Annotated in this window: 55 protein-coding genes (2 of these 55 only partly in view); 30 read left to right on the forward strand and 25 right to left on the reverse strand. The window is 69.1% G+C overall.

Going from position 1 to position 55,360, the window contains the following annotated elements; all coding sequences use genetic code 11:
• From L540_RS00490 to trxA, 3 genes are all read left to right on the forward strand, one after another.
• Positions 1 to 978 carry the 3' portion of an NCS2 family permease gene (locus L540_RS00490; RefSeq protein ID WP_043209163.1) on the forward strand. Its footprint begins 315 nt before the window's first position, so only the last 978 of its 1,293 coding nucleotides appear in the window; its start codon lies off the left edge, out of view; its stop codon occupies positions 976 to 978.
• 180 nt (positions 979 to 1,158) lie between these two features.
• On the forward strand, positions 1,159 to 2,175 hold the full coding sequence (locus L540_RS00495; protein WP_043209441.1) for an LLM class flavin-dependent oxidoreductase: 1,017 nt from the start codon (positions 1,159 to 1,161) through the stop codon (positions 2,173 to 2,175).
• 108 nt (positions 2,176 to 2,283) lie between these two features.
• Positions 2,284 to 2,670, forward strand: coding sequence for a thioredoxin (gene trxA / locus L540_RS00500; protein WP_043209164.1), 387 nt, complete (start codon positions 2,284 to 2,286; stop codon positions 2,668 to 2,670).
• A 3-nt stretch (positions 2,671 to 2,673) separates the two neighbouring features.
• Here trxA and L540_RS00505 read toward each other — a convergent pair whose 3' ends face one another.
• The 16 genes from L540_RS00505 to L540_RS00580 form a co-directional block, all read right to left on the reverse strand.
• Positions 2,674 to 3,285 (reverse strand): IMPACT family protein, encoded by a 612-nt coding sequence (locus tag L540_RS00505; RefSeq protein ID WP_043209166.1) that lies wholly within the window; start codon positions 3,283 to 3,285, stop codon positions 2,674 to 2,676.
• Positions 3,286 to 3,308: 23 nt separating this feature from the next.
• On the reverse strand, positions 3,309 to 4,106 hold the full coding sequence (locus tag L540_RS00510) for a type 2 periplasmic-binding domain-containing protein (RefSeq protein ID WP_043209168.1): 798 nt from the start codon (positions 4,104 to 4,106) through the stop codon (positions 3,309 to 3,311).
• A gap of 4 nt (positions 4,107 to 4,110) precedes the next feature.
• Positions 4,111 to 4,866, reverse strand: coding sequence for an ABC transporter permease (locus L540_RS00515; protein WP_043209171.1), 756 nt, complete (start codon positions 4,864 to 4,866; stop codon positions 4,111 to 4,113).
• A gap of 8 nt (positions 4,867 to 4,874) precedes the next feature.
• Positions 4,875 to 5,873, reverse strand: a complete 999-nt coding sequence (locus L540_RS00520) for an ABC transporter substrate-binding protein (RefSeq protein WP_043209172.1) — start codon at positions 5,871 to 5,873, stop codon at positions 4,875 to 4,877.
• Between the two features lie 49 nt (positions 5,874 to 5,922).
• Complete coding sequence (locus L540_RS00525) at positions 5,923 to 6,687, reverse strand: ABC transporter ATP-binding protein (protein ID WP_043209443.1); 765 nt, start codon at positions 6,685 to 6,687, stop codon at positions 5,923 to 5,925.
• Positions 6,688 to 6,908: 221 nt separating this feature from the next.
• Positions 6,909 to 8,513 (reverse strand): ABC-F family ATPase, encoded by a 1,605-nt coding sequence (locus L540_RS00530; RefSeq protein WP_043209174.1) that lies wholly within the window; start codon positions 8,511 to 8,513, stop codon positions 6,909 to 6,911.
• Between the two features lie 218 nt (positions 8,514 to 8,731).
• The gene (locus L540_RS00535; protein ID WP_043209176.1) at positions 8,732 to 9,703 is read right to left on the reverse strand and encodes an LD-carboxypeptidase; all 972 of its coding nucleotides are present in this window, start codon (positions 9,701 to 9,703) and stop codon (positions 8,732 to 8,734) included.
• Entirely contained in the window at positions 9,700 to 10,149 is a 450-nt protein-coding gene (gene tadA, locus L540_RS00540; RefSeq protein WP_109842437.1) for a tRNA adenosine(34) deaminase TadA, read from the reverse strand. Before tadA ends, L540_RS00535 begins: the two co-directional genes overlap by 4 nt.
• Before the next feature lie 31 nt (positions 10,150 to 10,180).
• Positions 10,181 to 11,026: a haloacid dehalogenase-like hydrolase gene (locus L540_RS00545; protein ID WP_043209181.1), complete on the reverse strand. Its 846-nt coding sequence runs from the start codon at positions 11,024 to 11,026 to the stop codon at positions 10,181 to 10,183.
• 86 nt (positions 11,027 to 11,112) lie between these two features.
• Positions 11,113 to 11,628: a hypothetical protein gene (locus tag L540_RS00550; protein WP_043209183.1), complete on the reverse strand. Its 516-nt coding sequence runs from the start codon at positions 11,626 to 11,628 to the stop codon at positions 11,113 to 11,115.
• Positions 11,629 to 11,764: 136 nt separating this feature from the next.
• Positions 11,765 to 12,124 (reverse strand): monovalent cation/H(+) antiporter subunit G, encoded by a 360-nt coding sequence (gene mnhG, locus L540_RS00555; RefSeq protein ID WP_043209185.1) that lies wholly within the window; start codon positions 12,122 to 12,124, stop codon positions 11,765 to 11,767.
• Positions 12,121 to 12,402, reverse strand: a complete 282-nt coding sequence (locus L540_RS00560; RefSeq protein WP_032955200.1) for a K+/H+ antiporter subunit F — start codon at positions 12,400 to 12,402, stop codon at positions 12,121 to 12,123. Before L540_RS00560 ends, mnhG begins: the two co-directional genes overlap by 4 nt.
• Entirely contained in the window at positions 12,402 to 12,884 is a 483-nt protein-coding gene (locus L540_RS00565) for a Na+/H+ antiporter subunit E (protein ID WP_043209188.1), read from the reverse strand. Before L540_RS00565 ends, L540_RS00560 begins: the two co-directional genes overlap by 1 nt.
• Position 12,885: 1 nt before the next feature.
• Positions 12,886 to 14,514, reverse strand: a complete 1,629-nt coding sequence (locus tag L540_RS00570) for a monovalent cation/H+ antiporter subunit D (protein ID WP_043209189.1) — start codon at positions 14,512 to 14,514, stop codon at positions 12,886 to 12,888.
• Positions 14,511 to 14,855: a Na+/H+ antiporter subunit C gene (locus L540_RS00575; protein WP_005014186.1), complete on the reverse strand. Its 345-nt coding sequence runs from the start codon at positions 14,853 to 14,855 to the stop codon at positions 14,511 to 14,513. The genes L540_RS00570 and L540_RS00575 overlap by 4 nt, the downstream gene beginning before the upstream one ends.
• Before the next feature lies 1 nt (position 14,856).
• On the reverse strand, positions 14,857 to 17,784 hold the full coding sequence (locus L540_RS00580; protein ID WP_043209191.1) for a monovalent cation/H+ antiporter subunit A: 2,928 nt from the start codon (positions 17,782 to 17,784) through the stop codon (positions 14,857 to 14,859).
• 457 nt (positions 17,785 to 18,241) lie between these two features.
• On the opposite strand from L540_RS00580, the gene L540_RS00585 reads away from it, so the two are divergent.
• On the forward strand, positions 18,242 to 19,213 hold the full coding sequence (locus tag L540_RS00585; protein ID WP_043209193.1) for a Bug family tripartite tricarboxylate transporter substrate binding protein: 972 nt from the start codon (positions 18,242 to 18,244) through the stop codon (positions 19,211 to 19,213).
• Here the strand turns inward: L540_RS00585 and L540_RS00590 are convergent.
• Genes L540_RS00590 through L540_RS00600 form a run of 3 tightly spaced genes read right to left on the reverse strand, consistent with a single transcriptional unit; the run spans position 19,203 to position 24,294 of the window.
• Positions 19,203 to 21,830: an AAA family ATPase gene (locus L540_RS00590; RefSeq protein ID WP_043209196.1), complete on the reverse strand. Its 2,628-nt coding sequence runs from the start codon at positions 21,828 to 21,830 to the stop codon at positions 19,203 to 19,205. The genes L540_RS00585 and L540_RS00590 overlap by 11 nt on opposite strands.
• Positions 21,827 to 22,942, reverse strand: coding sequence for a metallophosphoesterase family protein (locus L540_RS00595; RefSeq protein WP_043209198.1), 1,116 nt, complete (start codon positions 22,940 to 22,942; stop codon positions 21,827 to 21,829). The genes L540_RS00590 and L540_RS00595 overlap by 4 nt, the downstream gene beginning before the upstream one ends.
• A 50-nt stretch (positions 22,943 to 22,992) precedes the next feature.
• Positions 22,993 to 24,294: a D-amino acid dehydrogenase gene (locus L540_RS00600; RefSeq protein WP_043209200.1), complete on the reverse strand. Its 1,302-nt coding sequence runs from the start codon at positions 24,292 to 24,294 to the stop codon at positions 22,993 to 22,995.
• Between the two features lie 138 nt (positions 24,295 to 24,432).
• On the opposite strand from L540_RS00600, the gene L540_RS00605 reads away from it, so the two are divergent.
• From L540_RS00605 to L540_RS00635, 7 genes are all read left to right on the forward strand, one after another.
• The gene (locus L540_RS00605) at positions 24,433 to 24,900 is read left to right on the forward strand and encodes a winged helix-turn-helix transcriptional regulator (protein ID WP_043209202.1); all 468 of its coding nucleotides are present in this window, start codon (positions 24,433 to 24,435) and stop codon (positions 24,898 to 24,900) included.
• 70 nt (positions 24,901 to 24,970) lie between these two features.
• A complete protein-coding gene (locus L540_RS00610; RefSeq protein WP_043209204.1) occupies positions 24,971 to 25,615 on the forward strand; it encodes a DUF502 domain-containing protein in 645 nt (214 codons plus the stop codon).
• Between the two features lie 84 nt (positions 25,616 to 25,699).
• Positions 25,700 to 26,839, forward strand: coding sequence for a lipoprotein (locus L540_RS00615; RefSeq protein ID WP_043209206.1), 1,140 nt, complete (start codon positions 25,700 to 25,702; stop codon positions 26,837 to 26,839).
• Between the two features lie 17 nt (positions 26,840 to 26,856).
• Entirely contained in the window at positions 26,857 to 28,158 is a 1,302-nt protein-coding gene (locus L540_RS00620; protein WP_043209207.1) for a UDP-N-acetylglucosamine 1-carboxyvinyltransferase, read from the forward strand.
• A gap of 7 nt (positions 28,159 to 28,165) precedes the next feature.
• Positions 28,166 to 28,711 carry a nucleotidyltransferase family protein gene (locus tag L540_RS00625; protein ID WP_043209209.1) on the forward strand — a complete coding sequence of 182 codons (546 nt, stop codon included), beginning with the start codon at positions 28,166 to 28,168 and terminating at the stop codon, positions 28,709 to 28,711.
• Between the two features lie 123 nt (positions 28,712 to 28,834).
• Entirely contained in the window at positions 28,835 to 29,608 is a 774-nt protein-coding gene (locus L540_RS00630; protein WP_043209211.1) for a DeoR/GlpR family DNA-binding transcription regulator, read from the forward strand.
• 15 nt (positions 29,609 to 29,623) lie between these two features.
• Complete coding sequence (locus tag L540_RS00635) at positions 29,624 to 31,231, forward strand: glycerol-3-phosphate dehydrogenase/oxidase (protein ID WP_043209212.1); 1,608 nt, start codon at positions 29,624 to 29,626, stop codon at positions 31,229 to 31,231.
• A 7-nt stretch (positions 31,232 to 31,238) separates the two neighbouring features.
• Here L540_RS00635 and L540_RS00640 read toward each other — a convergent pair whose 3' ends face one another.
• Together L540_RS00640 and L540_RS00645 are read right to left on the reverse strand one after the other, a co-directional pair.
• A complete protein-coding gene (locus tag L540_RS00640) occupies positions 31,239 to 31,925 on the reverse strand; it encodes a type 1 glutamine amidotransferase domain-containing protein (protein ID WP_043209215.1) in 687 nt (228 codons plus the stop codon).
• On the reverse strand, positions 31,922 to 32,962 hold the full coding sequence (locus L540_RS00645) for an NADP-dependent oxidoreductase (protein WP_043209217.1): 1,041 nt from the start codon (positions 32,960 to 32,962) through the stop codon (positions 31,922 to 31,924). The genes L540_RS00640 and L540_RS00645 overlap by 4 nt, the downstream gene beginning before the upstream one ends.
• Before the next feature lie 106 nt (positions 32,963 to 33,068).
• Between L540_RS00645 and L540_RS00650 the strand changes: the two genes are divergently transcribed.
• From L540_RS00650 to L540_RS00685, 8 genes are all read left to right on the forward strand, one after another.
• On the forward strand, positions 33,069 to 33,731 hold the full coding sequence (locus tag L540_RS00650; protein WP_043209219.1) for a TetR/AcrR family transcriptional regulator: 663 nt from the start codon (positions 33,069 to 33,071) through the stop codon (positions 33,729 to 33,731).
• Complete coding sequence (locus L540_RS00655; RefSeq protein WP_043209221.1) at positions 33,728 to 34,720, forward strand: HlyD family secretion protein; 993 nt, start codon at positions 33,728 to 33,730, stop codon at positions 34,718 to 34,720. The genes L540_RS00650 and L540_RS00655 overlap by 4 nt, the downstream gene beginning before the upstream one ends.
• On the forward strand, positions 34,717 to 35,655 hold the full coding sequence (locus tag L540_RS00660; protein ID WP_043209225.1) for an ABC transporter ATP-binding protein: 939 nt from the start codon (positions 34,717 to 34,719) through the stop codon (positions 35,653 to 35,655). The genes L540_RS00655 and L540_RS00660 overlap by 4 nt, the downstream gene beginning before the upstream one ends.
• Before the next feature lie 50 nt (positions 35,656 to 35,705).
• On the forward strand, positions 35,706 to 36,806 hold the full coding sequence (locus L540_RS00665; RefSeq protein WP_048025749.1) for an ABC transporter permease: 1,101 nt from the start codon (positions 35,706 to 35,708) through the stop codon (positions 36,804 to 36,806).
• Positions 36,807 to 36,814: 8 nt separating this feature from the next.
• Entirely contained in the window at positions 36,815 to 38,269 is a 1,455-nt protein-coding gene (locus L540_RS00670) for an efflux transporter outer membrane subunit (RefSeq protein ID WP_043209227.1), read from the forward strand.
• A gap of 30 nt (positions 38,270 to 38,299) precedes the next feature.
• Positions 38,300 to 38,782 (forward strand): YbaK/prolyl-tRNA synthetase associated domain-containing protein, encoded by a 483-nt coding sequence (locus L540_RS00675; RefSeq protein WP_043209229.1) that lies wholly within the window; start codon positions 38,300 to 38,302, stop codon positions 38,780 to 38,782.
• A 1-nt stretch (position 38,783) separates the two neighbouring features.
• The gene (locus tag L540_RS00680; protein WP_043209231.1) at positions 38,784 to 39,551 is read left to right on the forward strand and encodes an NRDE family protein; all 768 of its coding nucleotides are present in this window, start codon (positions 38,784 to 38,786) and stop codon (positions 39,549 to 39,551) included.
• A 134-nt stretch (positions 39,552 to 39,685) separates the two neighbouring features.
• The gene (locus L540_RS00685; RefSeq protein WP_043209232.1) at positions 39,686 to 40,144 is read left to right on the forward strand and encodes a carboxypeptidase-like regulatory domain-containing protein; all 459 of its coding nucleotides are present in this window, start codon (positions 39,686 to 39,688) and stop codon (positions 40,142 to 40,144) included.
• Positions 40,145 to 40,166: 22 nt separating this feature from the next.
• On the opposite strand, the gene L540_RS00690 is transcribed toward L540_RS00685, so the two are convergent.
• Positions 40,167 to 40,541, reverse strand: coding sequence for an MAPEG family protein (locus L540_RS00690; protein ID WP_043209234.1), 375 nt, complete (start codon positions 40,539 to 40,541; stop codon positions 40,167 to 40,169).
• Between the two features lie 131 nt (positions 40,542 to 40,672).
• On the opposite strand from L540_RS00690, the gene L540_RS00695 reads away from it, so the two are divergent.
• On the forward strand, positions 40,673 to 41,497 hold the full coding sequence (locus L540_RS00695; protein ID WP_043209236.1) for a CPBP family intramembrane glutamic endopeptidase: 825 nt from the start codon (positions 40,673 to 40,675) through the stop codon (positions 41,495 to 41,497).
• Here the strand turns inward: L540_RS00695 and arfB are convergent.
• Positions 41,494 to 41,910, reverse strand: a complete 417-nt coding sequence (arfB, locus tag L540_RS00700; protein WP_043209239.1) for an alternative ribosome rescue aminoacyl-tRNA hydrolase ArfB — start codon at positions 41,908 to 41,910, stop codon at positions 41,494 to 41,496. The genes L540_RS00695 and arfB overlap by 4 nt on opposite strands.
• 121 nt (positions 41,911 to 42,031) lie before the next feature.
• Between arfB and queE the strand changes: the two genes are divergently transcribed.
• From queE to L540_RS00735, 7 genes are all read left to right on the forward strand, one after another.
• Positions 42,032 to 42,664, forward strand: a complete 633-nt coding sequence (queE, locus tag L540_RS00705; RefSeq protein ID WP_043209240.1) for a 7-carboxy-7-deazaguanine synthase — start codon at positions 42,032 to 42,034, stop codon at positions 42,662 to 42,664.
• A gap of 28 nt (positions 42,665 to 42,692) precedes the next feature.
• Positions 42,693 to 43,139, forward strand: coding sequence for a 6-carboxytetrahydropterin synthase QueD (queD, locus tag L540_RS00710; protein ID WP_043209243.1), 447 nt, complete (start codon positions 42,693 to 42,695; stop codon positions 43,137 to 43,139).
• A gap of 129 nt (positions 43,140 to 43,268) precedes the next feature.
• Positions 43,269 to 43,736 (forward strand): MarR family winged helix-turn-helix transcriptional regulator, encoded by a 468-nt coding sequence (locus L540_RS00715; protein ID WP_043209245.1) that lies wholly within the window; start codon positions 43,269 to 43,271, stop codon positions 43,734 to 43,736.
• Positions 43,733 to 45,784: an FUSC family protein gene (locus L540_RS00720; RefSeq protein WP_043209247.1), complete on the forward strand. Its 2,052-nt coding sequence runs from the start codon at positions 43,733 to 43,735 to the stop codon at positions 45,782 to 45,784. Before L540_RS00715 ends, L540_RS00720 begins: the two co-directional genes overlap by 4 nt.
• Before the next feature lie 5 nt (positions 45,785 to 45,789).
• Positions 45,790 to 46,002, forward strand: a complete 213-nt coding sequence (locus tag L540_RS00725) for a DUF1656 domain-containing protein (protein ID WP_043209249.1) — start codon at positions 45,790 to 45,792, stop codon at positions 46,000 to 46,002.
• Between the two features lie 4 nt (positions 46,003 to 46,006).
• Positions 46,007 to 46,903, forward strand: coding sequence for an efflux RND transporter periplasmic adaptor subunit (locus tag L540_RS00730; protein WP_043209251.1), 897 nt, complete (start codon positions 46,007 to 46,009; stop codon positions 46,901 to 46,903).
• A 40-nt stretch (positions 46,904 to 46,943) separates the two neighbouring features.
• The gene (locus L540_RS00735) at positions 46,944 to 48,377 is read left to right on the forward strand and encodes an efflux transporter outer membrane subunit (RefSeq protein ID WP_043209253.1); all 1,434 of its coding nucleotides are present in this window, start codon (positions 46,944 to 46,946) and stop codon (positions 48,375 to 48,377) included.
• Positions 48,378 to 48,411: 34 nt separating this feature from the next.
• Here the strand turns inward: L540_RS00735 and ypfH are convergent, their stop codons facing one another.
• Together ypfH and L540_RS22050 are read right to left on the reverse strand one after the other, a co-directional pair.
• Positions 48,412 to 49,122, reverse strand: a complete 711-nt coding sequence (gene ypfH, locus L540_RS00740; protein WP_043209255.1) for an esterase — start codon at positions 49,120 to 49,122, stop codon at positions 48,412 to 48,414.
• A 57-nt stretch (positions 49,123 to 49,179) separates the two neighbouring features.
• The gene (locus tag L540_RS22050; protein ID WP_043209257.1) at positions 49,180 to 50,226 is read right to left on the reverse strand and encodes a methyl-accepting chemotaxis protein; all 1,047 of its coding nucleotides are present in this window, start codon (positions 50,224 to 50,226) and stop codon (positions 49,180 to 49,182) included.
• 239 nt (positions 50,227 to 50,465) lie between these two features.
• Here L540_RS22050 and imuA point away from each other — a divergent pair, with 239 nt between their 5' ends.
• The 3 genes in view from imuA to L540_RS00760 are tightly spaced (at most 8 nt apart) and all read left to right on the forward strand, a layout consistent with a single transcriptional unit that may run on beyond the window.
• Positions 50,466 to 51,173, forward strand: coding sequence for a translesion DNA synthesis-associated protein ImuA (gene imuA / locus L540_RS00750; protein WP_043209259.1), 708 nt, complete (start codon positions 50,466 to 50,468; stop codon positions 51,171 to 51,173).
• Entirely contained in the window at positions 51,106 to 52,557 is a 1,452-nt protein-coding gene (locus tag L540_RS00755) for a Y-family DNA polymerase (protein WP_043209261.1), read from the forward strand. The genes imuA and L540_RS00755 overlap by 68 nt, the downstream gene beginning before the upstream one ends.
• An 8-nt stretch (positions 52,558 to 52,565) precedes the next feature.
• Positions 52,566 to 55,360, forward strand: partial view of an error-prone DNA polymerase gene (locus L540_RS00760; RefSeq protein ID WP_043209262.1) — the 5' portion only. 367 nt of this gene lie beyond the right edge of the window; 2,795 of the gene's 3,162 nt are visible here — the first part of the coding sequence; it begins with the start codon at positions 52,566 to 52,568; its stop codon lies off the right edge, out of view.

Consider the following 55,360-nt stretch of genomic DNA (forward strand, 5'->3'; position numbering starts at 1 on the left):
ATCTCCGGCGTCATTTTCCTCATCCTGACCGTCTCCGGCATCCGGGCCTGGCTGATCCGCGGCATCCCGCACTCGCTGCGCAGCGCCATCGCCGCCGGCATCGGCCTGTTCCTGGCCATCATCGCGCTGTCGAACGCCGGCATCGTCGTCCCCCACCCCGCCACCAAGGTGACGCTGGGCGATCTGCGCGGCCATGCGCCGCTGTTCGCCATCCTGGGTTTCTTCATCATCGCGGTGCTCGACGCGCTGCGCGTGCGCGGCGCCATCCTGATCGGCATCCTGGTGGTGACGGTGCTGTCCATGGCGCTGGGCTACAACGACTTCAAGGGCGTGTTCGCCGCGCCGCCCAGCCTGGCGCCCACCTTCCTGAAGCTGGACATCATGGGCGCGCTGCATGCCGGTTTCGTGCATGTCATCCTGGTCTTCGTGCTGGTCGAAGTGTTCGACGCCACCGGCACGCTGATGGGCGTGGCCAAACGCGCCGGCCTGGTCCCCGAAGACCGGCCCAACCGCCTGGGCCGCGCCTTGTTCGCCGACAGCACCGCCATCGTGGCGGGCTCGGTGCTGGGCACCAGCAGCACCACGGCCTATGTCGAAAGCGCCTCCGGCGTGCAGGCCGGCGGACGCACCGGCATGACCGCCCTGGTCGTGGCGCTGCTGTTTCTCGCCGCGCTGTTCATCTCGCCGCTGGCCGGGTCCGTGCCCGCCTACGCCACCGCGCCCGCCCTGCTCTATGTCGCCGGCCTGATGGTGCGCGAGCTGATCGATATCGATTGGGACGACGTCTCGGAAGCCACGCCGGCCGCGCTGACCGCCCTGGTCATGCCCTTTACCTATTCCATCGCCAACGGCCTGGCCTTCGGCTTCATCAGCTACGTGGTGCTCAAGACCTTCACGGGCCGCATCCGCGACGTGCATCCCGCGACCTGGCTGGTCTCCGCGCTCTTCGTGATCCGCTACGCCTTCTTCCCCGAATGAGGCCGGGCCGCCGGGGGCCTGCCCCTGGCGCCTATGGGGTCGATATCGCCAGGCTATCGACCCGCCCGGCGGCAAGGTTGCTCGGACGCTTGCTTGAAAAGGCCGATACACTCCCCATATTGAACACCAGCGGTTCATAGCCGGCGCATCGGCGCCGGCATGAAGACGGAGCCCGTATCCATGAGCGCATTGGCCAGCATCCCTTTTTCGGTCCTCGACCTCGCCCCCATTGTCCAGGGCGGCACGCCCGCGGACGCCTTCCGCAATACGGTGGACCTGGCCCGGCACGTCGAGCGCCTGGGCTACCGGCGCTTCTGGCTGGCCGAGCATCACAACATCACTGGCGTGGCCAGCAGCGCCACCGCCGTGCTCATCGGGCTGGTGGCGAGCCAGACGCGCACGCTGCGCGTGGGTTCGGGCGGCATCATGCTGCCCAACCATGCGCCGCTGATCATCGCCGAGCAATTCGGCACCCTGGAAAGCCTCTACCCGGGCCGCATCGACCTGGGCCTGGGCCGCGCGCCCGGCAGCGACGGCGCCACGCAGCAGGCGCTGCGCCGCGGCCCGCGCAGCGGGCTGGAATTCCCCTCGCTGGTCGAGGAACTGCGCGCCTACCTGGCCCCCGAGCGGCCCGGCCAGGCCGTGCGCGCGATTCCGGGCGCCGGCCTGGACATCCCGATCTGGCTGCTGGGCTCAAGCGACTTCTCGGCCCGCATGGCCGCCGAGCTGGGCCTGCCCTTCTCCTTCGCCGGCCATTTCTCGCCCGAGGGCATGGCGGCCATGCGGCTGTACCGTCACTTGTTCAAGCCCTCGGCCGCGCTGGCGCGCCCCTACGCCATGATAGGCGTGCCGGTGGTGGCCGCCCCGACGGACGAAGAGGCCCGCTTGCTCGCCACGACGCAGCAGCTCAAATTCCTGTCCCTGATTCGCGGCAACCGCCTGCCGCTGCAGCCGCCGGTCGAAAGCATGGACGGCCACTGGAACGAATGGGAGCGCGCCGCGGTCGAACAGAAACTGGGCGCGGCCATCGTCGGCGGCCCGGAGACGGTCAAGCGCAAGCTGGAGGACATCGTGGCCCGCACCGAAGCCGATGAAGTCATGATCGTGTCGGACTTCTATCGCCATGAAGACAGGCTGCGCTCCTACGAAATCGTCGCCTCGCTCAAGCAGAACGCCGGCGTCGCGCGCAGCGCCTGAAACCATCCGCCGGGTTCGCAGACCGAACCCGCGCTTGAATCGCGGTCCCGGACCGCGCAAACTGGGTGAAACCCGCCCCTATCGCCGTCACCCGGCAAGGACTACGCCATGAGCATTGTCGAACTCACCAAAGACTCTTTCCAGGAAGCCATCACGCCCGACGGCACGCTGATCATTGATTTCTGGGCCCCCTGGTGCGGCCCCTGCCGCGGCTTCGCGCCCGTGTTTGAGCAGGCCGCCGAAAAGCACGGCGACGTGACCTTCGCCAAGGTCAACACCGATGTCGAACAGGAACTGGCCGGCGCCCTGGGCATCCGCTCCATCCCGACGCTGATGGTCTTCCGTGAAAAAGTGCTGCTGTTCTCGCAACCCGGCGCCTTGAGCGCCGGCCAGCTCGACGAGCTGCTGACCAAGGTCAAGGACGTCGACATGGCCAAGGTGCATCGCGACATCGCCGAGGCCCGCGACAAGGCCGACGGCGAACAAGAGGCCTGAGCCTCAGCCGTCCTCGGCCGCCTCGGGCGGCCGCAGCACTTCCCAGCCGGATTGGCCGCGCGTGATATTGCCCGCCACGCGCGCCAGTTCGGGCTCGGCCGCCACAGGCATTTCCAGCAGCAGGATCACCCCTGAGGCATCGAATTGCTCGTCGAGTATCTGCGCGCCCGCCGACGCCAGCCGCGCGCGCAGCAGGGGCTGCTCGGCAAAGCCGCAGCGGCAGCTCACCCGCAGCGTGGGGATGATGTCCAGGTACTGGCCGGCGCGCAGGCAGTTGGCCGCGCAGCCGCCATAGGCGCGCACCAGGCCGCCCGCCCCCAGCTTGACGCCCCCGAACCAGCGCACCACCAGCACCGCGACGCGATCCAGCCCCTGGCCGTCTATGGCCTGCAGGATGGGACGCCCGGCCGTGCCGCCCGGCTCGCCGTCATCGTGGTAGCGGTATTCATTGCCGATGCGATAGGCCCAGCAATTGTGGGTGGCCTCCGGCACGCTGTGCGCCGCGAAAAAGGCCATGGCCTCGGCCACGCTCGCGACCGGCGCGGCATGGGCGGCAAAGCGGCTTTTCTTGATGTCTTCCTGGAAGGCGCAGGGGGCGGCGAGGGTTTGCGGCATACGCCCGGATTGTAGCGCCCGGCTCAAGCGTGGCAGTCGGGCACTTCCTGGTCCAGATAGACATCGAAGGCGACATCGCGCGCCCATTTGGCGGTCATGGCGTTCCAGCCGCCCGTGGCCTGCCAGGTGCGCATTTCGTTCTGCAGCCAGGCCGCCTCGGGCGCGCGCGCCAGCCAGCCCAATTCAGCGCGGCGGCCTTCGGGCGGCAATGTGGCGGAAAACTTGCGCCACTCGGGAAAGCGCATGAGGGCGTTCCAGGCGACGTCATCGATCAGGGCGATATCGCACTGCCCTTCGCGCACGGCCACCAGCGCATCCGAGGGCACACGATAGGCTTGCACCTCGGCGCCATGGGCCCGGGCCAGGGCCTGGGCGCGCGTGTTGGCCTGAGCCATGCAGACACGCTTGCCGGCCGCCTGCGACCAGTTGCGCATGGGCGTATCGCTGCGGATGACGGCCTTGGGCTGGACGGTGTAGCGGCTGCCCACCCAGCCCGGTTCCGGCGCCGCGCCGTCGGCGCGCTCGGCGAGCACGACATCGGCCCGCCCCTCGGCCAGCGCGGCCTGGGCCTGGGCGGCGGGCACTTCGACCAGCGCCAGCGGCAGACCCAGGCGCTCGGCCAGGCGCGCCGCCGCGGGCTGCTGCAGCCCTTCGGGCGTGCGCACTTTGGCCCCGGCCACGGGCGCCGGCGCCAGCGCCGGCACGCCGACGCGCAGCTCGCCGCGCGCCCGCGCCTGGGCAAAAGCCTCCTGCGCCTGCGCCGCCGCGCCGCACAGGGCGGCCGCGGCGAACAGCAAGGCGCGGAGCAAGGCCGTCTTCATGGCGTCACACGTATTGATAGCGCAACAGGCGGTGCTTGAGGTTTTCCAGCACGAACTGGTCGATCAGCGCGGCCAGGACGGCGATGACCAGGATGTTGGCCATCACGCCCGTCATGTCGGCGATCTCGCCCGAATAAGCCAGCGAACGGCCCAGCCCCTTGCCGAAACCGATCAGCATCTCGGCCGAGATCAGCGCCCGCCAGGCATTGCCGAAGGCCAGCTGCGCGCCGGTGATCAGCTCAGGCATCACCGCCGGCAGATAGACCCGCTTGACCAGGCCCCAGGGTGAAGCCCCCATGACCCGGGCCGCCGACACATGCACGCGCTGCACCGACTCGGTGGCGTTCATCACGCTCAGCGCGGCCGGGAAGAAAGCCGACAGCGCCACCACCACGATGATGGGCGTATTGCCGAAGCCCATCACGATGAGAAACAGCGGCACCCAGGCGATCGAGGGAATCGACTGCAGGATGACGATGGCGCTGCGCAGCACCTCGCGGAAGAAAAACAGCAGGGCCGCGACCAGCCCGAAGCCTATGCCGGCCAGCAAGGCCAGGCCATAGCCCGCTCCCAGCCGCGCCAGCGTCCCGGCCAGGGCCTGGTGGAAACTGCTTTTGCCGATTTCCTCGACCAGACGGCCCAGGACCGCGGGCACGCCGGGCATCAGGAAGTCGGGGAGGATCCAGGCCGCCGTCTGCCACAGCAGCAAAATAAAGAGCACGCCAAGCACCCCGGCCAGGTGCTTGCGCGTGCCAGTCACACGGGAGCTCAAAGTTTGCGCGCCTTCTGCCAGGAGAGATCGACAATCGACGACACATCGTAGGGCTTGCCATCACGGGTCTTCAGCGAACCCTGGGCCTGGAGGATGTCGGCGATTTCCTGCATGCGCTTGGTGTCCTTGTCGGTCAGGGCCGGCGTGAACACCTGGGTGCGGATGGCTTCGCTGATCACCGTCTCGCGCGGCAGTTCGCCGCGGGCCAGGGTCTTGAGCGTGGGCTCGGCGATGAAGTAGGAAGCGATCAGCTTGGACGCTTCATCGGGCTTGTTCTGCAGCAGGTCGATGGCGGCCTTCTGGGCGTCCAGGGCCTTCCAGACGTCGTCCTTGCGCTTGGCCAGGACCTCGCCCGACGTGATCACCACCATGCAGGGGAAAGGCCAGGACTGGCCCACTTCGTAGATCTGCTTGACCGGCGCGACCAGCTGCGCGATGCGGTCATAGGGCTCGAACAGAAAGGCCGCGTCCACGCGCTTGCCCACCAGCGACTGCACGGCCACGGCGGGACTGACGCCCATCACGTTGACATCGCCCTCGCCCAGCTTGCCTTCCTTGAGCACCACGCCCTTGAGCACCACGTCGGCGGTGCTGCCCTCGGCCTGCGAGGCCAGCGTCTTGCCCTTCAGGCCGGCGATGTCCTTGATGCCCGAATCATCGCGCACCAGGAGGGAGTGATAGCCCTGCTGGGCCCCGCCGACCACCTTCAGGTCGGCGCCCTTGGAGGCCCAGGCCACCGCATTGGTGAAGCCCAGCACGCCGATGTCGAGCTGGCCGCCGACGATGGCCTTGATGAGGTCGGTGCCCGACTTGAACTCTATCAGTTCGGAGTCCAGGCCCGCTTTCTGGTAATAGCCGCCCTCCTGGGCGACGATGGCTTGCGCGTCGTCCATGACGCGCAGATAGCCCACGCGGAATTTCTCGGCCGCCATGGCCGGCGCGGCAGCCAGGAGCGCCGCCGCCAGGGGCAGCGACAACCATTGCTTGAACTTCATGTGTGTCTCCAGTATTGCGGGTGGGGGCAAGCCAGGCTTGCCCGGCGATCTAGGCGGCCAGGGCCTGGGCGGCGTGGTCTTCGTCCACGGCGATGCCCAGCAGGCGCAGGATTTCGCGCTTTTCGCCGGCCAGGTCGGCCAGGTCATGCGTCTTGGCGCGATGGGCGAGATTGAACTCGCGCAGCACGCGGGCCGGACGCGGCGAGAAGACGACGATGCGGTCGGCCAGGAACAGGGCCTCGTCGACATCGTGGGTGACCAGCAGCACCGTGGGCTTTTCTTCGCGGATCAGCTGGCGCAGCACGTCCTGCAGGCTGAGCCGGGTGAGCGCGTCCAGCGCGCCGAAAGGCTCGTCCATGAGCAGGGTCTGCGGCTGGGCGATGAAGGCGCGGGCCAGCGCGGCGCGCTGGCGCATGCCGCCGGACACTTGATGGGGGTAGTAGTGCTCGAAGCCGGCCAGGCCGACCCGGGCCAGCCAGGCATCGGCGCCGGCGCGGGCCTGCCGCTTGGGCGTTTTCTGGAACTCCAGCGCCAGGGCCACGTTGTCGCGCAGCGTCAGCCAGGGATAGAGCGCGTGCTCCTGGAAGACCAGGGTACGGCTGGGATGCGGGCCGCTGACGGGCTGTCCATCGGCCAGCACCCGGCCTTGCGTGGCGTTCTCCAGGCCGGCGGCCAGGTGCAGCAAGGTGGATTTGCCGCAGCCCGAGGGGCCGACCAGGGCGACCAGTTCGCCGGTCTTGAACTCGCTGCTGAAGCCATCGACGACGCGCAGGTCGCCGAATTGCTTGTGGACGTGATCGAAAGTCAGATTCATGGGCATCTCGGCCGCCGCGAGGCGGCTTGGGGGTTGCCTCGTAATCTAACAATCAGTTATATGAACTCAAACGATATTTATCGCATGTTTTAACAACCCAAAGCTATATAAGCGCGCGCGCCGGCGCAAGGCATGGGCGGCGCGGAAGCTGGGCAGGGCGTTCTTTGCGCGGCGGGACCGCCACATGGACGGCCCGCGCGCCACACGGGTGCGGGACGAGATCAGCCTTCGATGCCGCGCGAGGACAGATAGTCTTCGTAGCCGCCGCGATAGTCGACGATCTCGCCCGAAGGCAGGATTTCGATCACGCGCGTGGCCAGGCCGCTGACGAATTCGCGGTCATGCGAGACGAAGATCAGCGTGCCCTGGAATTTTTCGAGCGCGAACTGCAGCGACTCGATGGATTCCATGTCCAGGTGGTTGGTGGGCTCGTCCAGCAGCAGCACGTTGTGGCGGCCCAGCATCAGGCGGCCGAAGGTCATGCGGTTTTTCTCGCCGCCGGACAGCACCTTGGGCGCCTTGGGCAAGTCGTCGCTGGAGAACAGCAGGCGGCCCAGGGCCGAACGGATGGCCTGGTCATCGTCGCCGGGCTGGCGATAGGCCGCCATCCAGTCGAACAGATTGATATCGGTCTGCTGGAATTGATCGGAGACGTCCTGGGCCATATAGCCCATGTCGGCGTTCTCCGACCACTTCACCGTGCCGGAATCGGGCGCCAGGTCCAGAGCCAGCAGGCGCAGCAAGGTGGTCTTGCCCACGCCGTTGGCGCCGATGATGGCGATCTTTTCGCCCGCCTCGACCATGGCCGAGAAATCGCGGATGACCGGCGCATCGTAGTGCTTGTTCAGATGTTCGATGGTCACGGCCTGACGGTGCATGACCTTGTTCTGCTCGAAGCGGATATAGGGGTTCTGGCGCGAGGACGGCTTGACCTCGACCTGCTCGGCCTTGATGCGGTCGATCTGCTTCAGGCGCGAGGTGGCCTGGCGCGACTTGGACTTGTTGGCCGCGAAACGGCGCACGAAGTCCTGCAGCTCGCTGATGCGCTCCTTGGCCTTGGCGTTGTTGGCCGTCAGGCGCTCGCGCGCCTGCGTGGAGGCCAGCATGTAGTCATCGTAGTTGCCCGGGTAGATACGGATGTCGCCGTAGTCCACGTCGGCCATGTGCGTGCACACCTGGTTCAGGAAGTGGCGATCGTGGCTGATGATGATCATGGTGCTCTGATAGCTGTTGAGCACGGTTTCCAGCCAGCGGATGGTGTTGATGTCCAGGTTGTTGGTCGGTTCGTCCAGCAGCAGCACATCGGGATTGGAGAACAGCGCCTGGGCCAGCAGCACCCGCAGCTTCCAGCCCGGGGCGATTTCGCGCATCAGCAGATTGTGCTGGTCCACGGCGATTTCCAGGCCCAGCAGCAGTTCGCCCGCCCGCGCCTCGGCGGTATAGCCGTCATACTCGGCGAACTTGGCCTCCAGGTCGGCCGCCCGCATGTAATCGTCTTCGGTGGCTTCCGGGTTGGCGTAGATGGCGTCGCGCTCGGACATGGCGGCCCACATCTCGGTGTGACCCATCATCACCACGTCCAGCACCCGCACGTCTTCGAAGGCGAACTGGTCCTGGCGCAGCTTGCCCAGGCGCACGCCCGGCTCCAGCGACACATTGCCGGCGGAGGCTTCGAGATCGCCGCCGATGATCTTCATGAAGGTGGACTTGCCCGAGCCGTTGGCCCCGATGAGGCCATACCGGTTGCCCTCTCCGAACTTGACGCTGACGTTCTCGAAAAGCGGTTTGGGACCAAACTGAATGGTGAGATTGGCAGTAGAGATCACGGTGTCTGATTATGCTGATACAGGCCAAGAGCGCCCGGACGATATCGGCGCCACGGCCGATATGACGGCGCCGATCGACGGCAGGAGGCCGCGGGCCGGCCCGGCGCGGCAGGCCTAAGCCCCTGGCCACGGCCGGTGGAGTAAACCTGACAGTGTACCAAGCCCGGCGGATTTCTGCCCTGGTCCGTCCCCAGACAGCGCCGAAAGCGGCCCGAAGCTCAGTGGTGGTGTTCGTCGATCACCAGGTGGGCCAGGCCGCGCTCGGTCGCGATCCCGACCTTCTGCCCGATAGGCAGCGTGGCCTTGAGATCGCCATGGCCATAAGGCAGGCCGGTGACCACGGGCACCTTGACCTCGCGGCGCAGCCACTTGATCACCTCGGGCAGATCGTAGCCCTGGTCGTGGGCGGCCAGCTTGTAGTCGCTGAAGCCGCCCAGCAGGATGGCTTTCTGCTTTTGCAGCACGCCGGCCTGGGCCAGCTGGGCCAGCATGCGCTCGATGCGGTAGGGATGCTCGGCGACATCTTCGAGGAACAGGATGCCGCCGCGCACCTTGGGAAAATACGGCGTGCCCAGCAGGGACATCAGGGTGGCCAGGTTGCCGCCCCACAGCACGCCGCGCGCATCCACCGCGTCGGCATCGCGCGTCTCGAAGCTCAGGATCTCCAGCTCGCCGCGCATGATTTCGCCAAACAGCGCCACGGTGAGCGCATCGGTGCGCTTGCCGCCGAAGTCGCGCACGGCGGTGGCGCCGGTATAGCTGACCGCGCCGGTGCGCGCCAGCAAGGCCAGATTGAAGGCCGTGAAATCGCTCATGCCCACGAAGCGCTTGCCGCTGTCGGCCATGGCCGTCCAGTCGATATACGGCAGCAGGCGCGACAGGCCGTAGCCGCCGCGCGTGGCCATGACGATGGGCAGCTTCTGGGCGGCCGCGCGCGCCAGGCCCGCCAGGCGCTGCTTGTCGGTGCCGGCGAAACGCTGGTGGGTGGCCAGCGCGGCGCGGTCCAGCGCGGTCTTGAAGCCTTCGGCGGCCAGGCGTTCGCGGGCCAGCTCGACGGTCTGCGGATCGCGCACCGCCGAGGACGGCGACACCAGGTAGATGCCGCCAGCCGCGGCCGGATGATGTTCGCAGGCGGGCCCGCATTCGTGATCGTGGCCGTCGTGGGAGGCGGCCTTGGCGTTTTTCTTCATGCTGTATTTTCCTTCTTGCGGCGTTCGCGGAAAAACGCCCGCAGCAGATCTGCGCAGGGCTGCGCGAGCACGCCCCCGCTTACCGTGGTGTGATGATTGAGTTGAGCCACCGCGCCGACATCGAGCACGCTGCCGCAAGCCCCGGTCTTGGGATCGTGGGCGCCATAGACCACGCGCGACAGGCGCGCATGCAGCATGGCGCCGATGCACATGACGCAGGGTTCGAGCGTGACATAGAGGGCCAGGCCCGGCAGGCGGTAGTTGCCCAGCCGGCGGGCGGCCGCGCGCAAGGCCACGACCTCGGCATGGGCCGTGGGATCGGCGTCGAGGATGGTGCGGTTATAGCCGGCGCCCAGCACCTGGCCCTGGCCGTCGACCACCACCGCGCCCACCGGCACCTCGCCGGCCGCATAGGCCAGGCGCGCCTGGTCCAGCGCCAATTGCATATAGACGTCGTCGGCCGCCAGGGCCGCGGCCTCAGCCACCGTAGGTCCTGGACTTCAGGGAGACGCTGCCGGCCAGGCCGATGAGGGCGGCCTCGAGCAATTGATACAACTCCGCTTCCTCGTCGTAGCGCGCGAAATTGAGATTGGACACCCGGCCCTGCTCCACAAAGCCCCAGGCCCGGCTGCGCTTGTCGCGATGGCTGGGGTCCCAGACGCCGAAGGCATAGCCGCCGGCGCGGCGGATGAGGGAGAAGCAGGGAATGTCGGTATAGCCGTCGCCGACGAAGACCATCTGGTCAAAAGGCACCCGCAGCCTGTCCTCGGGCACCTTGCGGTTGACCTCGAAGGGTTTGTTGCGGAATTCCGGCCCGACCAGCCCCTTCTGGATGTGGAAGAGGTAGCGGGTCTTGTCGGTGAAGCTGACGATGCGCCGCGGGAAGCTGATGCCGTTGTCGTCATAGATGAATTCGGAGGCCCAGATATCGGTGAACTCGGCCGCGATGGGCGTGGCGCGCACGATGTCGCCGATGCCGCTGGAGATCAGGTAGAACTCCAGCTGGATGCGGGGATGCGCGGCGCGCACGGCCTGGCGCAGACGGCCGAACAGCGTGTCCACGCCCTTGTGCAAAGGCAGGCGGGCGCCCCACTCCTGCAGCCGCTCGCGCGTGATCGCCCCATGCCCGCCCTGGCGGGAGAGCTCGATCATCTTGTAGAGATAGGCCGGCACCGGATCCCAGTCGCCCTGCGACAAGAGCGGATCGACGGCGTCCTTCCAGAAGGCGGCGGTGTCCACGCCGATGCTTTCGAGAAAGCCGGTGGTGCTGTCCGGAGCCAGCGTGTCGTCGAAGTCGAATACCAGGGCAATGACGTCGGACATTCGGGGGCAACTGAAGTGGGAGAACCCACATTTTGCCTCAATGCGGCCCGGGTTGCTGCGGGGCGGCCCGGCCGCCCCGCCCGGGATTAGCGCATCGGCGCGGGCGTCGGTGCCGGTGCCGGTGCCGGTGCCGGCTGCAGGCTGCCGGGCGCGGGCGCCGGCGGCACGCCCTGGGGCGTGGCCCCGGGGGTGCCCGCGGGCACCGGGATCACGGTCTCGCGCAAGACGCCGCCCCCTGAGACGCTGCCGCGGGTCGTGGTATTGGCCGGATCCGTCATCTGGGTGATGCAATCCTGGCGCTGCTGGCCAGGCAGGGAATCACAGCGCTGCAGGCGGTTCTGGTCGAGGTTGCCCGAACCATTGCCCAGGCGGTTGCGGCTCGCCTCGTCGCGCGCGGCGCCCGCCTCGCGCAGACATGTCTGGCGGTCCTGGCCGCTCATGCCGGCGTTGCAGCGCGCCATTTCGCGCTTGTAGACGGCGTCGGGGGAGTTGTCATCGGCCGCGCGGGCGGGGCTGGCGGCCCACAGGGCGGCGCCCAGGGCCAGCAGCGCGCAGGCGCCCGCATGCAGCGGCAGTCGGCGCAGGGAGTGTGCTTGTTTCATGGTCATCTCCTGTTTGGGTTGACAAGCCGGAACGGATCCGGGGGACCAAGCTGACAGCTGTAACACCCCTACCTTACGCAAATCCGGCCCGCCGAACATGCGCGAGATGTTACAGAGCTGTCCAAGCGTAATGGGCTCAAGGCTCGCTGCTGGCGCTGGTGCGAGGCACGTTGGGGCCTACCTCGGCATCCCGGTTGCGGTAGACCGCCGCGCGCATGAGCATCATGCCGGTGACCGGCGAGGTCAGCACCAGGAGGATGACGATGACCACCTCATGGAAGACCGGGCGCGAGGCCAGGTAGGAAAACACCAGGATGGAGGCCAGCAGCACGCTGCAGGCGCCCAGGGTATTGGCCAGCGTGGGCGCATGGATGCGGGCGTAGAAATGCCCGAAGCGCAGCAGCCCGACCGCCCCGGTCAAGGCCAGCATGCCGCCGGCGATCAGCAGCAGGCTGGCCGGCACGGCGATCCACCATGGGATATCGGCGCCTATCATGGTTCGATGACCTCCCCGCGCAGCAGGAACTTGGCCATGGCCGTGGAACCCACGAAGCCGAACAGCGCGATCAGGAGCGCGATGTCGAAATACACGCCCGTGCCCACGCGCAGGCCGAAGACCAGCATGATGAGCATGCCCTGGATATAGACCGCATCCAGGGCCAGCACGCGGTCCTGGGCGGTGGGCCCGCGCAGGATGCGGATCACGGCGCAGCCCAGGCCGATGCCGAAGCAGATCAGCGCGAAGGACGCCGACCAATAAAGTAACAGGCCCATTATTCGAATACCTCCATCAGCGTGCGCTCGTAGCGCCCCTTGACCAGCGCCACCCACTCGTCCTCGTTCTGCAGGTCGAGCACGTGCAGGGTCAGCTCATTGTCGCGGGAGATGTCGACGACGACCGTGCCCGGCGTATAGGTCAGGATGCAGACCAGCATGGCCTGGCCATGCGGATCCCGCAGACTCAGGGGGATGCGCATGAAGCCCGGCGACATGGCCACATGGGGCCGCCAGATGAGCTGGGTGACCGCCCAGTTGGACCGGATGATGTCCACCAGCACCCGGCAGAACAGCCCGGGCAGCAGATGGAAGCGGCGCGGCTTGGCCTTGAGCGGCCGCAGCCGCGTGGAGGCCCAGCCCAGCCACAGCGCCAGGGCGGCGCCCAGGGCCACCTGCCCCCAGGACAGCGATTCGTTGAGCAGCAGCCAGAGCAGGAACATGCCCAGCGGCAGGAGCATTTTGGCGAAGAGGCCGCGCATCTCAGTGGTCCTCCCCGATCACGCGCACCGGCTGCTTGGACAGGACGGCCTCGATATAGGCGGCCGGCGTATCCAGCGACTGGGCGGCGGCGTCCAGATAGGCCGACACCGGCCCGGCGCCCGCGGCCAGCGCCACGCACAGCAGGATGAGCACGGCCACCGGGCCGGCCTCCAGCACGCGCAGCCGCGGCGTGCTGCGCTCTTCGCTGCTCCAGAAGCTGCGGATGCCCGCGCGGCCCAGCGCCATCAGGCCGGCCAGGCCGGACAGGAGCACGCCGGCCACCAGCAGCCAGGCGTCCAGGGGCGGCGCCGAGGTGTTGGCGGCCGTCACGGCCGCCGACAGGAGCGAGAACTTGGCCACGAAGCCCGACAGCGGCGGCAAGCCGGTGACCAGCAGCGCGCAGGACACAAAGGCCAGCCCCAGGAAGGCCATGGCCGCCGGAATCGCCACCCCGACCACGTCGTCGGAGCGATTGGGCGTGGCCGGATCGTCGAGATCGAAGCTGTCCATGGTGACGGCTAGCACGTTGGCCCCGAAGCTGCGCGTGCGTTCGATCAGTTCGACCAACAGGAAGAAGGCGCCGGTGGCCAGCACCGAACTGAGCAGGTAGAACAGCGCCGGCCCGGTCAGCGTGACGCCCGGCATGCCCAGGGCCGTCAGGAGCGTGCCGGCCGAGACGATGACGCAATAGCCCACCAGCTTTTCCATCTGCTGCGATGCCAGGATGCCCACGCCGCCGAAGATCAGGGTGGCCAGCCCGACGGCGAACATCCAGTCCAGGCTGAAGGCCGAGGGCGCCCCCGTGGGCAGCAGCAGCGAGCCGATACGCAGCAGCGAATAGATGCCGACCTTGGTCATGATGGAGAACATGGCCGCGACCGGCGCGCAGGCCGATCCATAGCCGCTGACCAGCCAGAAGTTCAGCGGCCAGGCTCCGGCCTTGACCAGGAAGGCCACGCCCAGGATGGCCGCGCCGGCTTCGAACAGACGCCGGTCGGTGCCGACCAGGGTGCCGGCGCGCACGGCCAGGTCGGCCATGTTGAGCGTGCCGGTCACGCCGTAGATGAGCGCGATGCTGATCAGCAGCAGGAAGGAGGCCACCAGGTTGACGGCGATGTATTGCAGCCCGGCGCTGACCCGGGCCGCGCCCGAGCCGTGCAGCAGCAGGCCATAGGAAGCCGCCAGCAGCACTTCGAAGAAGACAAAGAGGTTGAACAGATCGCCCGTCAGGAAGGCGCCGTTCAGGCCCATGAGCAGGAACTGGAACAGCGAGTGGAAATGCACGCCCGCCCGGTCCCAGCGCGCCAGGGAATAGATCAGCGTGGCCAGGCCCAGCGTGGCGGTGAGCGTGAGCATCACGGCCGCCAGACGATCGACCACCAGCACGATGCCGAAGGGAGCGGGCCAATCGCCGGGCAGGTAGACGCCGATGCCGGCGGGCCAGATACCGTCGGCGCCGCCGGCCAGGGCCAGCAGCGCGATGGCGCTGCCCAGCTGCAGCAGCGTGGAGACCACCGCGATGAACGCGCGTTCGCGGCGCCGGGTATCGGCCAGCAGCAGCATGACGGCGCCAGCCAACAGCGGCACCGCGATGGGATAGATGGGAAGATGTTGCTGCCAATCGATCAAGATTCGGGCTCCCGGCCGTCAACGTGGTCGGTGCCCGTCAGGCCCCGCGAGGCCAGCAGCACCACGAGAAACAAGGCCGTCGTCGCAAAGCCGATGACGATGGCGGTCAGGACCAGGGCCTGCGGCAGCGGATCCGCGTAGACACTGGGGTCGGGCGGCACCAGCGGATCGACCACCGGCGGGCGCCCCACCGTCAAACGCCCCATGCCGAAGATGAAGAGATTGACGGCATAGGAGATGAGCGACAGGCCCATGATGACCTGGAAGGTCCGCGGCCGCAGCAAGAGCCAGACGCCGGAGCCGACCAGCACGCCGATGGCGATTGCGTATATCCATTCCATATCAGGCTCCCTTGATCGCGGTTTCGGCTTCGGCCTGCGCCTCGGCCGCCAGCTTGCGCTGCGCGCGCAAGGACTGGTGGGCCAGCGCCACCAGCACCAGCACGGTTGCGCCCACAACCAGCATGTAGACGCCAAGATCGAACAGCAGCACGCTGGACAGGTGGATCTTGCCCACCAGCGGCATATAGAGGTCCCAGGCCAGCGCCGACAGGAAGGGGCGCAGGGCCAGCCAGGCCGAGACCGCCGCCGCGCCGGCGGCCAGCAGCCCCAGGCCGACCCAGTGCTGCGGGTTGAGCCGGCTGCGCGATTCCACCCAGTACACGCCGCCCACCATGTATTGCAGGATGACCGAGGTGGCCATGACCAGCCCGCCGACGAAACCGCCGCCCGGCAGGTTGTGCCCGCGCAGCAGCAGATAGACCGACACCAGCACGGCCACCGGCAGCAAGAGGCGCACCAGCACGGCCGGAATGCGCATGGCGCCTTGCGGCAGCGGCGATTTGATGTCCGGCGCGGGCGGCGCCTGGCCGGCTTGCAGCCCGTCCTGCACGCGCTGCTGCCGCGGCATCTCTATGCTCTCCTGGGCCGGACGGAAGCGGCGCAGCAGCGCGTAGACCGTCAGGGCCACGATGCCCAGCACCGTGATCTCGCCCAGGGTGTCAAAGCCGCGGAAATCCACCAGGATCACATTGACCACATTGGTGCCGCCGCCCTCGGGCAGGGCCTCCTCGACGAAGAAGGAAGAAATGGTGTCGCCCACCGGACGGGTCAGCATGGCGTAGGCGATGGCGCTCATGGACAGGCCGGCCAGCGCGGCCAGGCCCAGGTCGCGCGCGCGGCGCAGACGCGCTTTCAGGTCCGGGCGGTCCTCCTCGCCCTCGCCCACGATGCGGCGCGGCAGCCAGCGCAGGCCCAGCAGCAGGAGCACGACGGTCACGACCTCGACGGCCAGCTGCGTCAAGGCGAGATCGGGCGCCGAAAACCATACAAAGGTCAGGCAGGTCACCAGCCCCGCGCCGCCGGACAGCGTCAGCGAGGCCAGACGGTGGTATTTGGCCTGGTAGGCCGCGCCCAGCGCGCAGGCGCCGCCGGCCAGCCAGAGCAGCAGGAAGACCGGGTCGGCCGGCGTGCGCGGCCCCTGCCCGTCCAGCCAGCCCGGCACGCGCAAGGGCAGCCAGGCCACCAGCAGGGTGCCGATCACGATGACCAGCATCTGCACCTGCAGGCGCGGCGAGGCCAGGCGGCGCAGCAGCCAGCGCGCGGCCACCGAGCTGGCCTCGAAGAGATATTCAAAGGTGCGCCGGCCGTCCAGGCGGTAGATGAAGGGCACGCGCCCCGGATGGGCCGCCTGGTGGGCGCGCAGCGCCAGATAGAGCAGCACCCCGGCCGTCATGGCCACCAGGCTCATGACCAGCGGCAGGTTGAAGCCATGCCAGACGGACAGGCTGAACTGCGGCATGTGCACGCCCAGGATGCTCTGCGCGGCCATGGTCAGCAAGGGCCCGACGGTCAGCCCGGGCGCCACGCCGATCACCAGACAGAGCAGGACCAGCAGCATGCTGGGAAACAGCATCCAGCGCGGCGGCTCGTGCGGCGCGCGCGGCAGGTCGGTGGCTGGCGGCCCGAAAAAGACCTGCAGGATGAAGCGCAGGGAATAGGTCACGCTGAAGGCGCCGGCCACGGTGGCCATCAGCGGCAGCCCGTATTCCAGGAAGCGGTCGCCGGTGATGAAGGTGGTCTCGGCGAAGAACATCTCCTTGGAGATGAAGCCGTTGAGCAGCGGCACGCCCGCCATGGAGGCGGCGGCCACCATGGCCAGGGTGGCCGTCAGCGGCATGGCGGAATACAGCCCGCTCAGGCGGTTGACGTCGCGCGTGCCCGTCTCGTGGTCGACGATGCCGGCGGCCATGAACAGCGAGGCCTTGAAGATGGCGTGATTGACCATATGGAAGATGGCCGCCACCAGGGCCAGCGGACTGTTCAGGCCCAGCAGCAGCGTGATCAGGCCCAGATGGCTGATGGTGGAATACGCCAGCACGCCTTTCATGTCCTGCTGGAAAATGGCCGCGTAGGCGCCCAGCACCAGCGTGCACAGCCCCGCTCCGCCGATGATCCAGAACCACTCGTCGGTGCCGGCCAGAAGCGGCCAGAAGCGCGCCAGGAGGAAGACCCCCGCCTTGACCATGGTGGCCGAGTGCAGATAGGCCGAGACCGGCGTGGGCGCGGCCATGGCATTGGGCAGCCAGAACTGGAAGGGAAATTGCGCGCTCTTGGTGAGCGCGCCCAGGGCCACCAGCGCCAGGGCGGCCGGATACCAGGGGTCGGCCCGCACCAGGTCGCCCGAGCGCAGCACCACGTCCATGTCGTAGCTGCCCACGATATGGCCCAGCAGCAGCACCCCGCCCAGCAGACAGAGGCCGCCGGCGCCCGTGACCGTCAGGGCCATGCGCGCGCCGCGCCGCGCGTCGGCGCGGTGATGCCAATAGGCGATCAGCATGAAGGAGGCCAGGCTGGTCATTTCCCAGAACATGACCAGCTGGATGAGGTTGCCCGACAGCACCACGCCCAGCATGGCGGCCATGAAGGCCTGGAAGAAAGAGAAGAAACGCGGCACCGGGTCTTCGGGCGACATGTAGTAGCGCGCGTAGAGCACGACCAGCGTGCCCATGCCCGAGACGATGAAGGAGAACAGCCAGGCAAAGCCGTCCATGCGCAGCGCGAACTGCAAGCCCAGCGCCGGCGCCCAGGGTATCTGAACCCGTATCACCTCGCCTGCCGCGATCTGGGGGTAGAGGCTGGCCACCAGCAAGGTGGAGGCCAGCGCGACCAGGCCGGCCAGCCAGGCTTCCGCGTTGCGGGCATTTGCCGGCAACAAGGCGGCGCACAGGCTGCCGGCGAACGGCAGAGCGAGAATGAGTATTAGCGACATGGCGCTCCGGGAAAGATCCGGCTCTTCTCTTGCGGTCGGCGAGAGAGGAGCATGAAGCCTGATAGGCGGTCGGAAGACGCCCTGGCTCGACCCATACTACCGCTCGCCGCCGTCCTGGAATAAGACAACACATCCCTCCAGGGCGGCGAACGCGCTGAAGGGCACTACGGAAGGGGTTCTGGCGAAATCGGCCAGGAGACTCAGACGAAAAATATCAGATTCTTGTAAGTTACGCACGAATAAACCGCGATTACCCGAGGATCATTGCACAATAATTGCGCAATCAGGGAAGTTTGATGCAGCGCAATAGTCCTGCCTGTGTTCGGGTAAGCCCTGCTATCTCCCGGGCCGCTTTTTGTGTGGAATGCCGCGCCCGGCCCACAAAGCCGGAAAAGCATGTTTTGAACTTGCGGCAACAGGGCGGACCCGCCCGCCGCGCTGAGGAGATAGCCCCATTATGAAAATCCGTACCCTGCTGTGCGCGGCGCTTGGCGCCGCGGTGCTCGCGTCGCCGGCCATGGCCGACTACCCGGACCGGCCCATCCGCCTGATCGTGCCTTTCGCGGCCGGCGGCACCACCGACATCGTGGCGCGCGTGGTCGCCGAAAGCCTGGGCCGTGAATTGGGCCAGGCCATCGTGGTCGAGAACAAGGGCGGCGGCGGCGGCGCCATCGGCGCCGAGGCGCTGGCCCGCTCCGCGGCGGACGGCTACACCCTGGGCATGGCCACCGTCAGCACCATGGCGACCAATCCTGCCACCAATCCCAAGACGCCCTACAACCCGCTGAAGGATTTCACGCCCATCATCAACCTGGTCAACGTGCCCAATGTGCTGACGGTCAATCCCAAGGTGCCGGCGCAGAACCTGCAGGAATTCGTCGCCCTGCTCAAGGCCAACCCGGGCAAGTACAGCTATGCCTCGGCCGGCACGGGCGGCATCTCGCACCTGGACGGCGAACTGTTCAAGTCGCTGACCGGCACGCCTGATTTCATCCACGTGCCCTACCGCGGTTCGGGCCCGGGCCTGAACGACACCATCGCCGGCCAGGTGAGCGCGCAGTTCGACAACCTGCCCTCCTCCATGCCGCATATCCAGGCGGGCAAGCTGCGCGCCCTGGCGGTCGCCTCGACCCAGCGCGTGCCGGGCCTGGAGAATGTGCCCACCTTCGCCGAGGCCGGCATGCCGGACATGAACAATATGGCCTGGTATGGCCTGGTGGCGCCGGCCGGCGTGTCCCCGGCCGTGGTGCAGCGGGTGCACGACGCCGCGGCCCGCGCCCTGAAGGACCCCAAGACGGCCCAGCGCCTGATCGACGGCGGCTCGCAGATCGACGGCGGCACGCCCGAGGCCTACGCGGCGCTCATCAAGCGCGAGCTCGAACTGCGCCAGAAGATCGCGCGCGAGCAGAAGATCCAGCTCACCGAGTAAGCGCATCGAGGTGGCGCACGGCCACCCCCATGTCCTGCCATGCCTCGGCGTGGCAGGTGAAAAGCAGGATCTGATGCCGCGTGGCGGCGTCGAACAAGGCCCGCTTGACCCGCTCGCGCCGGCTGCCGTCGGCATGCACCAGGGCGTCGTCCAGCACCAGCAGGGTCGGCCGTCCCGCCTGGCGCAGCAGATCCGCGTAGGCCAGGCGGGCCAGCAGGCCCAGCTGCTCGCGCGTGCCGAAGCTCAGGGCGGCCAGGGCGTCCTCGGTATCGGCGCGCGCCAGCGCCACGGGCAGCAGCTTGTCATCCAGACGCAGGTCCGCGCCCGGAAACAGCAGGCCCAGATAATGCGACAGGCGTTCGGACAAGGGCCGCAGCAGGCGGCGCGTGGCCGTCTCGCGCTGTTCGTCCAGCAGCCGCCAGAGCAGGTCCAGGGCCGCGGCGCGGCGCGCATAGTCGTCGCGCAGGCGGCCGGCGCGCTGCCATTCGGCCTCGGTCTCGGCCAGCCGCTCGCCCAGCCCCTGGGCGCCAGCCTGCTCCAGCCGGCCCTGCAATTGCAGCAGGCGCGCATGGCGTTCCTGCTGCGCCTGGCGCGCCAGCCCGGCCGAGCGCGCATAGCGCTCGGCATCCTGCTTGACCAGATCGGGCCGCTGCGCGGCCAGCGCCGCCTCGGCCTCCTCGGCCTGGCGCCGGCAATCCTGCTCGCGCTGTTCGGCCTGGGTGAATTGCACGGCCCGCGCCGCCCGGCGCGCGGCCTGCGCCTCATCGTCAAACACCGCCTGGCGGCTTTCGTATTGTTCGCGCAGCGCGCCGGCCCGGCCCAGGGCCTGGACATGACCGGCCTCGGCCTCGCGCGCCAGCCGCTGCGCGGCCTCGGCCTGCGCCTGGCAGCGGCGCAAGTCATCGCCGGCCGCGGCCAGGCGCGGCGCCAGCTCCTCGCCCGGCGCCTGCGGCGTCAACTGTGACTGCAGGCGCTCGCGCGTGCTGATGGCCTCGGCCAATTCGGCGCGCCGCGCCGCCAGCCCCTGCGGGGCATGCGCGGCCAGGGCCAGCCTGGCCTGCGCCAATTCGCGTTCCAGCTGCTCGGCCCGCGCCAGCCGCGCTTCGCCTTGCGCCAGGCTGGACACGCCCAGGGCGGACAGCGCTTGCGCCAGCCGCGCCTGGACATCGGCCAGCTCGCGCCGCAAGGCGGGCAAATCCTGTCCGCCCGGCTGGATGAGCAGCGAGCCCAGTCCGGGCAGCCTGAGTTCGGCGGCCTCCGACAACAAGGCTTCGCCCTCGCCCTGCAAATCCCGTCCGCCCAGCGCCAGGCTGACGCCGGGCTCAAGAACGTGGCGGATGCGCGTGGCCGCGGCCTCCAGGCGCAAACGCAGGCCCTCGCCTTGCTGTTCAAGCTTGCGCAAGGCCGCCAGGCCCTGGGCGTCGATGCGCGCCTGGCGCCACTGGGTTTCCAGGTCCGCGGCCTGAACCTCGGCCGCCTGGGCGGCTTCGAGCGCGGCCGCCAGGCGCGCCTCGTCATTGATCACCCGCCGCAGCGCATCGCGCATCTCGGTCTGCCGGCGCGCTTCCTGCAGAGTCTCCAGCGTTGCGCGCGCGGCCTGCAAGGCCGACTCGGCCTGCTCGCGGGCCTGGGCGGCGCGCGCCGCGGCCTCGGCGGCCTGGGCCGCGGACCGGGCCGCGCCGGCGGCGTCGGCGCGCAACTGCCCGAGTGTCTCGGCGTCCTGCTGGTCGCGGGCGGCCTGCTCGCGCAGCGCCTGGGCCAGGCGCTGCGCCTCGGCGGCGTCCTGGCGCAGGCGCTGCACGGTTTCTTCCTGGCGCGCCAGCGCCTGCAGCTGGGCGCGCGCCTGCGCGGCCTGCTGCTCCAGCGCCAGCCAGGGCGCTTCGCGTTCATTGTGCTCGTACTCGGCCCGCCACTGCGCCAGTCGATCCACGTCGGCGTCCAGTTCGGCGCGCTCGCGCAGCAAAGCGTCATGGGCCTGGCCCAGGCGCGCCCAGTTATCCTCGGCGGCCTTGTAGGCGCCCTTGGGCTTGCCGCCGCGCGCATCCAGCAGCGCCGCGCGCGCTTCCTGGACCTGCGCATGCAGGCGGTCGCCGTCCTGGCTGGCCAGCTCGCCGGTGATCCGCGTCAGGGCCTCGCGCACTTGCGCTCCGGCGTGCTGGGCCGGCTCGGCGATGTCCTGGCCGCTGCCTTGCGCGATCCAGAGCAGCCCCGGCACGCCGGCATGCTCGGGCTTGCTCTGGCCGCGCCCCGGGATCTCGAAACCCAGCAGCTGGGCCAGCGCCTGCTCGGCCGCCTCGCCCTCCAGGCGCTGGCTGTCGATCAAGAGCTCGCAGCGCGCCCGGTGCAGGAATTGCTTGCGCAACTCGTACTGCCGGCCAGCATGCTCGAACGCCACCGTGACCGAAGGCCGCGCGCCGCTCATGCCATAAGGCGCCAGGTCGGCCACCTTGCTGGTGTTGTAGCGCTCCAGGAAGGCCGCCCGCAGCGCCAGGGCGTAGGTGGACTTGCCGGCCTCATTGGGCCCGGCGATGATGTTCAGCCCGGGCTCCAGGCGCTCCAGGGCCACCGGCTCGCGGAACTTGCGGAACTCCTGCAGGGCGATGCGGTGCAGCTTCATGCGCCACGCTCCTCGCGCGCCAGGCGCATGAGAATGCGCATGGCCTCGCGCGCGACCGGCGCGGCCTGCGGATCGCCCTGCATGGCGCGCAGCCGCGCGGCCACCTCGCCCACATAGCCGCCGCCATCCAGGGCGGCGAAATCGGCCTCGTCGGGTTCCAGGTCGAGCGCCTCATTGTCCAGGCGCAGCGCGCGCAGCCTGGCCTCGGCGCGGCCGATGGCCTGGGCCAGACGCTCCCAGGCGGCCAGCGACACACTGCCGCGCAAGCTCAGGCGCAAGACATCGTCGGCCTGCAACGCCCGCAGGCGCGCTTCCAGCGTCTCGGCATCGGCCGGCAGCGCGAGATCGACCTCCCAGTCCTGCCAGCGATAGCGGCCGACCGCCACCGGCTCGACCTCGGGCCCGGCGTCCGACAGCCGCACATGCAGCACAAAACCGGGCTCGTTGCCGCGAAACCGGTCGGGCTCGGGCGTGCCGGCATACCAGCAGCGCGCATCCACGCGCAGACAGCCATGCCAGTCGCCCAGGGCCAGATAATCCAGACGCGCGCGCTCGGCGCGGTCCGGCGCGATGGGGTTGGCCGCGTCGGCCGACGCGGGCAGGCGCCCGGCCACGCTGCCATGCGCCAGGCCCACGCGCGGCAGGCCGGGCGGGGTCTCGAGGCTGTCGAACACGCGCGTGACATCATCGTAGGTATGGCGCTGCGTCAGCGGCGCGGCCAGCACGGCCAGGCCAGGCAAGGCGATCACGCCGGGCTGCAGCGCAAGATGCACATTGCCGGGAATGCAGTCGAGCTGGCGCGCGCGGGTCCAGACGCTTTCGGCCAGGGCCGCGTCGTGGTTGCCGGGGATCATCACCCAGGGCCCGGCATAGCCGGCCAGCGCGCCGAATAGGCGCCGGATGGTGCGGTCGGAGACCGCCTGGGTGTCGAAGACATCGCCCGCCACCAACACGGCGTCCACGCCGCGCTCGCGCGCCAGCGCGGCCAGCCGGGCCACCGTTTCCAGGCGGGCCTCGGCCAGCACGGCGGCGTCATCGTCGTCGAACTGGCCGTACTGCCGGCCTATCTGCCAATCGGCGGTGTGCAGGAAGGAAATCGGGCGGGAGCTCATGGCCGGATTGTGGCACAAGCCCCCGCGGCGCAAAGCGCTTTGAAGGCCGCTCAGGCGCGGCTCTGGCCCAGGCGCAAGGCGCCGCCGCCGCCGCGCGCGTCGCGGTAGCGCGAAATCGCCAGATCGTCGGCGCGGATGGCCGGCTGGCGGCCCATGACGATATCGGCCATGAGCTTGCCCGACCCGCAGGACATGGTCCAACCCAGGGTGCCATGGCCGGTGTTCAGGAAGAGATTGTCATGGCGCGTGGCCCCGACGATGGGCGTGCTGTCCGGCGTCATGGGGCGCAGGCCGGTCCAGAACTCGGCGGCCGGCAGATCGCCGCAGCCAGGGAAAAGATCGTCGACCACCATTTCGAGCGTGGCGCGGCGCTGGGGTTTGAGGCTGAGGTCGAAACCGGCCAGTTCGGCCATGCCGCCCACGCGGATACGCTCGTCGAAGCGCGTGATGGCGATCTTGTAGGTTTCGTCCAGCACGGTCGACACGGGCGCGGCCTGGGCATCGGTCATGGGGATGGTGAGCGAATAGCCCTTGACCGGGTAGACCGGCAGGTCCAGGCCCAGGGGCGCGAGAAAGTCGCGGGTGTAGCTGCCAAAAGCGGCGACATAGGCATCGGCCTTGATGAGCTCGCCGCCCACCCGCACGCCGCTGACGCGGCCGGCTTCCAGCGCCAGGCCGTCGACGGCCTGGTTGAAACGGAATTGCACGCCCAGGCCGGCCGCCAGGTCGGCCAGCGCGCGCGTGAAGCGGCGGCAATCGCCCGTTTCGTCATTGGGCAAGCGCAGGCCGCCGGCCAGCTTGTGCAGCGAGCGCGCCAGGGCCGGCTCGGCCGTGGGCAGGCGGTGGCGGTCCAGCAGCTCGTAGGGCACGCCCACCTCATCGAGCACGGCCATATCGCGCCGCGCCGCCTCGAGCTGGGCCTCGGTGCGAAACAGCTGCAGCGTGCCCAGGGCGCGTTGCTCATATTGGATGCCGGTGGCCTGGCGCAGTTCGCGCAGGCAATCGCGGCTGTATTCGGCCAGGCGCAACATGCGCTCTTTGTTGACCGCATAGCGGTCGGCCGTGCAATTGGCCAGCATGGCGGCCATCCAGCGCCACTGCCAGAGGCTGCCGTCAACGCGCAAGGCCAGCGGCGCATGCTTCTGGAACAGCCATTTGAGCGCCTTGGCCGGAATGCCCGGCGCCGCCCAGGGCGTGGAATAGCCCGGCGAAACCTGGCCCGCGTTGGCGTAGCTGGTCTCGTCGGCCGGGCCGGCCTGGCGATCCAGCACGGTCACCTGGGCCCCCTGGCGAGCCAGATAGTAGGCCGTGGTCGTGCCGATGACGCCGCTGCCCAGGACGATGATATGCATAGCAATCCCCGTGATTCTGCTATTGGTAGGTTGATCCTCATAGTCTAGGACGGCATATATAGTGAAAATCACTGAAAAAACCGGTTTGGCATTAAACTTTCACTGGCAACACGGATTTTCCCGAGCTTGGGGAGTGAAATGCGCGAACTGGACCGCACCGACCAAAAAATCCTCGATATCCTGCAACGTAATGGGCGTATTTCCATTACCGAATTGGCCGAGCAGGTCAACCTCTCGGCCACCCCCTGTTCCGAGCGCGTCAAACGCCTGGAGCGCGACGGCGTCATCGCCGGCTACCACGCCCGGCTCAACCCCGCCGCCCTGGGCAAGACGCTGCTGGTCTTCCTGGAGATCCGCCTGTCGGCCAAGTCGGGCGACGTCTTCGACAAGGTCAAGCAAGAGCTGATGTACGTCCCCGAGGTCATGGAGTGCCACCTGGTGTCGGGCGACTTCGATTACCTTGTGAAAGCCCGCCTGTCCGAAATGGCCGAGTACCGGCGGCTGCTGGGCGAAATCCTCAAGCGCCTGCCCGCCTCGGCCGAATCGCACAGCTATGTGGTCATGGAAGAGATCAAGGAATCGCTGTATTTGCCGGTGGATCGCTGAGCCGGGCCGGCGGGCACGGTTCTAGTACCATTGGCGCCTGATTGGACGCCTGCTGTCCGGAGTAGCCCAAATGTCCCGACGCCTTTACCGATATTTCTTTCTTGGCCTGATCACGATCCTGCCGATCGCGCTCACGCTTTATCTGCTGTTTATCTTCCTGGCCTGGACGGAAGCCATCGCGCTGACCTTCCTGCGGCCCTTCATCGGCAATTTCTATATTCCCGGCCTGGGGCTGCTGCTGGGCATACTCGCCATCCTCGCCATCGGCTACCTGGTCTCCAAGGAGCGCGTGCAGCGGGTGCTGCTCTTTCTGGAAATGCCGTTCACCAACCTGCCGGTGGTCAAGAGCATTTATTCATCGCTCAAGAGCTTTGCCGATTATTTTTCCCCCAGCGCCAAGTCCACCTCGCAGCAGGTGGTGGTGCTGCGCATGCCCGGCCATCCGCTGGAAGTCGTGGGCCTGATCACGCGGCGCAGCACCGACGGCCTGCCCGAGGGTTTTCTGCCCGGCGAGCGCGTGGCCGTCTACCTGCCCATGGGCTATATGATCGGCGGCTACACCGTCTTCGTGCCCACCGAATGGGTGGTGCCCATCAATATGTCGGTCGAGGAAGCGATGCGCTCCTCCCTGATTGCCTGGATGGCGCGCGCCGACAATCCGGGACAGGTGCCGCCCGCCCCTCCCGCCCCGCCGCCCACCGACCGGCCGGCCTGATTTATGCTGTAGCGGTCGCGGGCCCGCCGGCCCGTTTCCCCCAAGCCGGCCACGGCCGGCGCTTGCCATCAGGTGCTTCAATCCATGCAGCCCAGCGCAGTTTCCGCCGCCCGTGATCCGGGCGGTATCCGTATTCTTCCCGGCGCCCAGGACAGCCTGGCGGCCGCCCGGCATTTCCTGCGGTCGCGCGGCCTGGACGCCCACGCCTGGTGCGACGCCGCCGACGACGGTTCGGTGCGCATCCAGGCCAGGCCCGAGTTCGCCCAGCGCCACCTGCCCGAGGGCGACACCACCGGCCTGGTGCAAAGCCTGGGCCTGGACACCCGCGGCGACGCCGATCTCGAGCAGGAGATCGTGATGGCCATGCTGGCCTGTCCGGTGGCCTTTCCGTTTCCCGATGTCGCCGAGCTGGAAGCGGCCCTGCGCATCCGCCGCAATATTGTGCGCGCCGCCACGCGCACCGCGCTGGCCTTCGATACCGAGCAGGCCGAGCGCCCCGCGGATTACTGGACCTACGACGAAGCCACGGGCTTTACCATCCTGCCGGGCCGTTCGCTGATCGAAGGCCTGACGCTGGCCACCCAGCCCCAGGTGTCGGGCCAGACCTATGCCTTTTCCTGCTACCGGGCCACCGAATACGTGACGGTGCTGGGCATCGCCCAGGAGCTGCAGCAAAGCAATCCGGAACTCCATGCCCGCCTGCAGCGCCAGTGGGAGACGCGCGCCGTCATGTCGGGCCGCTTCCATGACGCCTTCCTGCGCGAATACGGCTCGCTGGACGCCCCGCTGCCGCCGCGCTTCTACGTGCCCGGCGACCGGCTGTGGTTCCGCAACCCGGATGCCCACTCGTCCAATGTCGAGGGCTATGAGGGCTCCTGGGTCTTTTACCTGGGCTCGGGCCTGTTCAATAATTTCTGGAAGCGCGACCAGCCCTATACCCTCACGCACAAATGCCTGGAGATCTTCCATTGGCGTGACGGCGCGCGCCTGAACGAGCAAGGCAAGCTCTTCATCGACGAGGACATCGTCGAGGCCCGCGTGGCCCGGACCCAGGCCGACCCGGCCGCCCGCCAGGCCGTGCTCGAACGCATGCTGCGCATCCGTGATCCGCAGGGCGTGTACGCCGAAGGCGGCTGCATCGACGCCACCCGCGAATGCGCGCGCTGGGTGCTGCCCGGCCACGCCGACATCGCCCTGCCCGAATTTCCTCAGGCGCTGTCCTGACCTCCTGGCCCAACACCATGTCTCATCTGATTGTCCATGGCGGCACCGCGTTGCGCGGCAAGATCGTGCCCTCCGCCAACAAGAATGCCGTCCTGCCCATCCTCTGCGCCACGCTGCTCACCGACCAGCCGCTGCGGCTGATCGGCGTGCCCGAGATCACCGACGTCAAGAAGATCCTGGACATCTTCCGCCTGCTGGGCAGCGATGTCTCCATGGACTTCTCCACCGGCGTGCTGGAACTGCACCACCGCGACACCGCCTTCGACCCGGCCCGGCATCACCTGCCCGAGGAAATGCGCTCGTCCATCATGCTGGTGCCGCCGCTATTGGCCCGTTTCGGCGTGGCGCGCCTGGAAAACGACGTCAAGGGCTGCACGCTGGGCGTGCGCGAGATCGATCCTCACGTGGAAGTCTTCGAGCGCTTTGGCGCGCGCATCGAGCGCGCGCCGCACTCGCTCATCGTGCGCGCCGACGGCCAGCTGGCGGCCAATGACCATTGGCTGGACTACGCCTCGGTCACCACCACCGAGAACTTCGCGCTGTGCGCGGCCGCCGCGCGCGGCGTCTCGACCCTGGTCAACGCCGCCTCCGAACCGCATGTGCAGGAGTTCTGCCGCTTTCTGGAGATGCTGGGCGTGCCCATCAGCGGCATCGGCACCTCGCATCTGCGCATCGAGGGCGGCCGGCGCCTGGGCGGCGGCGAGTTCCGCTTTGACGAAGACTTTCACGAGATCGCCACCTTTCTGGCGCTGGGCGCCATCACCGGCGGCTCGATCACGGTCAAGAACTCCGCGCCCGGCCAGTTTCCGCTCATCGACCGCACCTTCGCCAAGTTCGGCGTCGAAGTCGAACACCGCGATGGCTGGTCGCAGGCGCATTGCGACGGGTCGCTGCGCGTGCGCCGCCCTTTCACCCAGAACATCCTCACCAAGGTGGAGGCCGCGCCCTGGCCCTACCTGCCCGTGGACCTGCTGCCCATCTTCATCGCCCTGGGCGTGCGCGCCGAAGGCAGCGCCATGTTCTGGAACAAGGTCTATGACGGCGCCATGGGATGGTCGGTCGAGCTGTCCAAGTTCGGCGCCCATGTCTTTCTATCGGACCCGCACCGCCTGATCACCTTCGGCGGCCTGCCGCTGAGCCCGGCCAAGGTCGAAAGCCCCTACATCATCCGCGTGGCGATCGCCCTGCTGATGGTGGCCGCCAGCATCGAGGGCCGCTCGGAGATCATCAACGCCCTGCCCATCCGCCGGGCGCACCCGAACTTCGTCGAGAACCTGCGCTCGGTCGGCGCCCGCGTAGAGTGGGCCGAGGGCGATTGACGCCGCCATGCGGCAGCGCCTGGCCGACCTCCTGCATGCCGATACGCGGCGCCTGGCGCTGCTGCGCCAAGTGCGCGCCCTGGCCCTGCCCGACGCCTGGATAGGCGCGGGCTTTGTGCGCAATGCCGTCTGGGACGCGCTGGCCGGGCGCCCGCCCCGCCTGCCCGCCGACATCGATGTGATCTGGTTCGACCGCTTGCGCGCCCAGCCGCTGCGCGACGCGGCACTGGAGCGCCGGCTGGCGCGCTCCGGTCCGCCCGCCCCCTGGTCGGTCAAGAACCAAAGCCGCATGCATGCGCGCAACCAGGACGCCCCCTATGCCTGCTGCGGCGACGCCCTGCGCTGCTGGCCCGAAACCGCCACCGCCGTCGCGGTGCGGCTGGACGCCGGCGACCGGATCGAGATCCTCGCGCCGCTAGGCCTGGACGACCTCTTTGCCGGCATCGTCCGCCCCACGCCGCGCTTCCAGGGCGCCAAGCACGCCCTGTTCCAGGCCCGCCTGCACGAGAAGCAGTGGCTGGCGCAATGGCCTTTCCTGCGCCTGCCGCCCTGATTCCTCGCCAAAAAAAAGGGGACGCAATATAGCCGCCCGTGCGTCATGACGACAGGAAGCGAAAACAAAACAATGCGCGAATAGGATTATGTATTTTCGCTTTTGTTGTTTTATGATGTAACCATGACACTCAACCCTCGCCAAAGCGCCCTTTTGGAACGTGTCCGATCCCAGGGGTCGGCCACCATCGAAGAACTGGCGCGCGCCTTCGACGTGACGCTGCAGACCGTGCGCCGCGACGTCAACCTGCTGGCCGACGCCGGCATGCTGTCGCGCTTTCATGGCGGCGTGCGCAGCGAGGCCTCCACCATCGAGAACATCGCCTATCGCCAGCGCCAGGGCCTGCATGCCGAAGCCAAGCGGCGCATCGCCGAGGCCGTGGCGCGCGCGGTGCCCGATGGCTGTTCGCTGCTGATCAATATCGGCACGACCACCGAGGCCATCGCCCGCGCCCTGCTCAAGCACCGCGGCTTGCGCGTCATCACCAACAATCTGCATGTGGCCGACATCCTCTCGGACAACCCGGATTGCGAGGTCATCGTCGCCGGCGGCGTGGTGCGCCCGCGCGACCGGGGCATCACGGGCGAGGCGACCATCGAGTTCATCCGCCAGTTCAAGGTCGATATCGGCCTGATCGGCATCTCCGGCATCGAGGCCGACGGCACCTTGCGCGACTACGACTTCCGCGAGGTGCGCGTGGCCCGGACCATCATCGAGCAGTCGCGCGAGGTCTGGCTGGCCGCCGACAGCAGCAAATTCCAGCGCCAGGCCATGGTCGAACTGGCGCCGATCTCCCGCATCACCCGTTTTTTCACCGACACCGAGCCCCAGGCGCCGCTGGCCCAGATCCTGCGCGATGCTGGCGTGCGCTGCGACGTCGCCACCGACGCTTCCTGATTTTTCCCGCCCAACATGAATCCAAGCACTTCCGACGCCATGCCCTCGCGCGCAGAACTTCTCGCCCGCCTGGAGACCTCCGACCCCTGGGACGTGATCATCATCGGCGGCGGCGCCACCGGCCTGGGCACCGCCGTGGACGCGGCGTCGCGCGGCTTTCGCACCTTGCTCATCGAGGGCGCGGACTTCGCCAAGGGCACGTCCAGCAAGGCCACCAAGCTCGTGCATGGCGGCGTGCGCTACCTGGCGCAGGGCAATATCAGCCTGGTGCGCGAGGCGCTGCACGAACGCGGCCTGCTCAACCGCAATGCGCCCCACCTGGCCTGGCCGCTGGGTTTCGTGGTGCCGGCCTATTCGCTGCTGGACCAGCCTTTTTATGGCGTGGGCCTGAAGGTGTACGACATGCTGGCCGGCGCGCTCAACCTGGCGCCCAGCCGCTGGCTGTCGCGCGACGAGACGCTGACCCACGCGCGCACGCTGGCTCCCGAGATCAAGGGCAAGCGGCTGCGCGGCGGCGTGCTGTACTACGACGGCCAGTTCGACGACGCGCGCCTGGCCGTCTCGCTCATGCGCACGCTCTTTGACCAGGGCGGCACGGCCATCAACTATGTGCGCGTCACCGGCCTGAGCCGCGACGCGCAGGGCCGCGTCGATGGCGTGCAGACCGAGGACGCCATCGATGGCGCGCGCCATGCCATACGCGGCAAATGCATCGTCAACGCCACCGGCGTCTGGGTCGACGCGGTGCGCCGCATGGACGATCCCGCCGCGCAGACCATGGTCGCGCCCAGCCAGGGCGTGCACCTGACGCTGCCGCGCGACTTCCTGCCCGGAGACGAAGCCATCCTGGTTCCCAAGACGGATGACGGCCGTGTGCTCTTCATGGTGCCCTGGAACGGCCACACCATTGTCGGCACCACCGACACGGCGCGCCAGGACCTGCCCGCCGATCCGCGCCCGCTGCCGGGCGAGGTGGAGTTCATCCTGGAAACGGCGGCGCGCTATCTCACGCGCAAGCCCACGCGCGCCGACGTCACCAGCGTATGGGCCGGGCTGCGGCCGCTGGTCAAGGCCACGGGCGAGGCGTCGACCAAATCGCTATCGCGCGAGCACACCATCCTGGTCTCCAAGAGCGGCCTGATCACCGTGACCGGCGGCAAGTGGACCACGTATCGCAAGATGGCCCAGGACGTGGTGGACACCGCCATCGAAAACCAGCTGCTGCCCCAGGCCGCCTGTCGCAGCGCCGACCTGCGCCTGCACGGCGCGCCGGCGCCCGGCGCCCGGCTGGCCGCGCCCCAGGGCACGCCCGATAGCTATTACGGCACCGACCTGCCGGCCTTGCGCGCCCTGCCCGGGGCCGACCGCATGCTGGTCAAGGCCAGCGGCCTGACCGAAGCGCATGTGCGCTATGCGGCGCGCCATGAGCTGGCGCGCACGGTCGAGGATGTGCTGGCGCGCCGCAACCGCGCGCTGTTCCTGGATGCCGAAGCCGCGCAGCTGGCCGCGCCCGAAGTGGCCCGCCTGCTGGCCCAGGAGTTGGGCCATGACGCGGCCTGGCAGCAGCGCACGCTGGCCGACTTCGAGGCCGTGGCGGCGACCTTCCGCCTGCCGCCGGCCTGAGGCGGGTTCAGCCGCGCGCCAGCGCGGCCAGCAGGGCCCGGGCGGCGCCGGCCGACGACGCCGGGTTCTGCCCGGTGATCAGGAGGCCATCGCGCACCACATGCTCGGCGAAAGGCTGGGGCGCGGCGCTATAGCTGGCGCCCAGCCGCTTGAGCTCGTCTTCCACCAGAAAGGGCACGACCGCCGTCAATTGGACGGCCGCTTCTTCGGCATTGCTGAATCCGGTCACCTGGCGCGCGGCCACCAGTGGCTTGCCGTCCGGCGCCTTGGCATGGCGCAGCACGCCCGGGGCGTGGCAGACCGCGGCCACGGGCTTGCCGGCGGCCAGCATGGCCTCGATCAGGCCCACCGAATGACGGTCTTCGGCCAAGTCCCACAGGGGCCCATGCCCGCCCGGATAGAACACCGCATCGAAATCCGCCGCGCTCAGTTCATCCAGCTTGCGCGTGGCGGCCAATTGCGCGCGCGCCGCATCGTCGGCGGCAAAGCGGCGGGTCGCGTCGGTCTGCGCGCCGGGCTCATCGCTCTTGGGATCCAGGGGCGGCTGCCCGCCCGCGGGCGAAGCCAGCGTGATCCGGGCGCCGGCCTCGCGCAGGACGTAATAGGGCGCGGCGAATTCCTCCAGCCAGAAGCCGGTCTTGCGGCCGGTATCGCCCAGGCGGTCATGCGAGGTGAGCACCATGAGCACCCTCATGTTTCGTCTCCCACGCGCACGATGCGCTTGCCCGCGTTTTCGCCCCGCAACAGGCCGATGAGGCCGCGGCCCGCGGCCTCCAGGCCCTCGACGATATCCTCGCGGTACTTGATGTAGCCCTGCTCCAGCCAGCCGCCCATGATCTGCCGGAATTCGCCGAAGCCTTCGGGATAGTCCTGCATGATGATGAAGCCCTGCATGCGGATGCGCTTGCGCAGCAGCGTGCCCATGAGGGCGGGCAGGCGGTCCGGGCCGGCGGGCGGCTCGGTGGCGTTATAGGCCGAGATCAAGCCGCACACCGGCACGCGGGCGCGCGGATTCAGGCGCGGCAGCACGGCGTCGAAGACCTTGCCGCCCACGTTCTCGAAATAGACATCGATGCCCTCGGGCGTGACCTCGGCCAGGCGCCCGGCCAGGTCGGCGGCCCGATGGTCCACGCAGGCGTCGAAGCCCAGTTCCTCGACCGCGTAGCGGCACTTGTCCACGCCGCCGGCGATGCCCACGACACGGCAGCCCTTGATGCGGGCCACCTGCCCCACCACCGAGCCCACCGCCCCGCTGGCCGCGGCCACGACCACGGTCTCGCCCGGCTTGGGCTGGCCGATATCGAGCAGGCCCATGTAGCCGGTATAGCCCGGCATGCCCAGCACGCCCAGCGCATAGGAAGGATGACGCGCCGCGCTGCCCAGCCTGAGCAGGCCGCGGCCATCCGACAGGGCGTAGTCCTGCCAGCCGCTTTGCGCCAGCACCCATTCGCCCACCGCATAATCCGGATGCTGGCTGGCGGCCACGCGGCACACCGTGCCGCCCACCATGACTTCGCCCAGCTCGACCGGCTTGGCATAGGAAGGCGCGTCGCTCATGCGTCCGCGCATATAAGGGTCCAGCGAGAGATAGACGGTGCGCAGCAGAATCTGCCCCGGCCCGACCCGCGGCACGGCCTCGGTCTCCAGGCGGAAGTCGGTCTCCAGGGGCTCGCCCTGCGGACGGCGGGCAAGCACGATGCGGCGATTGACGGTGGCGGATTGCTGGGTCATGCGCGGCCTCCTTGGCGATGTCCCTACCCTTTTACACCAGGGCTGCGGCGGCGCACAAAACCCGGCCCTCTTTTAATTAATTTCTTCATTAATTAAAATCGGCGGCATGGCTGCCTCCCGTCCCGCCCGCCGTCCGGGCCGCCCCGCCCAACCCGATGCCAGCGCCACGCGCGCGCTGCTGCTCGATACCGCCACCGCGCAATTCGCCCGGCATGGCGTGGCCGCCACCACCATCGCGCATATCGCGCGCGCGGCCGGTCTCACGCCGGCCATGGTGCATTACTACTTCCGCAACCGCGAGGCCCTGCTCGACACCCTGGTGGCCGAGCGCCTGGTGCCGCTCATCGAGTACGTCTGGGAGCCGCCGGCCAAGGCCCGCGGGCCGCGCGAGATGGTGCGCGCCATCGTGGCCCGCCTGATGGAATGCGCCGCCCAGCGCCCCTGGCTGCCGCCGCTGTGGATGCGCGAGGTCGTCAACGAGGGCGGCGAACTGCGCGAGCGCGTGCTGGCCCATCTGCCCATCGAGCGGCTGCGCGGCTTCGCCCAGGCGCTGGCGCAGGCGCAAGCTCGCGGCAAGGTCCACGCCGACATCGATCCCCGGCTGGTCTTTCTATCCATCCTCGGCATGACCCTGCTGCCGCTGGCCACCGCCGGCATCTGGCGACGGGTCTGGGCGCAGGAGCCGGCGCTGGATACGGCGACCGTCGCCGCCCACGCCTGCGCCCTGATCGAGCACGGGCTCTTTCCTTCTCCTTCCCGCCGCCCATGACCCTGCCCATGACCCCGTCCATGATCCGGCTGGCGCGCCTTGCCGCCCTGGCCCTGGCGTCCTGCCTGCTCGCGGCCTGCGGCCGCGAGCAGGCGACGGCCTATCAAGGCTATGCCGAAGGCGAGTTCGTCGCCGTGGCGCCCACCCAATCGGGGCGCCTGCTCACGCTGGATGTCGAACGCGGCCGCCAGGTGGATGAAAACGCCCTGTTGTTCACGCTGGAGCACGACCGTGAAAGCGCCGCGCGCGACGAGGCCCGCGCGCGCCTGGCCGCCGCGCAGGCGCAGTTGGCCGACACGGCCAGCGGCAAGCGCCCGCCCGAAGTGGACGTGGTGCGCGCCCAGCTGCTGCGCGCCCAGGCCGAACAGACGCGCAGCGATGCCCAGCTCGCGCGCGACACGCGCCAATACCGCGACGGCGGCATCTCGCGCCAGGAGCTGGACAACAGCCGCGCCCTGGCCGACGCCAATCGCGCGCAGGTGCGCGAGCTGCGGGCGCAGTTGCAGGTCGCCGCCCTGCCCGGCCGCGATCAGCAGCGCCAGGCCCAGCAGGCCGATGTGCAGGCGGCCCAGGCCGCGCTGGCCCAGGCCGAATGGACCCTGGCGCAGCGCCGCGCCGAGGCGCCCGCCGCCGCCCTGGTGTTCGACACGCTCTACCGCCCCGGCGAATGGGTGGCCGCCGGCAGCCCCGTCGTGCGCCTGCTCCCGCCGGGCAATATCAAGCTGCGTTTCTTCGTGCCGCAGGACGAGCTTGGGCGCTTGCGCCTGGGCCAGGCGCTCGAGGCGGCCTGCGACGGCTGCGGCGCCCCCATCCCCGCGCGCATCAGCTATATCGCCACCCAGGCCGAGTACACGCCGCCCGTGATCTACAGCCGCGAAGTGCGCGGCAAGCTGGTCTTCATGGTCGAGGCGCGTCCGCAGGCCGACCAGGCCACGCGCCTGCATCCCGGCCAGCCCGTGGATGTGCGGCTGGACGGGACGGCGCAATGACGGACAGCGCGCCGGTCATCGATGTGCAGGGCCTGTCCAAGCGCTTTGGCGGCAAGCTGGTGGTCGACCAGGTGTCATTGCAGGTCGGGCGCGGCGAGATCTATGGTTTTCTCGGGCCCAATGGCAGCGGCAAGACGACCTGCATCCGCATGATGTGCGGCCTGCTCACGCCCGATGCCGGCAGCGGCAGCTGCCTGGGCTACGACATCCTGCGCGACAGCGGCAGCATCAAGCGCCACGTCGGCTATATGACGCAGCGCTTCTCCTACTGGGAAGACCTCACCATCCGCGAGAACCTGGATTTCGTGGCGCGCATCTACGGCATGCCCGCCCGCCGCCAGGCCGTGGACCGCGCGCTGGAGCAACTGCGCCTGCAGGGCCGCGCCGGCCAGCTGGCGGGATCTTTGTCCGGCGGCTGGAAACAGCGGCTGGCCCTGGCGGCCTGCCTGCTGCACGAGCCGCAATTGCTGCTGCTGGACGAGCCCACCGCCGGCGTGGATCCGACCGCGCGGCGCGACTTCTGGGAGGAGCTGCACGCGCTGGCCGCGCAAGGCATTTCGGTGCTGGTCAGCACCCACTACATGGACGAGGCCGAGCGCTGCCACAAGCTGGCCTACCTGGCCTATGGGCGCATGCTCGCCCAGGGCACGGCCGAGAGCATCACCGCCAGCCAGCAGCTGCAGACCTGGGCCGTGCGCGGCGCCGACCTGGTGCCGCTGGGACAATGGCTGCGCGGACAGCGCGGCGTGGCCCAGACCGTGGCCTTCGGCAATGCCCTGCACGTCAGCGGCCAGGCCGGCGGCCCGCTGGAGCAGACCCTGCGCCAGGCCGCCCAGGCGCGCGGCCTGAAGATAGAGCCGGTCGAGACCAGCCTGGAGGATGTCTTCATCTATCTCATGAGCCGCGCCAGCGACAACTTCGGGAGCCGGCCGTGAACACGCCGCGCGAGGCCGGCCGGTTTTTTTCCTGGCGCCGCTGGTGGAGCATGGTGCTGAAAGAGTTCCTCCAGCTGCGCCGCGACCGCATCACCTTCGGCATGATCATCATCCTGCCGCTGGTGCAGCTCGCGCTCTTCGGCTACGCCATCAACACCGATCCCAAGCAATTGCCCACCGCCGTGCTGGCGGCCGACCAGAGCGAATTCACGCGCAGCTATATCGCCGCCATGTCGGCCTCCGACTACTTCAAGATCGTGCCGGCGCTCAAGGACGAAGCCAGCGCCCGGCGGGCCCTGGCGCGCGGCGACGTGCTCTTCGTCGTATCCATCCCGCCGGACTTCACGCGCAAACTGTTGCGCGGCGAGCGGCCGTCCCTGCTGATCGAGGCCGACGCCACCGATCCGCTGGCCACCGGCATGGCCATCGGCGCGGCCGCGCAGCTGGCCGACAGCGTCACGCGCCGCGACCTGACCGGGCCGCTGGCCTCGCTGGCCGGCGGCCCGCCCGCCTTCGGCGTCCAGGTGCACAGGCTCTACAACGAAGAGCAGGTCTCCCAATACAACACCGTGCCGGGCCTGATCGGCATGGTGCTCACGCTCACCCTGGTGATGATCACGGGCCTGGCCATGACGCGCGAGCGCGAACGCGGCACCATGGAGAACCTGCTCGCCATGCCGGTCACGCCGCTGGAGGTGATGACGGGCAAGATCATGCCCTATATCGCCATCGGCCTGATCCAGGCCACCATCACGCTCACCGCGGCCCGCTTTGTCTTCCATGTGCCTTTCGAAGGCAGCCTGCTGGCCGTCTACCTGACCACCCTGCTGTTCGTGGCGGCCAACCTGACCGTGGGCATCACGCTGTCGTCGGTGGCGCAGAACCAGCTTCAGGCCCTGCAGCTGGCGATGTTCTACTTCCTGCCCAATCTGCTGCTCTCGGGCTTTATGTTTCCCTTCCTGGGCATGCCGGCCTGGGCGCAGGCCATCGGCAATGTCCTGCCGCTGACCTATTACAACCGGCTGATCCGCGGCATCCTGCTCAAGGGCAATGGCTGGATCGACCTGTGGCCCAGCATCTGGCCGCTGATCGTCTTCACGCTGGTCATCATGGGCCTGGCCTTGCGCTTCTATCGCCGCACCCTGGACTGAGCATCCCTATGGCCATTCATGCTTCGCTCTCGAAATACCTGCCCGCGCTGGCCCTGCTGCTGGCCGGCTGCGCCGCGGGCCCCGACTTCCAGCGTCCCGTCTCCGAGGCCGCGCCGCTGGACCTGCCCGCCCGCGTCGGCCAGGACGGCGATGCGCAGACCCTGCGGGCCGGCGCCGACGTGCCGGCGCAATGGTGGCAGCTCTTTCGTTCGCCCGCGCTGGACAGCCTGGTGCGCCAGGCCCTGGCCGACAGCCCCACGCTGGCCCAGGCGCGCGCCAAGCTCGCGCAGGCGCGCGAAGCCGTCAACGCCGAGGCCGGCGCGCGCCTGCTGCCGGCCGTGGACGCCAACCTGTCGGGCGCGCGCCAGCGCGTCGACCCCTCCTCCATGGGGATCGCCGTGCCCCAGCCGCCGCCCTTCACGCTGTACAACGCTTCGATCTCGGTGGCCTATACCCTGGACGCCTGGGGCGGCGAGCGGCGCGCCGTCGAGGGTTATGCGGCCGAAGCCGAGCGCGCGGCCTATGAATGGCAGGCGGCCCGCATGACGCTGGCGGCCAATGTGGTCACGACCGCCATCCGCCAGGCCGGCCAGCGCGAAACGCTGCAGGCCGCCACGGCCCTGGCCGAGGCGCAGCGCGAGCAATTGCGCATCGTGCGCAAGCGGCTGGATGCCGGCGCCGTGCCGCAGCGCGAATGGCGCGCGCAGGCCGCGCTCACGGCGCAGACCGAAGCCCAGCTGCCGGCGCTGCGCCAGGCGCTGGCGCGCAGCACGCATCAACTGGCCGTCTACCTGGGCCGCGATCCGGCCTCGCTGCCGGACACCGGCCTGACACTGGCCAGCCTGACGCTGCCGGCCGACGTGCCGGTCAGCCTGCCGTCGGCGCTGGCGCGCCAGCGCCCGGACATCCTGGCCGCCGAAGCGGCCTGGCACCGCGCCGCCGCCGATGTGGGCGTGGCCACGGCCAATCTCTACCCGCGCCTGACGCTGAGCGCCGGATTCGGCACCCAGCGCACGCACGCGGGCGACCTGGGCAATGGCGTCAACATCTGGAATCTCGGGCTGGGCCTGGCCCAGCCGCTGTTGCGCGGCGGCGAGCTGCGCGCCCGCAAGCGGGGCGCCGAAGCCGCCTACGACGCGGCGGCGGCGGCCTATCGCGACACGGTGCTGCAGGGCTGGCGGCAGGTCGCCGACAGCCTGCGCGCGCTCGAGCACGATGCCCAGACGCTCGCGCGGCAGCGCGAGGCCGAGGCCCAGACCGAAGCCGTCTACGCCACCGCCAGCCGCCAATACCGCGAAGGCGGCATCAGCCAGCTGGCGCTGCTGGATGCGCAGCGCCAGCTGCTGGCCGCGCGGCGCGACCGTATCGATGCGCTGACCAGCCGCTACACCGATACGGCCGCGCTCATGCACGCCCTGGGCGGCGGCTGGTGGAACGAGGCGCCCGCCGAGCCGGGCGTATGATGGAGGCTGTCCCGGCCCTTCTTTTCCTACATGGACGTCTTTGAGCAACTACAGGACCTGCTGACCGCGCAGGCCGCGCCCTTCCGCCTTCTGCGCCACCCAGCCGCCGGCAAGTCCGTCGAAGTCGCCGCCCTGCGCGGCACCGAAGTCAGCCAGGGCGCCAAGGCCCTGGTCTGCCGCGTCAAGATGAGCTCCACCCAGCGCAAACATGTGCTGGCGGTGTTTCCGGCCGACGGCCAGGCCGACCTGGAAGCCATCGCCCAGGCCGCGGGCGGCAAGAAGGCGGCGCTGGCCTCGCATGAGCTGGCCCGCGAACTCACCGGCTGCGAAATCGGCGCCATCCCGCCGTTTTCCTTCAACCCCGAGCTGCATCTCATCGTCGATCCCACGCTGCGCCAGCGCCACGACGAGATCGTCTTCAACGCGGGCCGCCTGGATGCGTCCATCATCATGCGCACCGACGACTACTTCCGCATCGCCCAACCCGAACTCGCCGCCTTCGTGCGCGCCTGATATGTGCCTGGCCGTCATCGCCCTGAACCACGTGCCCGGGATACCGGTGCTTATCGCCGCCAATCGCGATGAATTCCATGCGCGCCCCACCGCGCCGGCCATGGCCTGGCCCGGCCAGCCGCGCCTGTACGCCGGCCGCGATCTGCGGGCCGGCGGCACCTGGATGGGCGCGGCCGACAACGGCCGCTACGCCGTCATCACCAATTACCGCGAAGTCGGCCGGGAGATCGCCGGCGCGCCCTCGCGCGGCGCGCTGGTCGAGCACTATCTCGGCGGTGGCCTGGCCGCGCGCGACTACATCGCCGAGGTCGCGCGCCAAGGGGCGCGCTACAACGGCTTCAATCTCGTCGTGGGCGATGCGCAAGGGGCCTGGTACTACAGCAACCGTGGGGCGGCGCCGCGCTATCTGGCCCATGGCGTCTACGCGCTGTCCAACCATCTGCTGGATACGCCCTGGCCCAAGCTGGTGCGCCTCAAGGCCTCGGTGGCGGGCGTGCTGGACCGCGGCCCGCAGCCCAACCTGCCGGCGCTGTTCGCCGCGCTGGACGATCGCGAGCCGGCCGATGACGCCTCGCTGCCCCACACCGGCCTGCCCCTGGCGCGTGAGCGCCTCTTGAGTAGTCCTTTCATCGTCAGCCCCGATTACGGCACGCGCTGCTCGACGGTGCTGCTATGGCGCGATGATGGCCAAGGCGAGCTGCACGAGCGGCGCTTCACGCCCGAGGCGCGCCTGGCCGGCGAGACCGACCTGGTCTTCCGGGCCGCATGAGCGGATCCGCGCCCATCCGGGCGGCGAACTTCGCCGGCCGCGCATGATCCAATAAAGCATACGGCCGCCACCGGATCGCGCGGGCGCGCAATGCCGGCCTCATGGGCGGCCGCGTCTTCAGAGGAGTCTCTATCATGAAGAAAAACCGCGAACGCGCGATGATCGCCGCCCTGGCGGCGGCCGGCCTGATGGCCGCCAGCGGCGCCTCCCTGGCCCAGCGGCAGCATCATGACGGCAATCTGGCCGACATGCCGCAAACCCATCACCAGGGCGAGGTGCAGTTCCTGTCGGGCGGCATCAGCGAAGGGCAGTCCGATGCCATCAAGGCCGCGGCCGGCCAATACCGCCTCATGCTCACCTTCGCGCAGCGCGCCCCCGGGGGCACGGCCCAATACCTCGCCGACATCCCGGTCGAGATCCGCGATGCGCAGGGCCATGTCGTGCTGAAGACCATCTCGGAAGGCCCCTATCTGCTGGCCAACCTGCCGGCAGGCAGCTACAGCATCAAGGTCAGTTCCAACGGCCAGGACAAGATCCAGCGCGTGACCGTCGGCGCCTCGGGCACCGCGCGCGCCATGTTCGAATGGCAGTAAGGCCGGGCCGCGCGCGGCGGCCTCAGCGCCCCGCGAACAGGATCAGGATATTCAGGATGAAGGCGGCCAGCCAGGCCAGCGAGCGCAGCGTGCCATAGCCGCCCACATACAGGGCCAGGTAGACCAGGCGCGCCACGACCCAGGCGCCCATGAGCACGGCCAGATGGGCCGGGGCCGCCTGGGTGTAGAGCGCGAACAAGACCGCCGCGAAAAAGAAGGGCAAGGCCTCGAAGCTATTGGCCTGGGCGGCGTTGGCCCGCCCGCGCCAGCCCTTTTGCGCGTCCAGCCAGGGGCGCGGGTCGCGGTTATCGAAACCCCGCCCGCCGGCCTTGCTGGCGATCGAGGCCACCAAGGGCAGCATCGCCGCCGCCACCATCAACAAAGCAATATGCGTCATGCGCCGTCCTTTACGCCGGCACCGGCCGGGCTGCCCACACCTTAGCACCACTCACGGGCATTTTCCCGCGGTTCCGGCCCGCCGCCGCCGCGCCCTGCCTACAATGCGCGCTTCACCCCGGACCAAACCGCATGATCGCCCCGCTACTGCCCTGGATGCTGATTTTCGCGGCCTACGCCCTGCTGTGGTCGCCTTCGGCGCGCAAGCCGGGCGCGGCTCTGCTGCTGGCCGGCCTGGGCCTGGCCGCCTGGCAGCAATGGCTGCTGCCGCCGGCGCTCCTGGCCTTCGCCCTGCTGCTGCTCAGCGCCGGGCTGCTGCGCCAGGGCAAGCCGGCCATGGCCTTGGCCGGCCATGCCCTCTTCATGCTCACGGCCTTGGCGCTGGCCCTGCATCTGCTGCCGGGCTTTCGCAACCCGCTGCTCATCGACGAGGCGCTCAAGCCCGGTTCGGCGCCGCTGCGCATGTATCTCAACCTGGACAAGCCGCTGGCCGCATGGTGGGTGCTGTGCGTCATGACGCCGCCCCTGCTGCGCGGCGGCTGGCGCCGCGGCCTGGGCGCGGGCCTGGCGGCGGCGCTGGGCGCGGCCCTGGCCTGCCTGGGCCTGGCCTGGCTGGCGGGCGCGATCGCCTGGGCGCCGGGCTGGCCCGCGCAAGGCTGGCTGTGGCTTGCCAATAATGCGCTGCTCGTGACGCTGGCCGAAGAAGCTTTCTTCCGCGCCTATCTGCAACAGCAGCTCACGCCGCGGCTGGGAGCCGCGCCGGCCTGCCTGCTGGCCGCCCTGCTCTTTGGATGGGCGCATTTCGCGGGCGGCCCCGGGCTCATGGCCCTGGCCGCGCTGGCCGGCCTGTTCTATGGCTGGGCCTATCATCGCGGCGGACTGGCCGCGGCCGTGCTGGCGCATCTGCTGCTGAACACCGCGCACTTCGCGCTCTTCAGCTACCCCGCCCTGGCCTAATCTTCGCCCACCCGGCCCCTGAGGCGCTTGATGCCGCCGCGCTGCACCTTGCGCTGCACGCGCCGGCGCTGCGACGCCAGGGTGGGCCGCGTCGCCCGGCGCGGCGGCGCCTTGACCAGCGCCTGGCGCAAGACGGCCAGCAGCCGCTCGACCGCCTCGGCGCGATTCTTGTCCTGGCTGCGGTAAGCCTGGGCCTTGATGACCAGCACGCCTTCCTTGGTCAGGCGCCGATCCGACAGCGCCAGCACCGCCTCCTTGACCTCGTCGGGCAAGGATGAGGCGCGCACATCGAAGCGCAGATGGACCGCGCTGGCGACTTTATTGACGTTCTGGCCGCCCGCGCCCTGGGCCCGGATCATGCCGAAATCCAGTTCGCGTTCGTCGAGATAGAGGGAGTCCTGAATGTGCAGCATCGCCATGGCGCCGGGCCGGTCAAACCTGAATTGAACCACGCCCGCGGGCCGCCGGCGGCCACAGACGGTAAAATGGCGGTTTGCATTCTGCCGGCCTGGCGCTTTCGGCCGCCGGTTCTTCATGACCTACTCCGCCAAAGAAATCTTCAAGACGCTGCAGGGCGAAGGCGCCCAGGCCGGGCGCGCGGCGGTGTTCTGCCGTTTTTCGGGCTGCAATCTCTGGTCGGGCCGCGAGAGCGACCGCGCCACGGCGGCCTGTACCTTCTGCGACACCGACTTCGTCGGCACCGATGGCGAGGGCGGCGGCAAGTTCCGCGACGCCCAGGCGCTGGCCGAGGCCATCGCCCGTGCCTGGGGGCCGCAGACCCATGGCCGCTACGTGGTGTTCACGGGCGGCGAACCGCTGCTGCAGCTGGACGAGGCGCTGATCGCCGCCGTGCATGCGCAAGGCTTCACCATCGCCATCGAGACCAATGGCACCCTGCCCGTGCCGCCCGGCGTGGACTGGATCTGCGTCAGCCCCAAGGGCCGCGCGCCGGTGGTGCAGACGCGCGGGCAGGAACTCAAGCTGGTGTTTCCCCAGGCCGACACGCCGCCCGAGGCCTTCGCCGGCCTGGATTTCGAGCATTTCTTCCTGCAGCCCATGGACGGCCCCCAGCGCCTGGCCAATACCGAAGCGGCGGTAAGTTATTGCATGGCGCATCCGCAATGGCGCCTGAGCGTGCAGACCCATAAATACATAGGCATTCCATGATTGTCCGATTCACCCGCGGAGGTGGCCGTTGATTTCCGTCACCCGCAGGCTGGAGTTCGATGCCGGCCACCGCATCCCCGATCACCGCAGCCAATGCCGCAACCTGCACGGCCATCGCTATGTGCTGGAAATCACCTTGACCGGCGATGTCGTCCAGACCCCTGGGCAGTCCGATACCGGCATGGTGATGGACTTCTCCGACATCAAGCACATCGCCAAGACCCATGTGGTCGACGTCTGGGACCACGCCTTCCTGGTCTATGAGGGCGACACGGCAGTGCGCGACTTCCTGGCCACCCTGCCCGGCCACAAGACCGTGGTGCTGGACCGCATCCCGACGGCCGAGAACCTGGCGGCCATCATCTTCGATTTGCTCGCGCCCCATTATCAAGACGCCTATGGCCATCACCTGAGGCTGACGCGCGTGCGCCTGTACGAAACCCCCAATTGCTGGGCCGACTGCGACGGCGCCTGAGCCCCCCAAAGCGCCGAATCCGGCGCTTTTTCATTTCCGCGTCAGCTTCCCACCCATAGCGGGAATCCATGGGAATTATTGCGATTTCCTATTTATTAGCTTCCTACTAAATAGGATACAATGTGATTTATGAATAACGACTCCCAACTCATGGCCATGACGGCGCATCTCATGGTGCTTTCGCGCGCCTATCGCAGCGCCGCGGACAAGGCACTGGCCGACTTCGGCCTGTCCCAGGCCACGGCCTGGCCTGTCATCCTGACCGGCCGCCTGGGCGACGGCGTGCGGCAAGGCGCCCTGGCCGAGGCCCTGGGGGTCGAAGGCCCTTCGCTGGTGCGCGTGCTGGACCACCTCGTGGCCGCCGGCCTGCTGGAACGCCGCGAAGACGCCCAGGACCGGCGCGCCAAGACCGTGCACCTGACCGCATCCGGCCAGGCCCTGCGCGAACAGGTCGAAGGCGTGCTGGTGCAGCTGCGCCGCCAGATCTTCAAGGACATCCCCGAAGCGGACCTGGATATCTGCCTGCGCGTCTTCGAGCAGCTCAAGACCGCCCTCGGGCGCGAGTCGGCCGTCTCGCGGGAGGATTTCCAGCGATGAAGCTGCCCAGCCTCGAAGAGGTCATGTTTTCGCTCAAGTGCTATGCAGGCGCGATTTCGGCGCTGTACCTGTCGTACAGCATCGGCCTGCCGCGCCCCTTCTGGGCCATGACGACCGCCTATGTCGTCTCGCAGCCCTGGTCGGGCGCCGTGCGCTCCAAGGCGGTCTACCGCCTGGGCGGAACCTTCTTCGGCTCGGCCATGACGGTCTATACCGTGCCCCGCCTGGCGAACTACCCCGTGCTCATGACCCTGGCCATGGTGCTGTGGGTCGGCCTCTGCCTGTACATCGCCGTGCTGGACCGCACGCCGCGCTCGTATCTGTTCATGCTGGCCGGCTACACGGCGGCCATGATCGGCTTTCCCAGCGTGAGCGATCCGGCCACGGTGTTCGATACCGCGCTGGCCCGCGTGGAGGAAATCAGCCTGGGCATCATCTGCGCCACCCTGGCGCACAGCCTGGTCTTCCCGCGCGGCATCGGCCGGCCCCTGATGGGCCGGCTGGACGCCACGGTGCGCGATGCGCGCAGCTGGATCCAGGACGTCATCAAGCGCGCGCGCGAACGCGACGAGAAAAAAGGCGCCAAGGACCGCCGCACGCTGGCCAATGACATCACACAGCTGCGCCTGATGGCGACCCACGTGCCTTTCGACACCGGCAATATCCGCTGGACGGCCAATGCCCTGGCCGCCATGCAGGACCGCATCATCGCCCTGACGCCCGCCGTCTCGGCCGTCGAGGACCGCCTGCAGGCGCTGGAGGCCGCCGGCCGCGAGCTGCCGGCCCCCATGCGCGCGGTCATGGACGATATCTCCGCCTGGATGGACGACAGCGCCCAGGCCACGCGCGAACAGGCCGTGCGCCTGCGCGCCGTGCTCACGCGGCTGACGCCCGCCATCCAGGCCGAATCCGGCTGGGATGACGCCCTGCTCACCAGCCTGGTGGTGCGCCTGCGCGAACTGGTCGACACCTACGACGCCTGCCTGGCGCTGCGGCTGGACATCCGCGCCGGCCTGCAAGGCAAGCCGCGGGCCTCGGCGCGCCGCCTCACCCGCGGCCCGGCCCTGCACCGCGACCACGGCCTGGCCCTGCTGTCGGCGCTGGCCGCCGGCCTGGCGATCTCGGTGTGCTGCCTCTTCTGGATAGGCACGGCGTGGAGCAATGGGGCCACGGCGGCGCTGATGGCGGCCATCTTCAGCTGTTTTTTCGCCGCCCAGGACAACCCCGTGCCCGGCATCATGCAGTTCCTGACCTACACGATTTATTCCATCCCGCTGTCGGCGCTGTACCTGCTGGGCATCATGCCGGCCGTGCATTCATTCGAGATGTTGGCGCTGTCGCTGTTTCCGGTGGCTTTTGTGACCGGCATCTTTCTGGCGCGGCCCACGACGGCGTCCAAGGCCATGGCGGTTTTCTTCGGCCTGACGGGCACGCTGGCCCTGCACGACACCCACACCGCCGATCTGGTGTCCTTCCTGGACACCACGCTGGCCCAGTGCATCGGCGTGGCGATGGCGGCCATCATCGCCGCCATTTTCCGCACCGTCAGCGTGGAATGGAGCACGCGCCGCCTGCAAAGCGCCAACTGGAAGGAGCTGGCCGCGCTGGCCGGCGCGCACCGCGTGATCGGGCGCCAGGCCTTTGCCGCCCGGCTGCTGGACCGCATCGGCCTCTTGCAGCCGCGCCTGGCCATGGCCAAGCGCCGCGACGACCAGCTGGCCGATGACGCCTTGAAGGATTTGCGCGTGGGCAAGGACATCGCCGAATTGCAGCGCGCCCGGCGCCACCTGCCCGTGGCCGACGCGGCCATCCAGCCGGTGCTGCGCGGCCTGGCCGAGAGCTTCCGCCAGCGCTTGTCCGGCCGGCATGGCGAGCGCCCGGCCGCATTGCTGACTCATATCGACCGCGCGCTGCAAAGCGTGTGCGCCACGCCCGACTCGGGCCAGGCCGCGCGCGAACGCGCCGTGGTGGCGCTGGTGGGCATCCGGCGCGCGTTTTTTCCCGATGCCCAGGCTTACCGCCCTCTGATGGCTGTCCAGGAGGGCTGAAAAAAATGATAGGCGAATTCAATTTCTACGGCATTTATTTCCCCTGGCTGCTGGTGCTGGCGCTGCCGGCGCTGCTCCTGAGCTGGGTCTTGCGGCGCGTGCTCGCCCGCGCGGGTTTCTATCGCCTCGTCTGGCATCCGGCCTTGTTCGACCTCGCGCTGGCCGTGGTGCTGCTGTATGGCGTCTACCTGATTTCCCCTTATTTCCTCCAGAGATAGCAGTATGAAACTCCCCAACTCGCTCCGTCCGGCCGCGCTTGGCAGATATGCCGTCACCGCGCTTGCCGTGCTCGCCGCGGTCTATGCCGGGTGGCAACTCTGGGTTCACTACGAAGTCGAACCCTGGACCCGCGATGGCCGCGTCAAGGCCTATGTCGTGCAGGTCGCCCCCGATGTGTCCGGCCTGGTGACGGCCGTGCCTGTCCAGGATAACCAGGACGTCAAGGCCGGCGACATCTTGTTCGAAATCGACCGCGCCCGTTTCCAGCTGGCCTTCGACCAGGCCGATGCCGCGGTGCGCGCCGAGCAGGTGGCCCGCGAACAGGCCACGCGCGACGTCAAGCGCAACCGCTCCCTGGGCCAGCTGGTCTCGGCCGAGACGCTGGAACAGAGCCAGACGCGCCTGCAGCAAACCGAGGCCGCGCTGGCCCAGGCCGAGGTGCAGCTGAACGTCGCCCGCCTGAATCTGCAGCGCAGCCGTGTGCTGGCCGCCGTCGACGGCCGGGTCACCAACCTGGACCTGCGCGTGGGCTCGTATGCCAGCGCCGGACGGGCCGTGATGGCCCTGGTCGATGCGGGCTCTTTCTACGTCGAAGGGTATTTCGAAGAGACCAAGCTGCCCAACATCCACGAAGGCGATCCGGTGCTGGTCACGCTGATGGGCGAATCGCGGCAGATCCGCGGCCATGTGGAAAGCGTGGCCATGGGCATCGCCGACCGCGACCGCAGCACCAGCGCCAACCTGCTGCCCAATGTGAACCCGACCTTCAACTGGGTGCGGCTGGCCCAGCGCATCCCGGTGCGCGTGCGCATCGACGAAGTGCCCGAAGGCGTGCGCCTGGTCGCCGGCCAGACGGCCACCGTGGCCATCGATACCGCGGCCCTGGCCGCCAAACACTGAGCTGTTTTATCCGACTGATTTTTGCATCCGAAGTCCCGCCATGAATATCCGAACCCTGATCCCGCTGACATTGGCGCTCGCGCTGGCGGGTTGCGGCGCCGTCGGCCCCGACTACCGCGTGCCCGATGACGCGGCGGCCCTGCGGCCCGCGGCGCAAGCGCCCTTCGCCGAAGCCGCGGCCCATCCGCAGCAGGCGCTGCCGCCGAACTGGTGGCGCCTGTACCAAGACCCCGTGCTCGACCAGCTGGTCGAATCGGCGCTGGCGGCCAACACCGACCTGCGCGTGGCCGCCGCCAACCTGGAACGCTCCCAGGCCATGACGCGCGAAGCCCAGGCGCAGCAATCGCCCACGCTGGGCGTGAACGCCTCGCCGACGTTCGGCCATGTCTCGGGCGTCCAGGAATTGCAGCCCGATGTCCGCCCGCAGGACCGCTGGTCATATTCCAGCGGCGCCAGCATCTCCTATCAGGTCGACCTGTTCGGCCAGATCCGCCGCGCCATCGAGGCGGCGCGGGGCGATGAACAGGCCGCCCAGGCCGCCTATGACGCGGCCCGCGTGACCGTGGTCGCCGAGACCGCGCGCGCCTATGCCGATCTGTGCTCGGCCGGCATGCAGCTGGCCTCGGCGCGGCACTCGGTGGACGTGCAGCGCGAATCGGTCGACGCCGTGCAGCGCCTGCAGCAGGCCGGGCGCGGCACCTCGCTGGACCTGTCGCGCGCGCGCAGCCAGCTGGAGCAATTGCAGGCCAATCTGCCGCCCTTCGAGGCCCAGCAGCGCACGGCCTTCTATCGCCTGGCCGCCCTCACCGGCCGCGCCCCGGCCGAACTGCCGCAGACCCTGCTGCAATGCGCCCAGGCGCCGCGCCTGGCGCAGACCATCCCGGTGGGCGACGGCGCCGCGCTGCTGCGCCGCCGTCCCGACATCCGCCAGGCCGAACGCAGCCTGGCCGCCGCCACCGCGCGCATCGGCGTGGCCACGGCCGATCTCTATCCCAAGATCTCGCTGGGCCTGTCCGGCGCCTCGGGCGGCCCGGCCACGATGTTCGGCGACCGCGGCACCTTCAGCTGGAGCGTGGGTCCGCTCATCACCTGGACCCTGCCCAATACGGGCGCGGTCCAGGCCCGCATCGCCGAGGCGCAAGCCTCGACCAAGGCGGCGCTGGCCCGTTTCGACGGCGCCGTGCTCAACGCCTTGCGCGAAACCGAGAGCGCGCTGGTCACCTATGCGCGCCAGCTGGACCGCGATGCCGCGCTGCGCGCCGCGCGCGACCAGAGCGCCCTGGCCGCGAACCAGGCGCGGCAGTTGTTCCAGCTCGGCAAGACCGATTATCTGACCGTGCTCGACGCCGAACGCACGCTGGCCAGCAATGAAAGCGCGCTGGCCGCCTCGCAGGCCAGCTTGTCCACCGACCAGATCGCGCTCTTCCTGGCCCTGGGCGGCGGCTGGGAAACGGAGACGCCGGCGCCGCAATAAGGCGGCGGCGCCGCGGGTGTCGGTCAGCGCGGCTTCAATGCACGGTGCTGCCGTCGGGCGGGGCCTGGTTCAGGCCCAGCGCGGCTTCCCAGCTGCGCAGGGGCACGCAGGTCTGCAAGCGCACGATGCCCCGCTGCACCAGGGCCGGATGCAGTTCATGGCCGACGGAGCTGGCGATGTCGATGGTGGCGTCGCCATGCAGTTCATCGAGCCGCGCGTGGGCGGCCTGGGCAAGGGCCACCGGCATGACCGGATCGGCCGCGCCGTGCAGGATATGGATGGTGGTGTATTGGGGCGGCGCCTTGGGCAGCTGGGCATAGCGGCCCGAAAAGGCCAGCACCCGCCCGGCCAGGCCTTCGTGAGCCTGCACGGCCTCCAGCGCCATGATGGCCCCCTGCGAGAAGCCCGCCAGGGCGGTATCCGATTGCAGCAGGCCCAGGCGCTGCTGCTGCGCCTGGATATAGGCCACCAGCGGCGGCAGGGCCGCCGCCACGCGCGCCGCGCGGTTTTCTTCGGTGACGCCGCGCACGGAAAACCACTGGCGGCCGGCGCCGCCGCCGTCAAAGGGCTCGGTGCCGGCCGGGATCAGCACGGCCGAGGCCGGAAAAGCCTGGCGGATGGCCAGGGCCATGCTTTCCAGGCCGTCCGGCGTGCCGCCCACGCCATGCAGAAGAATGAAGAGCTGTTTGACGTCGATGTGCGGCTCGGGCAGGAATTCGATGGCGGTGCCGACGGGTGTGTTCATGATGCGGATCCGGTGTCGCTCGGGGCCAGGCCCCATGAACTCCCATTCTATCCCTGCTCATTCGAACTCGCGGCGCGGGTGCTGGATGATGACGCCGTACCAGCCCAGGCCGGGATAGGTTTCATAACCCGGCGTGAGCGCATAGCCCACCATGCTGCGATCGGCGTTCTGGTAATAGCCGCGAGGCTGCCCTTCATTGCGCAGCAGGCAGCGTTCCTTGAGCAGGCCCTGGCCGTCCGAGGCGGCAATGACGCGATCCTTGCTGTCGATCAGCATGCAGCGCGTGCGGCGCCACTCTTCCTCGCTCAGGCCCACCGAGCGCACGATGGTGTCGGCCTGCTGCGCCCAGTCGAAGAAAATGCCCAGCACGCCCAGCGGCTCGCCGTCGCGCTCGGCCCCGGCGCGCACGGCCGTGGCATAGGTGGCGACCTGGGCATTGTCCAGGAGCGGTTCGCAATGGATGTCGAGCGCGGCGTAATCGCCGCCGCTGGCCGTGGCCATGCCGCGTCGGAACCACTCGGCCTGCGACACATCGGCGCCCGTGACGCGCGGATAGCGCCCGGGCCGGCCGCTGGCCACCACCCGCCCCCGGGCATCGGCCACCCAGAGATCGAGATAGACGGTGTAGCTGTCCAGGATGACGCCCAGCCGCTCGCTGGCATGGCTGGCGCCCTGGCCGGACACAAGCAGATCGACCAGCGAGGAATCGGTGGCCCACCAGCGCACGTCGCAGGACCGCTCGTAGAGATTGCGGTCCATGGTCTCTATCATGTTCAGGGCCAGGTCGCCCAGGCGCCGGCCTTCATGGCCGCGGATTTCCTGCAAGGTGTGCTCGCCGATGCGGATCAGGTCGGCGATCGAACCCGCCAGTTCCTGTTTCAGGGCATCGGCGATGCTGGTGATCTGCTCGGAGACGAATTGCACCTGGTTGGCCACGACCGCGAAGCCGCGTCCCGCCTCGCCGGAACGCGCGGCCTCGATGCGGGCGTTCAGGGAGAGGTATTTGGCTTGCTGATTGATGTCGACGATGCTGGAGATCTTGTCGTTGGAGATTTTTTCCACGCGGCGCGAAAGCTCGACGATCTTCTCGGGAAGGTGGGCCATGATGACTGCTCCTCTTGCAGGGTGGTGGAAACAGATAAGCCTTCCCAAGCAGGAAACATGCCAAGCCCGGCCCGGCGCTGTTTCTCCCTCTTGCGGTCGGTTTCCGCCCCGCTTTGGGCCACGGCACGGGGCCTCCCGCCTCGGGCGCGGCCATTTGGCACCATTTTGGTGCCTATCCGGCCGCCGGCTTTCCGGTATGATTTACTGTATATTCATACAGTAATACAGGAACACCGGCCATGCCGTCGCCCGAACATATCCATCCCGCGCTCTGGCGGGCCACGCAGTTGGCCCGGGCCAGCGCGCGCGTGGTGCCCACGGGCCACGCCGAGCTGTCCGCGCAACTGCCCGAAGGCGGCTGGCCCCTGGGCTGCCTGACCGAATTGCTCCTGCCCCACCCGGGCAGCGGCGAACTGCGCCTCCTGTCCACGGCCATCGCCGGGCGCGGCGATGGCCGGCCGGTCGCCCTGGTGCAGCCGCCCTTCACGCCGCATATCGCCGCCTGGCGGCAATGGCGGCTCGCGCCCGAGCGCCTGTTGTGGGTGGCGCCGGCCAAGGCGGGCGACGCCTTGTGGGCCGCCGAGCAGATCCTCAAGCACGCCAGCTGCGCGGCCCTGCTGTGCTGGCTGCCCCAGGCCCGCCCCGAATCCCTGCGCCGGCTGCATCTGGCCGCCCAGGCCAGCGACACGCTGTTCTTCGCGCTGCGCCCGGCGCAGGCCGCGCACAGCGCCTCGCCCGCGCCGCTGCGGCTGGCGCTGGCGCCGGCGCCCGGCGGCCTGTCCATCCATATTCTCAAGCGCCGCGGCCCGGTGTGCGAGACCCCGATTTTCCTGCCGCTGGACGGATCCCTCGCCCGCGCGGCCCAAGCCCTGCCTTCTCATGCGACTCTGGATCGCCATCCATCTTCATCATCTGTCTCTGGACAGCGTGCAAGCCCGGCGGCCTGAACCCGGCCATTGCTGCGCCGTCCTGGAGCAGGAGCGCATCGTCGCGCTCTCGCCGGCGGCCTGCCAGGCGGGCCTGGAGATCGGCATGCGGCGCGCCAGCGCCCTGGTCCTGGCGCCCGGGGCCGAGCTGCTGGCGCGCGATGCGCAGGCCGAGACGCGCCGCCTGCACGAGGCCGCGCTGGCCCTGCTGCAATACACGCCGCAACTGGCGCTGCGCGAGCCCGACGCCCTGCTGCTGGATGTCGGCGCCAGCCTGCGGCTGTTTCGCGGCCCCCGGGCCCTGGCCCGGCGCGTGCGGGCCAGCCTGGCCGCGCTCGGCCTGCATGGCCGGCTGGGCATGGGGCCCACGGCCCAGGGCGCCTGGCTGCTGGCCCGGGGCGCGGCGGCCGGCGCCTTGCGCCTGGACAGCCTGGCGCGCCGCCTGGACACCCTGCCCCTGGACCTGCTGCCCGAAACCCAGCCCCAGGCCGCCTGGCTGCAAGGCCTGGGCTGCAGCCGCCTGGCCGAGCTGCGCGCCCTGCCGCGGGGCGGCCTGCAACGCCGCGCCGGCCCGGCCTTGCTGCTGGCGCTGGACCGCGCCTACGGGCAGGCCAGCGAGGCCCATCGCTGGTTCGCGCCGCCGCCGCGCTTTGCCGCCCGCCTCGAACTCATGGACTACGTCGAGCATACCCATGCCCTGATGGACGCGGCCGGGCGGCTGACCGAACAGCTCAGCGGCTGGCTGCATGGCTGCCGGCGCGCCGTGCGCGCCATCACGCTCACGCTCGAACACGAGCGCGGCCGCCGCGCCCGTCCGCCTTCGCTGCTTACCCTGGCCATGGCCGAGCCGGTCTGGCACAGCCGCCATCTGCTGGGCCTGCTGCGCGAACGCCTGGACCGCCTCGAACTGGCCGCGCCCGTCATCGCCGTGGCCCTGTCCGCGCATGAAACCGTCGAGCCCGAGGCCGCCAGCGACACGCTTTTCCCCGAGCCCGGCGGCAATGCCGCCGACCATGCCCGCCTGCTGGATCTGCTGGCCGCGCGCCTGGGGCCCGAGGCCGTGCGCCAGGCCGCGCCCCAGGCCGACCACCGCCCCGAGGTCGCCAATCACTGGCAGCCCGCCCATCACCGCGCCCGTGCGCGCGACAGCCAGCCCGCCGGCCCCCTGGACCGGCCCTTCTGGCTGGTCGAGCCCGCCCGCGCCCTGAGCGAGCGCGGCCACCGCCCGGTCTATCAGGGCCAGCCCCTGCGCCTGGTACGCGGCCCCGAACGCATCGAAAGCGGCTGGTGGGATGCCGCGCAGACCCAGCGCGATTACTTCGTGGCCGAAGACGAGGCCGGCGCCCGCTACTGGCTGTACCGCGAGCATGGCCAACGCTGGTTCCTGCACGGGCTGTACGCCTAGGCGAGACCATGGCCGCCGACACCTTCGCCTCCCTGCTGCCCGCCTACGCCGAGCTGGACTGCCAATCCAATTTCAGCTTTCTGACCGGCGCCTCGCATCCCGAAGAACTGGTCGAGCGCGCCGTGAAACTCGGCTATACGGCGCTGGCCATCACCGATGAGTGCTCGCTGGCCGGGGTGGTGCGCGCCCATGTCGAGGCCGCCAAGCACCGGGACCTGCAGCTCATCATCGGCAGCCGCCTGTCGCTGGACAACGGCAGCCATGCGCCCATCGAACTCGTCCTGCTGGCCCAGGACAAGGACGGCTATGGCAATCTGGCCGAACTCATCACCCTGGGCCGCGGCCGCGCCGAGAAAGGCCATTATCTGCTGCGCCCCGCCGACCTGGTCGGCCACCCGGCGGGGCGCGGCATACCGGGCTGCCTGGCCATCCTCACGCCCGCCTATGGCCAGCCGCCCGCCGAGATGGCCGCGCAGGCGCAATGGCTGGCGCGCCACTTCCCGGGCCGGGCCTGGGTCGGCCTGTCGCAATTGCAGCGCTCGCGCGATGACCTGCACCGCGCCGCCGTGCAGGCCGCCGCGCAATCGGCCGGCCTGCCCGTGGCGGCCATCGGCCAGGTGCAGATGCATGTGCGTTCGCGCAAGCCCGTGCACGACACCCTGGCCGCCATCCGCAGCGGCCGCAGCGTGGCGCAATGCGGTTATGACCTGGCCGCCAATGCCGAGCGCCACCTGCGCTCGCGCCTGCGCCTGGCCGGGCTCTATCCGGCAGCCGCCCTGGCCGAGACCCAGGCCATCGCGCAACGCTGCGATTTTTCCTTGGACGAAATCCGCTACGAATACCCCGACGAAATCGTGCCCGCCGGCCATACGCCCGCCTCCTATCTGCGCCACGCCGCCTACGAGGGCGCGGCCGGGCGCTTCCCCGGCGGGATTCCCGAATCGGTGCGCGGGCTCATCGAGAAAGAGCTCGCGCTCATCGCCGAGCTGCAATACGAAGCCTATTTCCTGACCGTGCATGACATCGTGCGCTATGCGCGCAGTCAGGGCATTCTCTGCCAGGGGCGCGGCTCGGCGGCCAACTCGGCGGTCTGCTACTGCCTGGGCATCACGGCCGTGGACCCCAGCAACGGCAATGCGCTGTTCGAGCGCTTCCTCAGCAAGGAGCGCAATGAGCCGCCCGACATCGATGTGGATTTCGAACACCAGCGCCGCGAAGAAGTCATCCAGTACATCTATGGCAAATACGGCCGCCCGCGCGCCGCGCTGACGGCGGTGGTCATCACCTACCGGCCGCGCAGCGTGCTGCGCGACACCGGCCGCGCGCTCGGTCTGGACCCGGCCATCATCGACGCCGTGGCGCGCGCCCATCAATGGTGGGACGGCAAAAAAGAAATGCTGCGCACCCTGGGCCAGTGCGGGCTGGACCCGGGCTCGCGCCTGGCCCGGCAATGGGCCATCCTGGCCGAAACCCTGATCGGTTTTCCCCGCCATCTGTCGCAGCATCCGGGCGGTTTCGTCATCTCGCGCGGCAAGCTCTCGCGGCTGGTGCCGATCGAAAACGCCGCCATGGAAGGCCGCAGCGTGGTGCAATGGGACAAGGACGATCTCGACGCCCTCAACCTGCTGAAGGTCGATGTGCTGGCGCTGGGCATGCTGTCCATGCTGCGGCGCGCGCTGGAGATGGCCGGCCGGCGGCGCGGCGCCCCGCTGGCGCTGCACCAGATCCCGCAGGGCGACACGCCCACCTATGACATGATCTGCCGCGCCGATACCGTGGGCACCTTCCAGATCGAATCGCGCGCGCAGATGAGCATGCTGCCGCGCCTGCGGCCGCGCTGCTACTACGACCTGGTGGTGCAGGTGGCCATCGTGCGCCCCGGACCCATCCAGGGCGGCATGGTCCATCCCTATCTGCGCCGCCGCCAGGGCAAGGAAGACGTCATCTATCCCGGCAAGGCCGTCGAAGACGTGCTCGAACGCACCAAGGGCGTGCCCATCTTCCAGGAGCAGGTCATGCAGATCGCCGTGGCCGCCGCCGGCTTCACGCCGGGCGAGGCCGACCAGTTGCGGCGCTCCATGGCGGCGTGGCGGCGCAAGGGCGGGGTCGATAAATTCCGCCAGAAACTCATCAACGGCCTGCTCAAGAACCAATACAGCCTGGAGTTCGCCGAGGCGCTGTTCCGCCAGATCGAAGGGTTTGGCGAATATGGCTTTCCGGAAAGCCATGCCGCCAGCTTCGCCCAGCTGGCCTATGCCAGCGCCTGGCTCAAATGCCATGAGCCCGAAGCCTTTCTGGCCGCGCTGCTGAATTCCCAGCCCATGGGCTTTTACGCCCCCGCGCAATTGGTGCAGGACGCCCGCCGCCACGGCGTGAGGGTGCTGCCGGTCGACATCACCCAGAGCCGCTGGGAAGCCTCGTTCGAAGCCCTGCCCGGCCAGGCCCGCCCGGCCGTGCGCCTGGGCCTGAACCAGATCAAGGGCCTCAAGGAAGCCGCCGGGCTGCGCATCGAGGCCGCCCGCCAGCAACAGCCCTATGCCGACATCGCCGACCTCGGGCGCCGCGCCGGCCTGACCCGCCAGGAGCTCGACGCCCTGGCGGCCGCCGACGCCCTGCGCCCGCTGGCCGGACATCGCCGCCAGGCCCGCTGGCAGTCCGCCGCCGGCGTGCACAGCCGCGACCTGCTGCGCGATGCGCCCATCCACGAAACCGAACGCCCCCTGCTGCCCGCCCCCACCGAAGGCCAGACCATCGTGGCCGACTACGACAGCACCGGCCTGACCCTGAATCGCCATCCGGTCTC

This window comes from Bordetella pseudohinzii (genome assembly GCF_000657795.2).
Classification (GTDB): Bacteria; Pseudomonadota; Gammaproteobacteria; order Burkholderiales; family Burkholderiaceae_B; genus Bordetella; species Bordetella pseudohinzii.

Excerpts from the sequence above, each read along its gene's own strand:
- L540_RS00730 (WP_043209251.1), top strand. The coding sequence starts at position 46,007 with ATGAAACTCCCCAACTCGCTCCGTCCGGCCGCGCTTGGCAGATATGCC.
- L540_RS00580 (WP_043209191.1), bottom strand. The coding sequence starts at position 17,784 with ATGTCGCTAATACTCATTCTCGCTCTGCCGTTCGCCGGCAGCCTGTGC.
- L540_RS00660 (WP_043209225.1), top strand. The coding sequence starts at position 34,717 with ATGACGGACAGCGCGCCGGTCATCGATGTGCAGGGCCTGTCCAAGCGC.
- L540_RS00670 (WP_043209227.1), top strand. The coding sequence starts at position 36,815 with ATGGCCATTCATGCTTCGCTCTCGAAATACCTGCCCGCGCTGGCCCTG.
- L540_RS00520 (WP_043209172.1), bottom strand. The coding sequence starts at position 5,873 with ATGAAGTTCAAGCAATGGTTGTCGCTGCCCCTGGCGGCGGCGCTCCTG.
- L540_RS00585 (WP_043209193.1), top strand. The coding sequence starts at position 18,242 with ATGAAAATCCGTACCCTGCTGTGCGCGGCGCTTGGCGCCGCGGTGCTC.
- L540_RS00630 (WP_043209211.1), top strand. The coding sequence starts at position 28,835 with ATGACACTCAACCCTCGCCAAAGCGCCCTTTTGGAACGTGTCCGATCC.
- L540_RS00505 (WP_043209166.1), bottom strand. The coding sequence starts at position 3,285 with ATGCCGCAAACCCTCGCCGCCCCCTGCGCCTTCCAGGAAGACATCAAG.
- L540_RS00675 (WP_043209229.1), top strand. The coding sequence starts at position 38,300 with ATGGACGTCTTTGAGCAACTACAGGACCTGCTGACCGCGCAGGCCGCG.
- L540_RS00600 (WP_043209200.1), bottom strand. The coding sequence starts at position 24,294 with ATGCATATCATCGTCCTGGGCAGCGGCGTCATCGGCACGACCACGGCC.
- L540_RS00495 (WP_043209441.1), top strand. The coding sequence starts at position 1,159 with ATGAGCGCATTGGCCAGCATCCCTTTTTCGGTCCTCGACCTCGCCCCC.
- L540_RS00625 (WP_043209209.1), top strand. The coding sequence starts at position 28,166 with ATGCGGCAGCGCCTGGCCGACCTCCTGCATGCCGATACGCGGCGCCTG.
- arfB (WP_043209239.1), bottom strand. The coding sequence starts at position 41,910 with ATGCTGCACATTCAGGACTCCCTCTATCTCGACGAACGCGAACTGGAT.
- L540_RS00640 (WP_043209215.1), bottom strand. The coding sequence starts at position 31,925 with ATGAGGGTGCTCATGGTGCTCACCTCGCATGACCGCCTGGGCGATACC.
- L540_RS00695 (WP_043209236.1), top strand. The coding sequence starts at position 40,673 with ATGATCGCCCCGCTACTGCCCTGGATGCTGATTTTCGCGGCCTACGCC.
- L540_RS00725 (WP_043209249.1), top strand. The coding sequence starts at position 45,790 with ATGATAGGCGAATTCAATTTCTACGGCATTTATTTCCCCTGGCTGCTG.
- L540_RS00525 (WP_043209443.1), bottom strand. The coding sequence starts at position 6,687 with ATGAATCTGACTTTCGATCACGTCCACAAGCAATTCGGCGACCTGCGC.
- L540_RS00680 (WP_043209231.1), top strand. The coding sequence starts at position 38,784 with ATGTGCCTGGCCGTCATCGCCCTGAACCACGTGCCCGGGATACCGGTG.
- L540_RS00565 (WP_043209188.1), bottom strand. The coding sequence starts at position 12,884 with ATGCGCGGCCTCTTCGCCAAAATGCTCCTGCCGCTGGGCATGTTCCTG.
- L540_RS00595 (WP_043209198.1), bottom strand. The coding sequence starts at position 22,942 with ATGAGCTCCCGCCCGATTTCCTTCCTGCACACCGCCGATTGGCAGATA.
- L540_RS00560 (WP_032955200.1), bottom strand. The coding sequence starts at position 12,402 with ATGGGCCTGTTACTTTATTGGTCGGCGTCCTTCGCGCTGATCTGCTTC.
- L540_RS00665 (WP_048025749.1), top strand. The coding sequence starts at position 35,706 with ATGGTGCTGAAAGAGTTCCTCCAGCTGCGCCGCGACCGCATCACCTTC.
- queE (WP_043209240.1), top strand. The coding sequence starts at position 42,032 with ATGACCTACTCCGCCAAAGAAATCTTCAAGACGCTGCAGGGCGAAGGC.
- L540_RS00550 (WP_043209183.1), bottom strand. The coding sequence starts at position 11,628 with ATGAAACAAGCACACTCCCTGCGCCGACTGCCGCTGCATGCGGGCGCC.
- L540_RS00635 (WP_043209212.1), top strand. The coding sequence starts at position 29,624 with ATGAATCCAAGCACTTCCGACGCCATGCCCTCGCGCGCAGAACTTCTC.
- L540_RS00645 (WP_043209217.1), bottom strand. The coding sequence starts at position 32,962 with ATGACCCAGCAATCCGCCACCGTCAATCGCCGCATCGTGCTTGCCCGC.
- ypfH (WP_043209255.1), bottom strand. The coding sequence starts at position 49,122 with ATGAACACACCCGTCGGCACCGCCATCGAATTCCTGCCCGAGCCGCAC.
- L540_RS00755 (WP_043209261.1), top strand. The coding sequence starts at position 51,106 with ATGCGACTCTGGATCGCCATCCATCTTCATCATCTGTCTCTGGACAGC.
- L540_RS00685 (WP_043209232.1), top strand. The coding sequence starts at position 39,686 with ATGAAGAAAAACCGCGAACGCGCGATGATCGCCGCCCTGGCGGCGGCC.
- tadA (WP_109842437.1), bottom strand. The coding sequence starts at position 10,149 with ATGCAATTGGCGCTGGACCAGGCGCGCCTGGCCTATGCGGCCGGCGAG.
- L540_RS00545 (WP_043209181.1), bottom strand. The coding sequence starts at position 11,026 with ATGTCCGACGTCATTGCCCTGGTATTCGACTTCGACGACACGCTGGCT.
- imuA (WP_043209259.1), top strand. The coding sequence starts at position 50,466 with ATGCCGTCGCCCGAACATATCCATCCCGCGCTCTGGCGGGCCACGCAG.
- L540_RS00735 (WP_043209253.1), top strand. The coding sequence starts at position 46,944 with ATGAATATCCGAACCCTGATCCCGCTGACATTGGCGCTCGCGCTGGCG.
- L540_RS22050 (WP_043209257.1), bottom strand. The coding sequence starts at position 50,226 with ATGGCCCACCTTCCCGAGAAGATCGTCGAGCTTTCGCGCCGCGTGGAA.
- L540_RS00610 (WP_043209204.1), top strand. The coding sequence starts at position 24,971 with ATGTCCCGACGCCTTTACCGATATTTCTTTCTTGGCCTGATCACGATC.
- L540_RS00590 (WP_043209196.1), bottom strand. The coding sequence starts at position 21,830 with ATGAAGCTGCACCGCATCGCCCTGCAGGAGTTCCGCAAGTTCCGCGAG.
- L540_RS00620 (WP_043209207.1), top strand. The coding sequence starts at position 26,857 with ATGTCTCATCTGATTGTCCATGGCGGCACCGCGTTGCGCGGCAAGATC.
- trxA (WP_043209164.1), top strand. The coding sequence starts at position 2,284 with ATGAGCATTGTCGAACTCACCAAAGACTCTTTCCAGGAAGCCATCACG.
- L540_RS00690 (WP_043209234.1), bottom strand. The coding sequence starts at position 40,541 with ATGACGCATATTGCTTTGTTGATGGTGGCGGCGGCGATGCTGCCCTTG.
- L540_RS00535 (WP_043209176.1), bottom strand. The coding sequence starts at position 9,703 with ATGAAGAAAAACGCCAAGGCCGCCTCCCACGACGGCCACGATCACGAA.
- L540_RS00720 (WP_043209247.1), top strand. The coding sequence starts at position 43,733 with ATGAAGCTGCCCAGCCTCGAAGAGGTCATGTTTTCGCTCAAGTGCTAT.
- L540_RS00510 (WP_043209168.1), bottom strand. The coding sequence starts at position 4,106 with ATGAAGACGGCCTTGCTCCGCGCCTTGCTGTTCGCCGCGGCCGCCCTG.
- L540_RS00605 (WP_043209202.1), top strand. The coding sequence starts at position 24,433 with ATGCGCGAACTGGACCGCACCGACCAAAAAATCCTCGATATCCTGCAA.
- L540_RS00615 (WP_043209206.1), top strand. The coding sequence starts at position 25,700 with ATGCAGCCCAGCGCAGTTTCCGCCGCCCGTGATCCGGGCGGTATCCGT.
- L540_RS00655 (WP_043209221.1), top strand. The coding sequence starts at position 33,728 with ATGACCCTGCCCATGACCCCGTCCATGATCCGGCTGGCGCGCCTTGCC.
- mnhG (WP_043209185.1), bottom strand. The coding sequence starts at position 12,124 with ATGATAGGCGCCGATATCCCATGGTGGATCGCCGTGCCGGCCAGCCTG.
- L540_RS00650 (WP_043209219.1), top strand. The coding sequence starts at position 33,069 with ATGGCTGCCTCCCGTCCCGCCCGCCGTCCGGGCCGCCCCGCCCAACCC.
- L540_RS00575 (WP_005014186.1), bottom strand. The coding sequence starts at position 14,855 with ATGGAATGGATATACGCAATCGCCATCGGCGTGCTGGTCGGCTCCGGC.
- L540_RS00715 (WP_043209245.1), top strand. The coding sequence starts at position 43,269 with ATGAATAACGACTCCCAACTCATGGCCATGACGGCGCATCTCATGGTG.